This is a genomic window from Selenomonas ruminantium subsp. ruminantium ATCC 12561 (assembly GCF_000424065.1).
In the GTDB taxonomy this organism is placed as follows: Bacteria; Bacillota; Negativicutes; order Selenomonadales; family Selenomonadaceae; genus Selenomonas_A; species Selenomonas_A ruminantium.
Genome location: NZ_KE384126.1, coordinates 72308 through 119495 on the forward strand (window position 1 = coordinate 72308; position 47188 = coordinate 119495).

At 49.4% G+C, this 47188-nt stretch carries 33 protein-coding genes (1 of these 33 only partly in view); 30 read left to right on the forward strand and 3 right to left on the reverse strand.

Going from position 1 to position 47188, the window contains the following annotated elements:
* The 8 genes from mtaB to G598_RS18810 all read left to right on the forward strand — a co-directional run.
* On the forward strand, positions 1 to 1261 hold the 3' portion of the coding sequence (gene mtaB, locus G598_RS0115330; RefSeq protein ID WP_026767658.1) for a tRNA (N(6)-L-threonylcarbamoyladenosine(37)-C(2))-methylthiotransferase MtaB. 38 nt of this gene lie to the left of the window's left edge; only the last 1261 of its 1299 coding nucleotides appear in the window; the start codon falls outside the window, past its left edge; its stop codon occupies positions 1259 to 1261.
* 992 nt (positions 1262 to 2253) lie between these two features.
* On the forward strand, positions 2254 to 3117 hold the full coding sequence (gene rfbD / locus G598_RS0115335) for a dTDP-4-dehydrorhamnose reductase (protein WP_026767659.1): 864 nt from the start codon (positions 2254 to 2256) through the stop codon (positions 3115 to 3117).
* Between the two features lie 233 nt (positions 3118 to 3350).
* Positions 3351 to 4517, forward strand: a complete 1167-nt coding sequence (locus tag G598_RS0115340; protein ID WP_026767660.1) for an efflux RND transporter periplasmic adaptor subunit — start codon at positions 3351 to 3353, stop codon at positions 4515 to 4517.
* A complete protein-coding gene (locus tag G598_RS0115345) occupies positions 4504 to 5523 on the forward strand; it encodes an HlyD family efflux transporter periplasmic adaptor subunit (protein ID WP_157833376.1) in 1020 nt (339 codons plus the stop codon). The genes G598_RS0115340 and G598_RS0115345 overlap by 14 nt, the downstream gene beginning before the upstream one ends.
* A 50-nt stretch (positions 5524 to 5573) precedes the next feature.
* A complete protein-coding gene (locus G598_RS18250; protein WP_419185362.1) occupies positions 5574 to 7730 on the forward strand; it encodes an NHLP family bacteriocin export ABC transporter peptidase/permease/ATPase subunit in 2157 nt (718 codons plus the stop codon).
* A gap of 2 nt (positions 7731 to 7732) precedes the next feature.
* On the forward strand, positions 7733 to 10504 hold the full coding sequence (locus tag G598_RS18255; RefSeq protein ID WP_051180406.1) for an NHLP bacteriocin export ABC transporter permease/ATPase subunit: 2772 nt from the start codon (positions 7733 to 7735) through the stop codon (positions 10502 to 10504).
* Positions 10505 to 10510: 6 nt separating this feature from the next.
* A complete protein-coding gene (locus tag G598_RS0115360) occupies positions 10511 to 12022 on the forward strand; it encodes a TolC family protein (protein WP_026767662.1) in 1512 nt (503 codons plus the stop codon).
* The gene (locus G598_RS18810) at positions 12019 to 12591 is read left to right on the forward strand and encodes an RNA polymerase sigma factor (protein WP_026767663.1); all 573 of its coding nucleotides are present in this window, start codon (positions 12019 to 12021) and stop codon (positions 12589 to 12591) included. Before G598_RS0115360 ends, G598_RS18810 begins: the two co-directional genes overlap by 4 nt.
* Positions 12592 to 12678: 87 nt before the next feature.
* Here G598_RS18810 and G598_RS0115370 read toward each other — a convergent pair whose 3' ends face one another.
* The 3 genes from G598_RS0115370 to G598_RS0115380 are packed head-to-tail and all read right to left on the reverse strand — an operon-like array spanning position 12679 to position 17680.
* Positions 12679 to 13260 (reverse strand): lipid-binding SYLF domain-containing protein, encoded by a 582-nt coding sequence (locus G598_RS0115370; protein WP_026767664.1) that lies wholly within the window; start codon positions 13258 to 13260, stop codon positions 12679 to 12681.
* A gap of 18 nt (positions 13261 to 13278) precedes the next feature.
* Positions 13279 to 16476: an efflux RND transporter permease subunit gene (locus tag G598_RS18265; protein ID WP_051180408.1), complete on the reverse strand. Its 3198-nt coding sequence runs from the start codon at positions 16474 to 16476 to the stop codon at positions 13279 to 13281.
* Between the two features lie 13 nt (positions 16477 to 16489).
* A complete protein-coding gene (locus G598_RS0115380) occupies positions 16490 to 17680 on the reverse strand; it encodes an efflux RND transporter periplasmic adaptor subunit (protein ID WP_051180410.1) in 1191 nt (396 codons plus the stop codon).
* Between the two features lie 216 nt (positions 17681 to 17896).
* Between G598_RS0115380 and G598_RS0115385 the strand changes: the two genes are divergently transcribed.
* From G598_RS0115385 to tnpA, 22 genes are all read left to right on the forward strand, one after another.
* Positions 17897 to 18136: a hypothetical protein gene (locus G598_RS0115385; RefSeq protein ID WP_026767666.1), complete on the forward strand. Its 240-nt coding sequence runs from the start codon at positions 17897 to 17899 to the stop codon at positions 18134 to 18136.
* Positions 18137 to 18138: 2 nt separating this feature from the next.
* Positions 18139 to 18477, forward strand: a complete 339-nt coding sequence (locus tag G598_RS0115390; RefSeq protein WP_026767667.1) for a hypothetical protein — start codon at positions 18139 to 18141, stop codon at positions 18475 to 18477.
* Between the two features lie 83 nt (positions 18478 to 18560).
* On the forward strand, positions 18561 to 18884 hold the full coding sequence (locus tag G598_RS0115395; protein WP_026767668.1) for a hypothetical protein: 324 nt from the start codon (positions 18561 to 18563) through the stop codon (positions 18882 to 18884).
* Positions 18885 to 18964: 80 nt separating this feature from the next.
* Entirely contained in the window at positions 18965 to 19597 is a 633-nt protein-coding gene (locus G598_RS0115400) for an IS607 family transposase (protein WP_169534997.1), read from the forward strand.
* A 10-nt stretch (positions 19598 to 19607) separates the two neighbouring features.
* Positions 19608 to 20759, forward strand: coding sequence for an RNA-guided endonuclease InsQ/TnpB family protein (locus G598_RS0115405; RefSeq protein ID WP_245582834.1), 1152 nt, complete (start codon positions 19608 to 19610; stop codon positions 20757 to 20759).
* A gap of 147 nt (positions 20760 to 20906) precedes the next feature.
* Complete coding sequence (locus tag G598_RS0115410) at positions 20907 to 21266, forward strand: hypothetical protein (protein ID WP_157833377.1); 360 nt, start codon at positions 20907 to 20909, stop codon at positions 21264 to 21266.
* Between the two features lie 107 nt (positions 21267 to 21373).
* A complete protein-coding gene (locus tag G598_RS0115415) occupies positions 21374 to 25060 on the forward strand; it encodes an autotransporter outer membrane beta-barrel domain-containing protein (protein WP_026767672.1) in 3687 nt (1228 codons plus the stop codon).
* Between the two features lie 19 nt (positions 25061 to 25079).
* Entirely contained in the window at positions 25080 to 27593 is a 2514-nt protein-coding gene (locus tag G598_RS0115420) for an autotransporter outer membrane beta-barrel domain-containing protein (protein ID WP_026767673.1), read from the forward strand.
* A gap of 336 nt (positions 27594 to 27929) precedes the next feature.
* Positions 27930 to 31049, forward strand: coding sequence for an isoleucine--tRNA ligase (gene ileS, locus G598_RS0115425; RefSeq protein ID WP_026767674.1), 3120 nt, complete (start codon positions 27930 to 27932; stop codon positions 31047 to 31049).
* Positions 31050 to 31184: 135 nt separating this feature from the next.
* Positions 31185 to 31550, forward strand: coding sequence for a metal-sensing transcriptional repressor (locus tag G598_RS20300; RefSeq protein WP_026767675.1), 366 nt, complete (start codon positions 31185 to 31187; stop codon positions 31548 to 31550).
* A 33-nt stretch (positions 31551 to 31583) separates the two neighbouring features.
* Positions 31584 to 34697, forward strand: a complete 3114-nt coding sequence (locus G598_RS0115435; RefSeq protein ID WP_026767676.1) for an efflux RND transporter permease subunit — start codon at positions 31584 to 31586, stop codon at positions 34695 to 34697.
* A gap of 6 nt (positions 34698 to 34703) precedes the next feature.
* Positions 34704 to 36224, forward strand: a complete 1521-nt coding sequence (locus G598_RS0115440; RefSeq protein ID WP_026767677.1) for a DUF3329 domain-containing protein — start codon at positions 34704 to 34706, stop codon at positions 36222 to 36224.
* Positions 36218 to 37675 carry a DUF3329 domain-containing protein gene (locus G598_RS0115445; protein ID WP_026767678.1) on the forward strand — a complete coding sequence of 486 codons (1458 nt, stop codon included), beginning with the start codon at positions 36218 to 36220 and terminating at the stop codon, positions 37673 to 37675. The genes G598_RS0115440 and G598_RS0115445 overlap by 7 nt, the downstream gene beginning before the upstream one ends.
* A 98-nt stretch (positions 37676 to 37773) precedes the next feature.
* The gene (locus G598_RS0115450) at positions 37774 to 38142 is read left to right on the forward strand and encodes an Hpt domain-containing protein (RefSeq protein ID WP_245582835.1); all 369 of its coding nucleotides are present in this window, start codon (positions 37774 to 37776) and stop codon (positions 38140 to 38142) included.
* Between the two features lie 153 nt (positions 38143 to 38295).
* Positions 38296 to 39963 carry a 2-isopropylmalate synthase gene (locus G598_RS0115455; RefSeq protein ID WP_037364765.1) on the forward strand — a complete coding sequence of 556 codons (1668 nt, stop codon included), beginning with the start codon at positions 38296 to 38298 and terminating at the stop codon, positions 39961 to 39963.
* Between the two features lie 839 nt (positions 39964 to 40802).
* Positions 40803 to 42389 (forward strand): anti-sigma factor antagonist, encoded by a 1587-nt coding sequence (locus tag G598_RS18815; RefSeq protein ID WP_051180413.1) that lies wholly within the window; start codon positions 40803 to 40805, stop codon positions 42387 to 42389.
* On the forward strand, positions 42386 to 44113 hold the full coding sequence (locus G598_RS0115465; protein WP_026767681.1) for an MATE family efflux transporter: 1728 nt from the start codon (positions 42386 to 42388) through the stop codon (positions 44111 to 44113). The genes G598_RS18815 and G598_RS0115465 overlap by 4 nt, the downstream gene beginning before the upstream one ends.
* Before the next feature lie 159 nt (positions 44114 to 44272).
* Positions 44273 to 44989 carry a 30S ribosomal protein S2 gene (rpsB, locus tag G598_RS0115470; protein WP_026767682.1) on the forward strand — a complete coding sequence of 239 codons (717 nt, stop codon included), beginning with the start codon at positions 44273 to 44275 and terminating at the stop codon, positions 44987 to 44989.
* A 92-nt stretch (positions 44990 to 45081) separates the two neighbouring features.
* The gene (tsf, locus tag G598_RS0115475; protein WP_026760183.1) at positions 45082 to 45948 is read left to right on the forward strand and encodes a translation elongation factor Ts; all 867 of its coding nucleotides are present in this window, start codon (positions 45082 to 45084) and stop codon (positions 45946 to 45948) included.
* A gap of 216 nt (positions 45949 to 46164) precedes the next feature.
* Positions 46165 to 46425 carry a hypothetical protein gene (locus tag G598_RS0115480; RefSeq protein WP_026767683.1) on the forward strand — a complete coding sequence of 87 codons (261 nt, stop codon included), beginning with the start codon at positions 46165 to 46167 and terminating at the stop codon, positions 46423 to 46425.
* A complete protein-coding gene (locus G598_RS0115485) occupies positions 46403 to 46783 on the forward strand; it encodes a toxin-antitoxin system HicB family antitoxin (protein ID WP_037364739.1) in 381 nt (126 codons plus the stop codon). Before G598_RS0115480 ends, G598_RS0115485 begins: the two co-directional genes overlap by 23 nt.
* 190 nt (positions 46784 to 46973) lie before the next feature.
* On the forward strand, positions 46974 to 47188 hold a 215-nt coding region (tnpA, locus tag G598_RS19210; RefSeq protein ID WP_157833378.1), incomplete at its 3' end, for an IS200/IS605 family transposase.

A 47188-nucleotide genomic window follows, 5' to 3' on the forward strand; every position in this document is an offset into this window, starting at 1 on the left:
CAATCAATTTGAAACGGAAACCATGGAAGGCCTGTTCAAGAAAAGCGGTTACGATATCGTGCCCTTTGAGGAAAAGGCGGACTTTTATGTAATCAATACCTGCTCGGTGACGAGCTTAGGAGACAGGAAATCCCGGCAGATTATCCGCCGGGCACAGCGTACCAACGATAAGGCAATCATTGCCGTATGCGGCTGCTATTCGCAGGTTCACCCGGAAGAAATCAAGGCCATTGAAGGTGTGCGGGTGGTCCTGGGCACGAAGGAACGCAGCAAGATTGTGGAATATGTGGAACAGGCGGCGCGCGAAGACGGTATCCTGGACGAAGTGGGCAATATCATGGAAGCTCATGAGTTCGAGGATATTCCCATCTACGATATGCCTCAGCGCACCCGTGCATTTTTGAAGATTGAGGACGGCTGTCAGAATTTCTGCTCCTACTGCATTATTCCTTATGCCCGCGGCCCGGTGAAGTCGCGGCATTTGGATAAGATTCACAGCGAAGCCAAGAAACTCGTGGAGGCCGGCTTTAAGGAAATCGTGCTGACGGGCATTCATCTGGGCGCTTATGGCAAGGACTTGGGCGGCGAAGTCACGCTGGCCGATGCCTGCCGGGAAGTGCTCAAGGTGGAGGGCTTAAAGCGCCTGCGCCTGGGCTCTTTGGAGTCCATTGAACTTTCACCGGATTTATTTGCGCTTATCCGCGAAGATGAGCGTTTCTGTGCGCATCTGCATCTGCCCTTGCAGGCAGGTTCCGATGAAGTGCTCAAGGACATGAACCGCCATTACGATACGGCAGAGTTTGGCCGCCTGATTGAGCAGGTGGAACGGGAAGTGCCGGGCGTGGCGGTATCCACGGATATTATCGTGGGCTTTCCGGGAGAAACGGAAGAACAGTTTGCTCGCGGACTGGAATTTGTGGAGAAGATGAACTTCTCCCGCATGCATGTGTTCCCCTATTCCAAGCGCAGCGGTACGCCCGCGGCGGAGCGCAAGGACCAGATTCAGGAGACGGTGAAAAAGGAACGTGCGCACCGTATGCAGGAACTGGCAGCCCGCAAGACCGAGGAGTTCCATAAGAGCTTTTTGGGCAAGAGCATGCGTGTGCTGTTTGAAACCAATACCGACGGTGTTACCGATGGACTCACAGATAATTATATCCGCGTTTATACGGACGATGAAGTGGTCTGCGGGGAGATTTATACCGTTGAGCTGCAGAAGCTGTATAAAGATGGTGTTTGGGGCAGAGTAACATCGCTGTGATAAGGCGCGCGGTGACCGGTAATACCTTTCCTTCGCTGAGACAGGCTTGTCAAACGCTGCGGAAAGGCATCATCGGTCACCGCGCTTAGTGCGTACATTACAAAGATATGTAAAGGACGCCCAGTGGCTGATAATACTTTTCCTCTGCTTATGCAGGTTTGCCTAACGCGACGGAAAAGCATTATCAGCCACCGGACTTAGTGCGTACGTTACAATGATATGTTAAGGCGCCCGTGGGAACTGGTAATATTTTCCTTCGCCATAGACAAGCTTGTCAAAAGCTACGGAAAACATCACCAGCTTCCACGGGCTTACTGCGTATAGTGGTGTGTCATATCCTGGTGTTAAGGTTAGGCTGGCAGTAAGGAGAGGAGGGGCGGCAATAGCTTTCGGCAGCGTTTGACAAGCTTGTCTAAGCAGACGAAAGTTATTGCCGCCCCTCCCCTCCGCCTTTTTTATGCGTAATGTTGTAAGAGTAAAGTTGTAAACCTTGCAGGAGTTTGGATATTTGTGTAGAATTATGTCTAACATTGAGAAAATTATTTTTTGATATAGTAAACAAATATAATCAAACTATTCAAAAATATTAAAAACAATGCTATAATAAACTTAGCGAACCTACGAGGACTGTACTTTAGAAAGGTTGAGCCAAGAAAAGAGCCTCATTTCTAAGCAAATGACGGAGACATCGCCTTTGGGCTCGTAAAAATGTACAAAGTTGGCGCAGGGAATCTCGCTCAGCGGCAAAAGCCGCCTACTTGAAATCAGCAAAACGACTTAAAGTATTCCTAAATAGCTTTTAGCCTATGGGATAGAGGGCGTAGTGCTACGTCCAGTTGTAGTAGTTGCTACGTAGACCGCTTGCTTGGTGAGGGCTTGCCCTTACTCGGTTTGTCGAGAGTAGTTAATGAGCAATAAAGTTTATTAAAAATTTTTAACATTATTTGTTAAGTTTGGTTATAAACATAGCATAAATGGAGAGGATGTTCTTAATGAAGGTGTTGGTCACTGGGGTGACGGGGCAGTTGGGTCATGACTGCGTCAATGAATTTAAGAGCCGGGGCATTGAGGTGCGCGGGGTATCGAGCAAGGATTTTTCCTTGACCGATAGTGCGGCGGTAGAAAAGTATATTAAGGAATATGCGCCGGATGTAGTGATGCATGGGGCGGCTTATACGGCGGTGGATAAGGCCGAGGATGAGCAGGAAAAGTGCATGGCGGTCAATGCGGAAGGCACGCGTTATATTGCTAAGGCCTGTGCTGAAATCGGTGCCAAGATGATTTATATCAGCACAGATTATGTTTTCCCCGGTGATGGTGAAGAACCTTATGAAGTAAATGCACCCAAAGGGCCGCGCAATGTTTACGGCAAGTCGAAGCTGCTCGGTGAGCAGGCGGTACAGGAACTGTTGGAAAAGTATTTCATTGTCCGCATTTCCTGGGTGTTTGGGATTAATGGCAAGAACTTTATTCGCACGATGTTAAATCTTGCCAAGACGCATAAGGAACTCACCGTGGTTGGTGATCAGATTGGTTCGCCGACTTATACCCGGGATTTGGCGATATTGCTGGCGGATATGGCCGAGACGGAAAAATATGGTGTCTATCATGCGACCAATGAAGGGTTCTGTTCCTGGGCAGAATTTGCTGCTGAGGTTTTCCGTCAGGCAGGCAAGGAGGTCACGGTAACGCCGGTGGATTCTTCGGCCTATCCGACCAAGGCCGTGCGGCCGAAAAATTCCCGCATGAGCAAGGCGGCACTCATAGAAGCCGGCTTTAAGCCAATGCCGCGTTGGCAGGATGCTGTCGGCAGATACCTGATTGAACTGCAAACGAAAGAGAATCTTTTGGCATAAGACTTAACTTCTGCCCTGTATATGGTTGTAAGGACTATATACAGGGCAGATTTTATTTGGCAGAATGGGAAAAAGGTAAAAGGTAAAAGGTAAAAGGTAAAATTACGCAAATAAAAGGAAATAATGCGAATTTGTCGAAAATATTTCATAAGGATTGTTTGGTTTGTCGATATTTTGCCATAGTTGTTTGCGTTGGGGAAATAAATCCGTATATTGAAGGGGCATTAAGGGCTATGAAAAAAATGTTTGGTCTGGCTGTGGTCATTATTCTATTGTTGGCGGCTGCCATTGTAGGGTGGGGAGCATGGCTCAATTACAGCGATGAAAATCAGATAGCAAATCGTATGAACAGCCGTGTCGTAGAACTGACTGCAGTCAGGGCAGTGCGGCGGGAATTTGCGCCAGTCATTCCCTTAGATGCTGTACGTTTTAGCAGCGACAATATGACTGATGCCGTAGCTCTGACTGAAGGACGGATTCTGCGTTGGTATGTGGGGAAAAATGATGCTGTGCATGAAGGTGATGTGCTCGCGGAAATGGTAAATGAAAGTGTTCCGCTAAAAATTCAACAGGCAGAAAGTGCTATCAGCCGGGCAGAAGCCGTATTGGCTCAGGCTTACAATAGTTATCAGCGACAGGAGCGCTTGCTGGCAAGACGTGCTACGTCAAAGGAAAAATACGAGGAAGCTGAGGCTCAGTATCTGGCGGCACAGAGCTCACTTAGGGAGGCGCAGGTTCAGCGTGATCAATATTTGGTACAGCAGAGCTGGCTTTCGGTAAAGGCGCCTTTAGATGGCTCGGTGCTCATCATTTACCAGCGGGAAGGTGCGCATGTGCAGGCTGGTACGCCGATAGTGCTGGTGGGGGATTTTTCCTGGCTGCGGTTTTCGTTGAACATGGCCGATGTGAATGCCCGGCATTTGCAGGTGGGCCAGTCAAGCTTTTTGCGTTTCCCCGACCGCAAGCTGGCGGTTAAGGCTTATGATACGGATTTTGGTGCAGGCAACAAAGAGAACAGTATGGAGATAAGGGCGGTTCTCAAGGAAATTGTACCACCGCTGTCAGAACCTGCCGATATCCGGCGGACGGTTTGGGAAGTGGATAACCGTACCAAAATTCTCGAACCGATGACGTATAATGGTGTTACCATGCGAATGGGGGATTCCTATGAGGCATTGACCCTGCCCCTGTCGGCTATGGTGGATAAATCTCGCAACAAGGTGTTTGTTGTCGATGAACAGAATATCATCCATGAGCGCACAGTGGAAACCGGCGCAGTGGCGGACAAGTATATTGAGATACTCTCCGGGATTAGTGAAGGAGAAGTGGTGGTAACAGGGAATTTTGAAGGCCTTGAGGATGGCATGCAGGTCGATATCGAGATAGGTGGTGAAGAATGAGATGGGGACGGAAGACAGAACCACGGAAGGCACAGCAGAACGCTGGAACCGGAAGGGACAAGAGATATTCAGCAAGGAAGCTCTGGATAAGATGCGCTCGCCGGAAAAATTGGATATGACGATGAGCATTACCACGCCTGTTGGCTGGATGGGGCTTATTGCCGTGGCTGTGATGGTTCTGGCAATAGTCGTATGGTCTGTTTTTGGCTCATTCACCGTCAAGGCGGATGGTATGGGGATGATTATGGATCCTTCCGGCGTGACCAAGGTCTATGCCTTGGCCGGAGGAACGATAGATGAACTATATGTACATTCTGGCGAAAAAGTGGAAAAGGGCGCCCTCATTGCCCATGTGCGTATGGCACAGGAAGATGCGGCTGCCCGTATGGCACAATATGCGCCGGAGCTCGCGGCAAGCTCTCGTGAGGCGGTGACGCGGGTTCATGAATTTGATTCCCGCCGTTATCAGAAGGAGTCTGCAGAATACATCTATTCGCCCTATGATGGGATAGTGGATGAAATTCTGGTAGGCGAAGGCAGTATTGTCAGCAGTGGTATGCCGATCATTCATGTGCGTATGGACGGAGGACGGGAAAATCTCAAGGGAATTTTATACATTCCCGTGGACAAGGGGAAGCGTGTGGTAAAGGGACAGACTATACAATTGGCGCCCAATGGTGTAGATGTTTCTCAGTCCGGGAGTCTGTTGGGGACGGTGCGTTCGGTTTCGCAGTATCCCGTGACGCCGCAGTCCATGCAGAAGGTTTTGGGGAATGAACAGCTGGCACAGTGGATTATTTCTTCCCAACAGAGTTCTGTGATGGAAGTCAATTTTGACTTGGTGCGTGACCCTGGTTCAGAATCTGGCTATCTTTGGACGTCCAGTGTAGGCAAACATAAACCGATTACCGCCGGCAGTTTTTGTACCGGCTCCATCATCATTGAACGGCAGCCCCCCATAGAAAAAGTCTTTTATAAATTGAGCCAGTGGCTGAGGGGAAGGTGAGCCGGGTGAAATTTCCTTTTTCCAATAAAAAACGGGTTAAGGTCCCCACAGTGCTGCAAATGGAGGCCACAGAATGCGGTGCAGCCTCTTTAGGCATGGTGTTGGCACATTATGGCCTTTGGATTCCTTTGGAGAAATTGCGTGCCGAATGCGGTGTAAACCGTGATGGTTCCAAAGCCAGCTGTGTGATACGGGCCGCGCGTAACCGTGGTTGTGAAGCCGATGGCTATCGCTGGTCAGCTGGTGAACTTTTGGAACTTGTGGAGGAAGATATTTTTCCTTTGATCATTCATTGGGAGTTTAATCATTTTGTGGTGCTGGAGGGCATTGAAAAAGGTAAGGCCTATTTGAATGATCCGGCGATGGGACGGCGCAGTGTACCTTGGGAGGAATTTCGCACATCCTATACCGGTGTAGCCCTGCATATTGAACCCGGACCAGGGTTTCAAAAGGCCGGTCATCGCTATAATGTGTTTAAAGATGTAGTGAAAAAGCTGTTGCATGATCGTGGGGCGCTGGTCTTTATCCTTATTCTGGAATTTTGCGCCATTATTCCGGGACTGGCAGGGCCGGTGATGAGTCAGATTTTTTTGGACGATATCCTGACGCGTAAGCATCCGGACTGGATGACGAATTTTTGTCTGGCGATGACGGTGTCCTTTATTATCTCGGGAATCATAACCTGGCTGCGGGCAGTGGTGTTGACCCAGTGGCAGAGAAGGCTTACTTTGGCGGATAGTTCCAGTTATTTCTGGCATCTTCTGAAGCTTCCTATGCAGTTTTTTCATCAGCGCTATGCCGCAGAGGTAGCAGGGCGCGTAGGCTTTAATGAAGCCATTGCCGGAACCTTATCGGGGCCTGCTGCCACGGCTCTGCTGGATTTGTTTGTGGCGGTATTTTATTTATTGCTGCTCCTGCAGTATAATGTCGCTCTTACGATTATCGGCGTGGCCTTCAGTTCGGTGGAAATCGTCCTGTTCTTTGCTATGCGGCGGCATCTTACGGATCTCAATATGCGGATACAGCAGGATGCAGGCAAGGCTTATGGCGTGGCCATGAATGGTCTGCGGATGATTGAGACGATAAAGGCCAGTGGCGATGAAGCGGATTTCTTTACCAAGTGGTCCGGCTATCAGACCAAGGTGCTTATGGGTTCACAGGAAACGGCCCTATGGGCCATGTCGGTAAAACTTCTGCCCACACTTTTGGCGGGGATTAATGGGGCACTCATTATGACCGTAGGTGGCTTTTCCATTATGGAAGGCGCTATGACTGCCGGTATGTTTATGGCGTTTCAGCATTTAATGGGAAGTTTTCAGGCGCCGGTGAATGCCTTGGTCGGTTTGGGGGCCACGCTGCAGACAACGGAAATGCAGATGCAGCGCTTAAATGACGTGCGTGCCTATGAAGTGGACAGCTTAAACTTTCCGCAGAAAGAGGCAAATGCATCTGTGGAAAGTCTGGCGGGAGATTTGCAGTTAAAGGATGTCAGTTTTGGTTATAGTCCGCTGGAAAAACCATTGCTGGAGCATTTTGATCTGCATGCCAGACCCGGGCGCTGGGTGGCTGTCGTTGGTGCTTCAGGCAGCGGCAAGAGTACGCTGGCTAAAATTGTTACCGGGCTTTATGAGGAATGGAGCGGAGAGGTTCTCTTTGACGGAATTCCCCGCAGGAATATTTCCCGTAAGATGATTACCACTTCGCTGGCTTCGGTGGATCAGGATATTTTTCTGATTTCGGGAACCGTGGCGGAAAATATAGCCCTTTTTGACCATACGGTACGGCGCAGTGATATTGTGGAAGCGGCCAAAGATGCTTGCATTCATGAGGATATTTTAAAGCTCAGTAACGCCTATGAAACATTGGTACAGGAAGGCGGCATGAATTTTTCGGGCGGGCAGCGGCAAAGGCTGGAAATTGCCCGGGCCTTGGCGGTAAATCCTTCGCTGCTGATTTTGGACGAAGCGACATCTGCGCTTGACCCCATTACGGAGAAACAGGTGTTGGATAATATCCGTCATCGTGGCTGTACCTGCCTGATTGTGGCACATCGTCTTTCCACTATCCGGGATTGTGATGAAATCATCGTTTTGAACAGGGGCAGGATTGTCGAACGCGGCAAGCATCGGGATATGATTCAGCATGATGGGCCATACCGTCGGTTGATTGAAGAACGGGAACAGGAAGAAATGGAAAGTGTGAATTAGCGATGACAAGAAAACTCTTTGCCGGAGAGCGTTTCCTGCTGGAAGACGATACCGGTTTTTGGCAGGTCTTGTCCGGCTGTATAGAAGTATATGCGACCACGCAGAAGGGCGAGGAGATTTCCTTTCATCAGTGCTATCTGGTGGAAAAGAAAGCGGGCAGTGCGATTTTTCCGGCACTGGACGAATTCGGTGAAGTCAACATACAGGTTTATGCCGTGGAAGATGCAGAACTTGCTTTTGTAAAGTGGCAGGAATTCGAGCCGGACAAGCTGCGCTTTTTGATGGCAGAATGGTTTTATAGCCTGGTGCAGGTTCCCTGGGTCCGCCTGTTGGCAGACAAAGGCGATGACATGCTGCAGCTTTGGAAGAAAAAAAATATGCTCAATGGAGCGCAGACCAGTGAAGCGCTGTATGCAGCATTTATGCAACATGAAGGAATACTCGCCATGCTGGTGGGGGTGCGTTTCGGTGCGCAGGATAAGCGGCTGTCTCGCCAGATACGCATGCGGGAAAAGGCTAAGGTTTTGCTGGTCGAAAATGGCATTCGCGGGTTGCTGGGGGAAGAACCGTTGTATGTTAGCGGTAGTGATGCCAGCCAGCATAGTGCGCTGCTGAAGCAGGCTGTATTTGCTGTACGCCGGGCGGCGGCAGCACTTTCCATGCCGCAGGAAGCTATTGCGCTGGAGGAAGAAAGCAGCCGGAATTTGGATGAAGTAAATCTTTTGCGCAGGCTGATGCAAAAGGGCAATATGCAAATGCGGCTGGTAACGCTGTCAGATGACTGGCATAAGAAAGATACTGGCGTGCTTTTGGGCTTTTATACAGGGGCGCAGGGCAAGGAAATCGCGGCTTTGATTCCAGATAAACCGGGAAATTACCGTGTTTTCCTGAGTACGTACCCAGAGGGAATGGTCTTGACGGAGGAACGGGCAGCGCATATTGGCAAAGATGCGTTTCAATGCTATGCGGGATTTCCGGCCCGTGCCTTGAAGCTTTGGGATTTAATCAAGTTCATGTTTCGCCAGTGCTGGCTGGCCGATTATCGTACAATACTGGTTTGCAGTCTGTTTGCCGGTTTGATTCCTTTGGCGACGCCGATAATTACGGAAACGATTTTTCAGGATATTATTCCCATTTTGGACAGACAGGGCTTAGCAACAGTAACGCAGGCCTTGATGGTGACCAGCTTTACTACGGCAGCACTTTCGATTGTACGTTCGATTGCAATACTGCGCATCTCCACCCGTATTGAGAATGCTGCCGAAGCTGCTATGTGGGGGCGGTTGATGAGCCTGCCCACAAAGTTCTTCCGCCGCTTTACTGTGGGAGAACTGGCCAGCCGCATGGGGGGCATCGGCATTGCCAAGAATTTGGCTTCCGGTGAATTTGCCAGCTCGATTTTGTCTTTTATTTTCTCCTTCTGGAGTATCTTTTTGATGTGCTATTACAGCATGAAACTTACGGCGGCGGCTATTGTGGTCTGGTTGGTCTATTCGTTGTTCGTGGCGGTCGTTCTACGGCGGGTGCTGTTCTTGCAGCGCAAAATCATTGAAGCGGGCAATAAGTCGGCAGGGACGGTACAGCAGATATTTGCTGGGCTTTCTAAGTTCCGGGTACAGGGAGCGGAGGAGCAGGCCTATAATCTCTGGTCGCGCACGTTTGGTGAGCATTGGAATTGGGTGCTGAAACTGCGCTGGCAGAACAACTATACCTCCATCATATCCAGTATTCAGCCGTTCGTTTTAACGTTGATTCTGTATTGGATTGCCGTTTATGGTATGAATGAAGTGGCCCCAGATGGGAAAACGGTAAAGACAGGGATTGGCTATGCGCAATTCATTGCATTTAATGCCGCGTATTCCAGCTTTAATGGGGTTATGGGGGGCGTTATCGGCCTGATGAGTCAGTATTTTGCCATTCAGCCGCAACTGGAAAATCTGCGCCCCATATTGGAGGCCGTACCAGAAACCACTGAGGACAAACAGGAGGCCGGTCAGCTCTCCGGTGCTATTGAGGTGAGTCATCTGTCCTTTGCTTATAATCGGATGGTTCCGGATAAGAATGGCAGCATGACGGAGGTTGAGGGGGAGGAGGTACTCAAAGATGTGAGCTTTTCCATTGCTGCCGGGGAAAATGTGGCGATTGTGGGCAAATCCGGCAGCGGCAAGAGTACGCTGGTGCGTCTGCTGTTGGGCTTTGAGACGCCCAAGCGGGGCAGTATTTCCTTTGACGGTCAGGATTTGGCTGAACTTGCCCTGCCGTCGGTACGCTCCCAAATGGGCGTTGTACTGCAAAATGGGCAGTTGATGACGGGGGATATTTATACGAATATCGTGGGCACCAGAATGCTCACGCAGGATGCGGCCTGGGCGGCGGCTGAGGCCGCCGGGATTGCTGAAGATATCGCACAGATGCCCATGGGCATGCAGACGGTTATCAGCGAGGGCAGCTCCAATATCTCCGGCGGTCAGCGCCAGCGCATTCTGATTGCGCGGGCACTGGCCGGGAAACCGGCAATTCTTATCTTTGATGAAGCGACCAGTGCTTTGGACAATCGCTCACAGGCCATTGTTACCCGCAGTCTGGAAAAACTCAAATCCACCCGTATCGTGGTAGCTCACCGGCTCTCGACCATTCGTCAGTGTGACCGGATTATCGTCATGGAGGACGGACGTATTGCCGAGATGGGCAGTTTTGCTGAACTGGTGGCCAAACGAGGTCTTTTTGCGGATTTGGTTAAACGGCAGGTAACCGGAATCCACTCAGAAAGGTGATACCCAATGAAACTCTATACGTTGAACAAGAATTTATTTTTAGCCAGTATCATAAGCTGCACCGTTATTTTTTCGGCAAAGGTCTGTGGGGCAGAAGAACTATCCTCCATACACCTTACTTTGGCTGAGAGCATTCGCATGGCACTGGATAGCGATGAAGGCATTGAATCAGCTGATGCCCGGCGGGAGGCGGCTGTTCATAATCTGCGGGCGGCAAGACGCAGCAAGGGGCCGGTGGTCAGCTGGAATGCGCAGGCCTCGCGGATTGGCGGCAGGAACTACCAGTCGGCAAATGATGCTCATGACCTTTATGGCAATCCGCATGCAGGCAGTTTAAGACCTGTATATATTTCAGATAGTGGCTATCCGATTTTGGGAAGCCCGATAACCGTAGGTTCTTATCCTTACCGCAATACTTTTGCCAACAGCTGGAGCCTTACTGTGCCCCTTTATACTGGCGGGCAGCTGGAGGGGCAGATTGCTGCGGGACGTTATCAGTTGAACCGTGCTGACCTCAATCTGGAAAACAGCCGTCAATCCGTGCGCTATGCGGCCGCTGAAGGCTATGCCAATCTCATTCATTTGGAAAACCTGGCGCAGGTGGCCCGTGAAGCGGTCGAGATGGGCAAGACCCAGTTGAACCTCATTCAGGCGCAGTTTGAGGAAGGGGCGGTAGCAGAAGCCGACCTGCTCATGATGAAGGTAAACATTGCCAATGACCATCAAAATCTGGTAAATGCAGAAAAGTCGGTGGAAGTGGCAAAATCTACTTTGGCCAGCATTGTGGGCCTGCCGCAGGATACCAATATTGAGCCTTTGGACGTTTTTACCTATGAACCGTATGACAAGGATTTGGCAGACTGCGAGGCCTATGCGCAGCAACACCGTCCCGATGGTTTGGCGGCGGAATACGATATCAAGGCTGCCCAGGCGCAGAAAAATGCAGCGAAGGCCGGTTATCGTCCCAGGGTATCAGCGGTGGCTAGTCAGAACATTGCCAGCAATGCCCCTTTTCGCAGTGAGCGCAGTAATGCCTGGGAGGCGGGGGTGAATATCTCGTGGAATATCTTTGATAACGGGGTTACGGCAGAAAATGTCCAGCAGGCGGAAGCCACTATCCATGCCTATGAAGCCGAAGCACGGCGGGTAAAAAAAGCAATTCAGCTGGAAACACGTACGGCGTTTCTCAATATGAAGGCAGCAGAGCAGAACATTCATGAAACGGAGGCTGCGGTCAAACAGGCTGAGGACAGCTATATCATTGCGCAGGTGCGCTATGAAGAAGGGGTAGATGTGCTTTTGGGACTTACCAATGCACAGGAGAAACTGACCAGAGCTAAGTCCAACTATATGACGGCTCTCTATCAGTACAATCTCAGCCGGGCAGCTTTGGAAAAGGCCATGGGAGTGCCGATAGGCTTTGATGCCCTGCAATACAGTCAGGCAGAGAAAAAAGGAGCTTCAGCAGAACAGGCTTTAAAAGCAGCTAAGCTAGGAGAGGAGGAGCCTGACCCATGAATGGCATGATGAATGGAAAAAAGCCGATGGACTATTGGGGGCAGATGGCGGTACGGGCTGCTTATGATGAACAGGCGTTTACGGAACTTTACGGATATTTTTTTCCGCGGGTCTATCAATTTTTGTTAAAGAAAACGCAGGACAGTCATCTGGCCGATGAACTGGTGGAGACCGCTTTTATTCGTATGTATCAGCACTTGTCTCAATATGACCCGGAAAAAGGTGCTTTTTCGACCTGGCTGTTCCGCATTGCGCAGAATGTTCTGAACAAACATTATGGCAGCAAGGCAGTGACCATGCATCTGCCTTGGGAAGAAAATTTTGACCCCGCTGCCCCCGATAGAGAAATTCCGGAGAAACAAGCACTTAGCAAAGAGCGCAGCATGGAACTGTATGCTGCACTGCAAAAACTGCCGGAGCGACAGCGGCAGATACTGGAAATGACCTATTGGCTGGATATGAAGTCAAATGAAATAGCGGAGCAATTGGGCATGGCACCCAGTTCCGTTCGGGTATCGCTGAAACAGTCCAGAGAAAAACTCAGGGAGTTGTTGGCAGAACGTGTGTAAAAAAAATTAGCCGTAAGAATCCATGTGCTGAGAGGGCATAGGAAAAATGGGGTGTGACGAATATATCACACCCCATTTTTTAGGTTGTCAGCGTTGGTTCAGTTTTTTATCGGCGTAGATTTTGGTTCCTTTGATCGAAGCGTCTAAAGCCAGGCCTTTTTTCGTTATCTGGTATACCCAGACGCCATTGGCGGCAATGGAGGCACCTTCGACGGCACCGCCTGCCTGGCCGTCACTGGCCGAGGCTTCCGCCGAACTGGCAAATTTGATATCACCGGAGATAAAGGAGTTCCAGGCTTTTTCTGTGCCAATGACGAAAATCAAATCGTATTCCTTTACCCCAAGGCCCAGGCCAATGCCCATTTCTTTCATGCGCATGTAGACCTTTTCACCGGTGGCATTGTTGATTGCCAGGCCTCGGCCGTGCGCGTCACCGAACAAACCGAGTTTTATGCCCGTATTGCTCAGTGTGGCATAGGCATAGCAGTTTTTGATGACATTTTGTGCGGAGGGAACCTTGTCGTACAACCTTTGCAGCGCCTGAGTTGACAGGGTGTCGATTTCGGCCCGCTGTTTATTGATTTTTTCCGGACTGGTGGCTGCAAAGACGGTGGCCGTCATCAGGCAGAACAAAAGTGTGGTCATCAGCAGGGTAAGCCATTTTTTCATCTGTATTCACCTCGTTTATCATGATTCTTTTACGGGTGTGTCAAGCTGCGGCGTGGTATCTGCCTTTTTGCCTGCAAGTTTCATCGCAACCCAAACGACAATAACGTAGAGTACCGGAATCAGGAAAATCCCCAGACAGGTGGCAAAGAGCATGCCGCCGACAACGGCTGTGCCCATGCTGTTTCTGGCAGCTGCACCGGCACCGTGTGCCATGGCCAGCGGCAGACAGCCGATGATAAAGGCCAGCGAGGTCATAATAATGGGGCGCAAACGCAACCCTGCGGCTTCAATCGCCGCTTTTACCGGCTCCATGCCATGATCCACACGGACTTTGGCAAATTCCACGATAAGGATGGCGTTTTTGGCCGCCAGCCCCATAATCATGATGACACCAATCTGCATATAGACCGTGTTCTGCAAACCGGGGTTGAAATGCCCAAAGCTGAGTTCGAGCATCAAAAGCGCGTACTGCACAAAGAAGGCTCCAAAAAGTCCCGTGGGTATCGTGAGGAGTACCGCAAAGGGAACGCTCCAGCTTTCATAGAGGGCCGCCAGGCAAAGGAAGACGAACACCAGCGAGAGGGCCATAACCTGACCGGTGGAGCTGGCAGATTTCTTTTCCTCGCGGCTCTGTCCCGACCATTCGATATTGAAGCCTGCCGGTGCTGTCTGCCGTACTACTTCTTCCATGGCGGCAATGGCCTGTCCGGAGCTGTAACCGTCACCGACACTTCCCTGAATGCTGATGCTGCGTGTGCCGTTGAAACGGGAGATGATGGATGTAGACGTAGAAAGTTTCGGCGTGAGCAGACTGTCCAGAGGAACCATATTGCCCTCGCGGTTACGCACATAATTGAACTTCAAGGCTTCCTTTTCACTGCGATACTGGGCATCCGACTGCATGATAACCTTGTAGTTGCGTCCGAACTGCATGAAGTCATTTATCTGACTGCCGCCGTAATTGACCTGCAGAGCCGTGAATACATCGGAGAGGTCTACGCCCAGCTGTTTTACTTTCTCACGGTTCACATCAAACTTACAGATGGGTGACTCGACAGAATACGTGGTATACACAGCGGCAAGTTCCGGACGCTTATTGGCTGCTGCCAAAAGCTCCTTGGTGATGGCATCCAGTTCCTTGTCCGTATGACCGGTCATATCCAGAAGTTCCATACTCCAGCCGCCCACCATGCCAAGACCGGGCAGGGACGGCGTCTGGAAGGCCATAAGCTGAGCCTCCGGATGTTTTGCCTGCAGTTCATTGGCCTTGTTGACAATGGAGAAAATGCTAAGGTCGGAAGTGGTCCGCTTACTCCAGGAATCAAGGCTGATAAAGAATGTACCGGCATTGGCCTTATTGCCGTTAGACAGTACATCATAGCCGGCAATTTTCATGACGTTCTTGACACCGGGAATCTCGCTGAACTCACCGCTCAGCGCATCCATGGTTTCCAAGGTGCGATTCAAAGAGGTGCCCTCCGGCATGGTAACCGAAGCGAGGAAATATCCCTGGTCTTCGTCCGGAACGAAGGTTGAGGGCAGCAGTTTGAAGCACAGCCCGGCGAGAACGCAGATTATCAGCAGAGAGGCCACACTGACCTTGGCATGGCCGATGAACCAGCTCACCTTTCCTACATAACGGTTTTGCGTGCGTTCAAACCAGTTGTTGAAGCCATCAAAGAAACGATCCAGAATGTTTTTCTTTTTATTGGGGTCATGGGGCTTCATCAACAATGCACATAACGCCGGAGTCAGCGTCAGGGCAATAAAAGCCGACAGCGCCATGGATACGGCAATGGTCAGGGCAAACTGGCGATAGAGTACGCCGGTTGTCCCGCCCAGGAAGGCGCAGGGAATAAATACTGCCGACAGGACAAAGGCAATGGCCACTACCGGCCCCTGCACTTCATCCATCGCGATTTCCGTTGCCTCCACCGGCCCTAAGCCGTCTTTTTTCATATGGGATTCCACATTTTCGATAACGACGATGGCATCATCAACCACCAGACCGATAGCCAGTACCATGGCAAAGAGCGTCAGGGTGTTGATACTGAAACCCAGCGCCACAAAGCTGGCAAAGGTGCCGATAAGGGATACGGGGATAGCCAGCACCGGAATAAGCGTGGCCCGCCAGCTCTGCAAAAAAAGGAACACGATGAGGATAACCAGCATCAGGGCTTCCTTAAAGGTATTGATTACTTCCGTGACGGATTCGTTGATATACTCCGTACTGTCGATAACGGGGATAAATACCAAATCATCGGGGAAGTTTTGCGCGGCTTCATCCAATACCTTTTTGACTTCACTGATGGTTTCCACGGCATTGGCATCATCCGTCAGCTTGACACCAAATCCGGCACAGGGAGCACCATTGGCATCGGCAACCATGTTCGTGGATTTGGCACCTGTTTCTATACGGGCAACATCCCGGAGAAATACATAGGAGCCATCCGGTTTGGCTTTTAAGATGACATTGCCAAATTCCTGCGGTGTGGTAAGGCGTCCCTGTACGCTGCCTGTATACTGCTTTTCCTGATTGGCCGGCACAGGCATCTGCCCGATAGTACCTGCCGGAGCCTGTACATTCTGCTCTTTAATGGCATCCTCAACATCTCCGACAGTCAGCCCTAAATCCGACAGGCGGTCAGGGTTAAGCCAGATACGCATGGCATAATCCGAGCCAAAGGTGCTGACATCACCTACGCCCTTAATGCGTTTGATGGCATCAATGATGTAGATGCTCGCATAATTCATGATAAAGGTGCGCTTAAATGTCCCGTTAGGCGAATAAAGCGCAAACATATAGGACATATCGCTGGATGCCTTTTTGGTCGTAACGCCCGCAGACTGAACATCAGAAGGCAGGCTGGACGTGGCAATGGCGACATTGTTCTGCACCAGCACCGAATCCATATCGCCGTTGGTGCCCAGGTCAAACTTTACATCCAGATTGTAAGTGCCGGTATCATCAGAGCTCGAACTCATATAGGCCATGCCCTGCGTGCCGTTGATCTGCTGCTCAATGACCTGAGCTACCGCCTGATTGATAACACTGGCGTTAGCTCCCGTATAGATGGTGCTCACATTGACCGTGGGCTGCGTAATCTGCGGATACTGGGCCACAGGCAGACTCAGACCGGAAAGTACCCCCAGAATGACGATGATAATAGAGATGACGATGGCGAAGATGGGACGATGAATAAAGAATCGTGACACTTTCCTCGCCTCCTTACGATTTATCCGTGATTTCCGTAGATTCAGTAGTGGAGAAACCCATTTCCTCAGGTGTTACCGTGGTGACCTCAATATCCTGTCCGGCCCGCAGCGTGGTCAAACCTTCCACGATGACAACATCTGTGGGGTCAAGTCCCTTTTCAATAATATAGTAGCTGCCTACTTTTTCGCCGAGTTTGACGTTTTTGGAGACGGATTTTCCGTCTGCACCTACGACCAGTACGAAGGATTCATCGAGCAGCTGCTGAACAGCGCGCTGGGGAACGAGCAGGGCATTGGTCGTCTTGACTCCGACGAGATGTACCTGCACAAACATGCCCGGCAGCAAAATGCCCTGGGGATTGGGGATGGTCGCCTTGATGGTCAGGGAACCTGCATTGGTGGACAGGGCTCTGTCGGCGGTAACGATGTTTCCTTCAAAGGGATATTCCTTGCCGTTGCTCAGGTTGATTTTAATCTTGGGCAGCGGCGTGTTATCATGGCGGATATCTTCGCCGGTTTCCATAGCCTCAGCCAGCAGATTGAGGTATTCGGTTTCACTGACACTGAACTGTACATCGACGGGGTCCATAGTGCCGACGGTTACCAGTTTGGTCGTACCGGCGGTTGCATACGTTCCCACGGCTACATCATCTACGGACACTCTGCCGCTCATCGGAGCATAAACGATGGTATCATCCAGATTTTCCTGTGCTTTCCGCACGGCGGCCTGAGTAGCGGCTACTGTTGCCTTATTGCCATCCACATCGGCACGTTTGTCGGTCAGAGTCTGTTCAGAAACAGCTCTGTCCTTCCACAGAACTTCGTATCTGCTCAGTTCCTCCTGGGCATGACGCAGGTTGGTTTCGGCCTTGCTGAGTTCCGCCTGGGCAGAAATCACTGCCGTTTCATATTGGCGGGAATCCAGCTTGTAAAGCGGCTGGCCGGCGTAAACATAATCGCCGCCGTTAAAGTATTTTTCCAGAACACTGCCCGAAACACGGGCATGTACCTGTACTTCTTCCTTGCCCTGCAAATGGCCGGGGTAGTTATAGGCCACCGGCGTATCCTGCTGCAATACCTTCATCGCCTTGACCTGTGCCTTGCCGGCCTGAGGTTCTTCCTGACTGCCGCAGCCGCCTAAGAAAAGACTGGTCAGCAGCGCTGCGGCAGCCAAAAAACTGCCGGTTTGTTTTCCTAAATACATATGATTATTCCCTCCCTTGATTTGTTGATATATCAATAATTCTGAATTTCAACAATAATAGTGTAAATCCTGCTGACAACGGTAATTTTTTTTGCGGTGAGGAGTCAAAAAAAATATCAAAAAATCTGTAACACTTTTCCAGCTTCGGGGATATAAAGGACAAAGGGAAATGGCCGAGGAGAGAAATCGTAACAATCGTGAAAGGAGTGATAGAGCATGACGGAAGAAAAATTGGAGCAGGAATTGGGTACCTTCGATTTTTCCCTTTGTCATTCCGTTCGGGAAAGTCTGCTGACTAAGCTGCTGACCATGCACCGCAAGGATAACGCAGCGCAGCAGAGCCATAAATGGGCTGCCGCCCGGTTGGACGAGGATGAGTTGGACTGGGTAGCTGCTGCAGGTACAGGCAGGATTCTGCAAAATTGTGAGGAACAATGGAAAGGAAAGGGTGACTAATCATGTCGATTAAAGAAAGCAAAAAAATGAATTTTGAGGAACTTGACGGGGTAGCTGGCGGCACGATTGTAGAGACGGTAGCTGACAGCGTAGAGCTTTACAAGCGCGGTCTTTTGAATAGTGAATATGACAGCTGCGCTACTGTTCGGAACAAGCTGCATGACTTGGGCTATGGCGGGTATGTAGATAATGGCGGCCTGGCTAAAGGCAACATCTACACCGATAAGGATGGCAACACCATCAGCCGCCAGCAGTTCTGGGCAAACTTTGATAAGGAGAACAATACGAAGATTATCCGTGGCAGTCAACTGGATCCATTAAAGGACGCTTTGGGATTGTAAGGCAGAAAAAGGAGTAAAGCCGGACTGTGGCGAAGAATGGAATAACAAACACGAACAGGCTGAAGCAGAGGGGAAGAGGCAAAATGGATGCAAAGTTAAAGGCAAAAGCAATGACGGATGACCAGCTGGACAACGTGGCAGGCGGTACCTATGACCAGAGCTGGGAAGTGGCACTAATGCTGAAAAAGGCTGGGGTAGAAGGAACGCTTAACGGGCTCGGCGGTGTGAATTTTGATGGAATGCGTAAAGCCATTTCGGACTTGGGCTTTGAGTCACATGACCATGGAGGATTCATCTTTGCCAAGGCAAACACCTACACGGAAAAGAGCACCGGGAAAGAGTTTACCCAAAAAGAGTTTGTTGATTTCCTGAAGCAGAAATTCCCCGGCTTGAAGGAGAAGTCTTAAGTAACTGATTTTATATACAAAAGTGTATATTAGTGATATAATGTGTTTATGGAGGATTACAAACCATGAATACATCAAATATCACGAATTATAAACCTAAAGAATTTGCCGAGCTACTTAATGTCACAGTTAAGACGCTTCAACGCTGGGACAGAGAAAGAACGCTTGTAGCAAACAGAACCCCGACTAATCGGAGATATTATACTTACGACCAGTATTTACAATTTAAGGGGATTGGAAAAGATGCAGATTTCCGCAAGATTGTAATTTACACTAGGGTATCAACCAGGAATCAAACTGATGATTTGGAGAATCAAGTTGATTTTTTACAAACTTATGTGAATGCCAAGGGCTTAATTGCTGACGAAATTATCCGTGATTATGGTAGTGGGTTAAACTATAATCGCAAGAAATGGAATCAACTGCTCGGCGAAGTCATGGAAAACAAAGTAAAAATGATACTGATATCTCACAAAGATAGGTTCGTCAGATTTGGTTTTGACTGGTTCGAGAAATTCTGTAACAAATTCAATGTTGAGATAGTAGTAGTAAAAAACGAAAAGTTATCACCGCAGGAAGAACTGGTACAGGATATTGTAAGTATACTTCATGTATTTTCTTGCAGGCTCTATGGCTTACAGAAATACAAAAAACAAATAGAAGGGGATGAGAATATTGCTAAAGGCGTTCAGAACGGAAATAGCCCCGACTAATGAACAGAAAATGAAAATTATCCGTTCTATAGGTGTAGCAAGGTTCCTGTATAACCAATACATAGCCTACAACCGCCATCTTTATAAGATGTATCAGCGTGGCATACTTGACGAAAAGCAGAAGCATTTTGTTACTGCCAATGATTTCGACAAGTACGTTAATCACAAGCTAAAAAAAGAACTGCCATGGATTGACCAGTGCGGTTCTAAGGCCCGTAAGAAAGCCTTGGTAAACGCTGAACAGGCATTTCGGCGGTTCTTCTCTGGCACATCTGGTTTTCCGAATTTCAAAAAGAAAGTCAATCAGGATGTGAAACTGTATTTTCCGAAGAATAATAAAGGCGACTGGACGATATGGCGGCAAAAACTAATGGTACCCACATTAAAACAAGTCAGGCTTAAAGAGTTTGGCTATTTGCCTGTGGGTGCTAAAGTCACCAATGGTACAGTATCTTATGTGGCTGGAAAGTTTTATGTTTCCGTTGTGGTGAATATTGACAAAAAATCCAAGTATAACAAGGATTTGGAAGCATCCTATCATAAAGTGACAGAGGGTGTAGGCATAGATTTAGGCGTGAAAGACCTTGCTATCGTCAGTGATGGCAAAGTATTCAAAAATATCAATAAGAGTTCAAAGGTCAAAAGACTGGAGAAACGGCTTCGGAGAGAGCAGAGGTGCCTTAGCCGTAAATATGAGTTTAGAAAAAAGAAAGGTGGTAAGACTGCTACTGCCTCTGCAAACATAGAAAAGCAAAAGTTAAAGGTACAGATACTTCATCAGCGTATAACAAGAATCCGAGAGGATTATGAAAACAAAACAGTTCACGAAATAGTGAAGCAAAAACCACGCTTCATCACAGTGGAAGATTTGAATGTTAAAGGCATGATGAAGAATCAACATCTGGCAAAAGCTGTAGCGGCGCAGAGATTCAACCACCTGTTAGCAAAACTAAAACGCAAGGCAGAAATAATAGGTATTGAATTTCGAGAAGTTGATATATTCTATCCAAGTTCTAAAACCTGTCATTCATGCGGACATATACACAAAGGTCTGAAACTCAAAGACAGAGTATATGTATGTCCCGAATGTGGTTATACGGCGGATAGAGATTACAATGCTTCGCTTAATTTGCGAGATGCTAAAGAATATCGGGTAGCTTAACAACATAAGTTCCGATATATGTACCGATGGCTAGTCGGGAATTTACGCCTTTGGAATGCTATACAAACGCTAGTAGCTTGTCCTTCGGGGTGGCGAGCGCGAGCACGATGAATAAGGAATATTTCTAAGACATATACACTTTTGTCTATGTTTTTAGTAGCAGTAAAAATAAGTACAGGAACTAAAGTAAGAAAGCAGGAAAGCAAAATGGCCAATAAGGATTTACTGAAAAATAAAATCATGGGTGACGCTGAACTGGACAACGTGGCAGGTGGTTCAGTAGCAAGAGACGCTGCTATGAGCCCCCAAAATAAAAAATTAAAAGGCTATGCTTCTATGGAGCAAAATGCAAACATACAGACCTTGCCGCAGATGAATCAGGAGGATATGCCCCTGCATAAAATCATCAATGGCACTACTGACAGTCAGCAGCCTGCGGACAAGATTCTTATTGATGGGCAGAAGCTGAATCCATCGGAACCCCAAAAGTATGGTTGTATTTGGTAATGGAAATTTTAGTCTGAAAATGAGCCCTGCTGGCGCTTGGAAAGCATCAGCAGGACTTTATTCCATATAACGGGGAAAGCAAAAGGGCGTTTCAAGGAGCGAAGACAATGAAAAAACTTTTATCAGCAAGGAAGAAAAAAGCAATCATCTATGCCGTGGCAGCAGGCATCTGTGTCAGCGGAACTGTCCTGCCGCAGCCTGCTGAGGCAGCCGAGCAGTTTGATATTGGTTGGGACGGCAAAACGCTTTTCAATGTCAAATATTACGGCGTGGGCGACTACAACGCAGCAAGAGCAAGTATTTTTAAAGGAAATGGTACTACAGCTCTCAATTATGATTTATCAAGCGACCTTAAAAGCGGCTTGAATAAGGCTTTCAAATGGTGGGCAGAAATTTTAGGACCCGGCGCAAATATTTCTCAACCTGCGCAATATTTTGTCGGAACTAATGATGACAGAAATGCCGGCGCAAATGCTATTCAATCCAAATACAATTTTGCAGACATTTTCCAGAGCGGGCAAATTGTTCCGCAATTTAATGATATTGATGACCTTGAGAATAACTTAGATAATGGTTATGCGTTAGGACAAATTATTATCGGGCAATATTTATCGCCTGATATATCAAATGACGGCAATTACGGTTGGATTAATACAGCGTATTATGCAAATCCTACGCCTGAAGCGATTATTGGAACGGATATTTCTGCTGTTATGTACCATGAAATCGGTCACAGTTTGGGAATAAGTGCCGACAAAAAAATTTTAGATGTTGTGTCCGGTAAAAATTATTGCGCAGGGGTTTTTAACAATTTTGGTGAAAAAAGTTTCACGGCGCATCTTTATAATCAATATGGACAACAACCTAAACCGGGGCAGGTAATTTTGTCATCTGAAGACGATATTTCTGCTTTCAATCAGTCGGCTCCGGATGGTGGAGAAAAATTAACTTCTGAAAAAACTTTTATAGTACCAAGCTCAAGTGATGCGAAAAAAGACGGAAAAATTTATCTTTATTTCGCGGGAGATAATGTTACTGAAGTTTTGGACGGAAAAACTTTTACGCGTGCCGACGGTCAACAAATCAGCGGTATTCCGATAAATTTATGGGATCCTATGGGATATAAGAATAATGAAATTGTTTATTATCCTGAATTTAGTCACACCGAATTGGCAAGAGGTATGATGAGCCACCAAAATTACAGAAGTTATGTAAATTTTATGGAGGCTGAATTGGCACTTTTGCAAGATATTGGCTACAACATTGACAGAAAAAATTTTTACGGACGTTCAATTTATAACGACGGCTTGACTTTGACGAACTATCAAGGATTTTCCAAGCGCGAAAACGGCGAATATGTTGACGGCTATAATAATTCAACTTTCGGAATCGGTTTGCATATTTACGGCTCGAATAACAATATCACGCAAGCAGGAGATATTTTTACAAACGGCGCAGGTGCAGTCGGTGTTCGCGTGGACGGCGTAAATAATACAATCACCGTTGCAAAAGATACAGAAATTCATGCGGACGGCAGTTATAACGACGGCGTTTTAATTGCTTACGGAAAAAATCACAATGTGAATATTGACGGAACAGTTACAGCGACAGGTGAAAGCGGAAATGCTTTGAGCTTTAATTTCGGTTCAAATTCTCTCGGCTCAGACTTTGAATATCGCGGTTCTTTTATGAGATATACAAGAGGTACTTTAAATAATGAAGTTGTAAAGGCTAAAAATCTTGGTTTGAATGAAATCAGTAGCGCAAATGATTTGTGGAGTTTTACAGATAAAGAAAACGGCGATTTAAACGCTCCAATGGTCAACACTGTAAATATTTCAGGAAAACTTGTTGCGGACTCCGAAAATGCAGGAAATGCAATTTATATTGATATGTCATCATTTGTTGACACGATTAACATAAATGACGGCGCAGAAATTACAGGCGGAATAACTTCTCAATGGAAACATTTCAGTCCTTATATTGGATTTTATGATTATGAAACGCCGTATACAGAAACTGACGCAAACGGCAAAACTACAAAATCTCTGGAAGGTTTGAAACTTCAATACAAGGGCGGCGAATATCTTTACACCAAATACATTCCCGACCTGGTGACGAAACTGAATTTCAACAATACGATGAAGTATGACGGCGATATTGACGGCATGGACAATATGAAAATAAACGTCAATGGAAATCTCGTTTACGGCGGTTCGGCAGATGTGGTTAATGTAACTTCGGCAAAAGACGCAGGCCTTTTCGGCGGAACATTTACGGTTAATGACATGAGCGCCAAAATGGCGGATGGATTCACGGACGACACAACGGGAAAATTTTACAATCATGGCACGATTGGTTCTGCGTACAGCGACAAATCCATGACGATTAACGGTGATTTGGTCTCTGACGGTACATTGAGCGGCTATGGCGGTGGTGAGCGCGGCGATATCGTGGTGAACGGCAACGCCAATGTGGAAGGTTCAACCGCTGTGGCGACCAATATGTTGCCGGATGAAAAGATGACTGTTCTGACGGCGAACAATATTACAGGCGAATTGAAAAACTCTGCAACGTATACACCCGTTTCCGGGATGATGAGCGCGGCAGGCGAAATTTCTGGCAAGCAAATTTCGGTTACGGCAAAAGCGGAAAACAATCTGGGCGCCTTGACGGCTGAACAAACACAGACGTTCAATGCCTTGAATAATATGAATGCAAATCTGCAAGGCGACAGCCGGAAAGCCGAATTGCGGACGGTTTACAATCTGGATGCCGAAAAGGCCCGCCAGGCGCTCGACCAAATCGGCAATACGGATGCAGCGCAGCTGATGAGCGCGGCGCAAAATAGTAGCGTTGTCAATCGCGTGCTGGCCGACAGACAAGCAGCCGCTTTTTCCGTGCGGGATGTTGATTTGCAAATCCCGGTAAACAATTTAGCTGATGCGGACAACGAAAATAATTTGACCGTGCCGGTGAAGGCGAAGCTCCCCGTGCAGGCAGATAACAATACTTGGCTGAAATTTACGAAAAACTGGGGCGACTTGAAGGGCGGCGCGGATTATCACGGGCAGGCAATTTCCGGCGGTTATGATAAAGCAGTCAGCGACAACTGGCGCACGGGCTTTTTTGTGAGCTATAATGCGACGAGCCTGGGGGCAAAAAATGCCGGCGGCAATATTTATGATACCCGCTTTGGTGTTTATGGCTGTTATCATCGAAATGCTGATGATGCCTTTATCTATCTTGATGGTGGCAAAATTCGCAACAAACTGCGCAGAAATCTGTCCTCCATTGGCTTGGGAGCTGAGGCAAAATATGATGCCAATATCGTTGAAATTGGTGGCGAATACAAGCATAATTTGCAGCCGGAACGGATTTGGCACGTTTCGCCGTACATCAATCTCCAGTATTCCAGCATGAAGCAGGATGCGTATGCCGAAACAGGCGCAGGAATTTATAATCAGCATGTAGAGGCAAAACGCAATAACTATTTTGCCGGTCAGCTGGGCGTGGAGTTCAAACGGCAATTCCTGCATGGACATTATGCGGCAAGACTGGGCGTAAAACATGCGTTCACAGGCGCAGACCCAGAGCTGAATTTCAGCTATGAGGGTGATGCCAATCATGCTTACACCTTGCAGAACAATCAGGATAAAACGCATCTGGTGCTGTCGCTGGGCGGCGAGAATGAATTTGCCAAGGGCTGGATACTCGGCGGTGATGTTCAGCTGCAAAAGGGCAGCCACGACAAGGATGTTTCTGCCTCGGTCATGCTGAGAAAGGTTTGGTAATTGAAGGGGGATAAAATTAATGAAGAAAAAGGGATGGGCATCATTACTGACTGTGGCAGTATCCTGCTGGCTGTCAGTCACAGGAACGGTAAACGCAGAGGACAAGATATATTATGGACAGGGAGATGGTCATAATACAGGAAATATAGCCAATGTGAACTGGACACTGAATAGGGATTATTCGTATTATGGCGGCCATCAGTGGTTTTATACTGCCTATACTAAGGAGGGAAATGCTGCCAATAGCACGTTGACGATAAATGGCGGCACCTATACCGTCAATGGGGATGCAGTGCCTAACTCTAAATATGCCAACTACTTTTACGGCGGCATAACAGAGACAAGCGGCAGTGCCACAGGCAATAGCATTGTCATTAACAGCGGCAATTTCATCAATGAGTCCGGCACCTGGCAGGCAGCCGGTATTTATGCGGGCAAGGCCACGGGCAGCGGCTATGCTGCCATTAATAACAATGTTACGGTAAACGCGGGCAATTTTCAGGGATATACATATGTCTCTGCCGGCCTGGGCTATAATGGCAGTGATGTCGCGGATAATAAAGTCACGATCAATGGCGGCACTTTTGAAAAGGGAATTTATATCTTCGGCGGGCGCGGCTATACTACGGGCAATACCGATAATAACACCGTTACGGTGAACGGTGGCACGATTGGTGGGTACAGGGCTTTTATCTGGGGCGGCAAGGCCGATGACGGAGATGCACGCTATAATACCATCAATCTGACAGGCGGAGAAGCAGCCTCCATTCCTTCTGCTGAAAGCAACGATAAAAACAAGTTCACGGAGTATGAGCAGGTGGATGCCGAATTCTACGGCGGTTACACCCTTAATGGAGATGCTCTCTACAATACGGTCAATATCAGCGGCGGCTCGATTTCCACCAGCGGCACGGGGCTGGTTTATGGCGGCTATGCAAAGAACGGCAATGCCAATTATAACACAGTGAATGTCTCCGGCGGCACGATATCCAGCAAGCTGACCTTGCTGGGCGGCTTTTCTGTCGCAGGCGATGCCTCAGGCAATACCATCCGTCTGACCGGCGGTTCCGGAAACGGCTCTGTATATCTGCATGGCGGTATTACCATGAGCAGCACTGGCAATGCCACCGGCAATAAGATTGCGATTTATTTCCCGGCGCAATTAAAAGAAATCAGCGGCGGCGTTTATCTGACCGGGAATGTTACCGATGGTTTTAACTATAACCTTACCAATGCTGGCGACCTGTTTACGGGCAATGCGCTTTATCTGGCTTCTTCGGGCATAAGCGCCAAAAATATCTACAATTTTGAGACGCTTTCGTTCCATTTGCCTTCAACTTATCAGTCCGGCAGCAATATGCTGACACTGACCGGCACAGAGAACACCGACCTGAGCAAAACAAATATTGTCTTGTCGGCAGCAGGAGATGCCGCACTATCTGCAGGAAAGACCATAAATCTCATTTCTGCCCAAGGTACGCTCAGCTATGGCAGTCAGACGGAGGGGACGCTGAAGCAGGGTGTTTCGCTCAATTACCATTATACGCTTAAAAAGAACACCAACAGTCTGCAGGCTGTTTTAGGCGAGGCGGAAACGACCGCTGAAGCGAAATCTCCGGTGGAGACACGTGCGGTGCAGGCGGCCTTCTTAAACAGAGGAGCAGATTTGATCGCGACAGACGGGCTGTTGCAGGCAGAACGGGCCTCACAGGCAACCAGCAGTGCTGTCCGGGGCGAATGGTCGCCGTTCTTTGCCCTGCAGGGAGGCAAGTATCGCTATCAGACAGGCTCTCATGTAGACAGCCGGGGATTTAATGCCCTTTTAGGGATGGCCAGAGAAATCAAAAGTGGCAGCGGCAAACTTCTTTATGGCTTTGCCGGAGAATACGGTAAGGGGCGCTATGACAGCTATTACGGGAATATGCACGGCAAAGGGGATAGCGATTATAGCGGGGCGGCTATCTTTGTCCGCCGCCAGAACAATGGAGGAATGTACTACGAGGGCAGCCTTCGCGCCGGTAGAACCAAGGCAGATTACAGCTCCATGGATTTTACGGGCTATGTGGGCAAATCCATTGGCTATGATACCGACAGCAGTTACTATGGGGCGCATCTGGGCTTGGGCAAGGCGATTAAGCTGACGGGGAACAATGAAGTGGACGTTTCCCTCAGATATTTTTACAGCCATACAGGTGGCGACTCTGCCCGCCTGACCACCGGCGAAACCTATCAATTTTCTGCGGTCAACAGCCATCGGTTAAGGCTAGGTGCCAAGCTGACACATGCCTTCTCTGCGGAGAGCAAGGGCTATTTGGGCGCTTACTACGAGCATGAATTCGGCGGCGATGCCAAGGCAACGGTGGCTGGGTACAGCACGGGCACGCCCAGTCTCAAGGGTAACAGCGGCATTTTTGAAATCGGCTGGCTGCATCAACCGCAAAACAGCAATTTCACACTGAACCTTGGCTTGACGGCAGCCTGCGGCAAACAGCGGGGCCTTGCGGGCAAAGCAGGTATGATGTGGAAATTTTAGATAGCGTTACGTTGTAAATTCTCGTTGAAATTGCGTATGGTTTGTGGTAAACTATGAACTGTTAATGTGTAAATGCGTTGATGGAGAGAGTAACCTCTGAAAGAAATCTTTAGCGAGCCGGGGAAGGTGGGAGCCGGTAGAGAGTATTAAGGGGTGAAAATCACTTCGGAGCAGCAGGCTGAAAGCGGTTAACGCCTAGTAAGCTTCGCCGGTATTCCCCGTTACGGAATAGCGTATGTTGGTACGTGAAAAATAGGTGGTTTATAAGTGTAGGTATACCTGCATCCTGTTTTTGGGATGCAGGTTTTTTAGTTGTTTTTGTTAGGAGGAGTTCGTTTGTACAGCAAGGTTGACACCAATTTGAACTTCGTGGACAGAGAAAAGGAAGTTCTGGATTTCTGGAAGAAAAATAACATCGCGCAGAAGGCGATTGACCAGCGTGAGGGCTGCGATACCTTTACGTTCTATGATGGCCCGCCGACGGCTAATGGCAAGCCGCATATCGGTCACGTTTTGACCCGTGTTATCAAGGATATGCTGCCGCGCTATCAGTCCATGAAGGGCAAGAAGGTGCTGCGCAAGGCCGGCTGGGATACGCACGGTCTGCCGGTAGAACTCGAAGTCGAAAAGCTCGTGGGCATCAACGGCAAGGAACAGATTGAAGAATACGGCATTGAGCCGTTCATCAAGAAGTGCCGTGAGTCCGTTTGGAAATACAAGGGTATGTGGGAAGAATTTTCCGATGTTGTTGGCTTCTGGGCTGATATGGAACATCCCTACATCACCTACGAAAACGACTTCATTGAATCCGAATGGTGGGCGCTCAAAGAAATCTGGAAGAAGGGCCTGCTCTACAAGGGCCATAAGGTTGTTCCTTACTGCCCGCGCTGCGGCACCCCGCTGTCTTCCCATGAAGTAGCCCAGGGCTATAAGGACGTCAAAGAACGTTCTGCCATGGTCAAGTTCAAGGTAAAAGACGAAGATGCCTACTTCCTCGCTTGGACGACGACGCCCTGGACGCTGCCTTCCAACCTCGGCCTCTGCGTGAATCCGGAAGTGGATTACGTGAAAATCAAGGTTGACGGCACGGTTTACTACATGGCCGAAGCTCTCGTGGACACGGTCTTTGAAGGTGTCGAAGGCGAACGCGAAGTCCTCGAAAAGTACAAGGGCAAAGACCTCGAATACCGCGAATATGAACCGCTCTATGACTATGCTGTCGGCAAACTCAAGAAAAAGGCCTTCTTCGTAGTTTGCGATGACTATGTTACGACCTCCGATGGTACGGGTATCGTACATATCGCCCCGGCCTTCGGTGAGGACGATAACCGCGTTTGCCGCAAGTACGATATGCCGTTCGTGCAGTTCGTCAATAACAAGGGCGAAATGACGGAAGAAACCGACTGGGCTGGCGTATTTGTAAAAGACGCTGACCCGCTGATTATCGACGACCTCAAAAAGAGTGGCAAGCTCTTCAAGGCACCGAAGTTTGAGCACAGCTATCCGCACTGCTGGCGTTGCGACACGCCGCTGATCTATTATGCGCGAGAAACCTGGTTCATCAAGATGACGGATGTCAAAGACAAGCTCATTGCCAACAACAACAAGGTCAACTGGATTCCGAAATCCATCGGCGAAGGCCGTTTTGGCGACTGGCTCGAACATGTACAGGATTGGGGCCTGTCCCGTAACCGTTACTGGGGTACGCCGCTGCCGGTTTGGGAATGCGAATGCGGTCATCAGCACACGATTGGCTCCATTGCCGAACTCAAGGAAATGAGCGACAACTGCCCGGACGATATCGAACTGCACCGTCCGTACATCGACGCCGTGACCATTAAATGCCCCGAATGCGGCAAGGAAATGCACCGTGTACCGGAAGTTATCGACTGCTGGTTTGACTCCGGTTCCATGCCGTTTGCGCAGTGGCACTATCCGTTTGAGAACAAGGATATCTTCGAGAAGCGCTTCCCGGCAGATTTCATCTCCGAAGCCGTTGACCAGACGCGTGGTTGGTTCTACTCGCTGATTGCCATTTCCACGCTGCTTTTTGATGAAGCACCGTACAAGAATGTCATCGTGCTCGGCCATGTACAGGATAAGGACGGCCGCAAGATGAGTAAGTCCAAGGGCAATGCCGTTGACCCCATGCAGGCACTCGGTCAGCATGGTGCCGATGCCATCCGCTGGTACTTCTACGAAAACAGTGCGCCGTGGCTGCCGAACCGCTTCCATGATGATGCCGTGCAGGAAGGTCAGCGCAAGTTTATGGGCACGCTCTGGAATACCTATGCGTTCTTCGTGCTCTATGCCAACATCGACAACTTCGATGCCACGAAGTACACGCTCGATTACGACAAGCTGCCGGTTATGGATAAGTGGGTGCTGAGCCGCCTGAATACCATGGTCAAGGAAGTGGACAGCGACCTCTCCAACTACAAGGTTACCGAAGCTGCCAAAGCTCTGCAGGCCTTCACGGACGAACTGTCCAACTGGTATGTACGCCGCAGCCGTGCCCGCTTCTGGGCCAAGGGCATGGAGCAGGATAAGATCAATGCTTACATGACCCTTTGGACGGCACTCGTAACCACGGCCAAAGCTGCAGCTCCCATGGTTCCGTTCATCACCGAATCCATCTACCGCAACCTTGTTTGCAGCATTGATAAGAATGCTCCGGAATCGGTTCATCTGGCTGATTACCCGACGGTCAACGAAGCCTGGATCGATGAGGAACTCGAAAAGAACATGGAACTCGTGCTCGAAATCGTGGTACTGGGCCGTGCGTCCCGTAACGAAACCAACATCAAGAACCGCCAGCCGGTTGCCCATATGTATGTGAACGCAGAACGTGAACTCTCCGATTTCTTCAAGGAAATCGTAGCCGACGAACTCAACGTCAAGGAAGTTGTCTTTAAGGATGATATGGAAGAATATCTGACTTACAGCTTCAAGCCGAATTTCCGCGTGCTCGGCCCGAAGGTCGGCAAGCAGATTGGCGCAGTGAAGGCTGCCCTGGGCAAGCTTAATGGTTCCAAGGCCAAGGCAGAACTCGATGCTGCGGGCAAACTCGTCGTGGCTCTGCCGGATGGCGAAGTGACGCTTACGACGGAAGATGTGGAAGTTTCCATGGCGCAGACCGAAGGCTTTAACTGCCAGCGTTATAACGGCGTAACCATTGCGCTCGACACCACGCTGACGGAAGAACTCCTTGAAGAAGGTTTCGTCCGCGAAATCATCAGCAAGGTGCAGACCATGCGCAAGGAAAATGGCTTTGAAGTCACCGACCATATCAAAGTCAGCCTTTCCGGCAATGAAAAACTGCAGGCCATTGTGGCGAAGAATGAGGACTACCTCAAGGAAATCACGCTGGCCGATTCCGTTGCTTACGGAACGCTTGCCGGTGAAGCGAAGGAATGGAATATCAATGGTGAAAATGTAACCATCGCCGTTGAATAATCATAGGCAGACAGCAGCCGCCCTTTTGGGGGAGGCTGCTGATTTTTTTGCCATTGCTGACAGGAAAAAAACGCTTTGCAGCGAATATAAATAACGTTATGAACAATTTATGACAATAGGGAGACGTTAAATTCAATGAACGAACATACGCATATATTGGAAGATGGAACTGTGGTTACGCATACCCATGATGACCACCATGCGGACCATGACCATCATGGCCCGCATGGTCATACGCATTCGCACGCGCATACCAAGGCGGTGCTCAACCGCATGTCGCGGCTTATCGGCCACTTGGAATCTATCAAAGGTATGGTGGAAAATGGCCGTGACTGCAGTGAAGTCCTCATTCAGCTTTCAGCGGTAAAGAGTGCCATTAACGGTGTCAGCAAGATTATCCTCAAGGACCATATGGAACACTGCATTGTGGATGCGGTGCGGGATAACGACAAGGAAGCGATTGACCAGTTAAATAAGGCTATTGACCAATTTATGAAGTAACATGATGATACATTAAGCAGGCAGGTGTTTTTATTGGCTCAGTATTTTATCCGTCATCCTTTGCAGGCTGTGGTACTCGCTGTACTCCTGACCTTGTTCGGCCTGGTGGCAGCCTTCCGTCTGCCCATTGCCGAATATCCGAGCATTATGCCGCCGACGGTTTCGGTATCGGCAACTTATCAGGGTGCAGATGCCACGGTGGTACAGGATACGGTAGCAAATATCATCGAAGCGGAAATTCATGGCATTGACGGTTTGCGCTCCATGTCATCGAGTGCCGACGCTTTGGGCGATTATAAATTGGATATTGAATTTGCCCCGGGCGTAGATGGGGAAGTAGCAGCTGCCAGCGTGCAGAATCGCGTGGCAACGGTGCTGCCCTCGCTGCCACAGTCGGTGCAGAACTATGGTGTAACGACCAGCCGTTCCATGCCGGGCATGGTGTTCGTCATGTCCCTGTGCTCACCTAAGGGCACATATGACAGCATTTTTCTGCAAAATTATGCCAAGACGTATTTTCTCGATAAGATAAAACGTGTTTCCGGTGTCGGCAGTGTGGATGAGTACACGGAAGATTATGCCATGCGCATTTGGCTCCAGCCGGATAAGCTGGCGGCCAAGGGACTGGCGGTAGCGGATATGCAGTCGGCGATTCAGGAACAAAATGTTCAGCCTGCTGCCGGAACATTGGGGAAGATGCCGGTAAATAATGGGCAGGAACATCAGTTGGTGGGGCGGGTGCTGAACCGCCGCCAGACGCCGGAGGATTTTGGCAATATTGTTTTATCCGCTCAGCATGGTGAGCTGATCCGGGTTAAAGATGTGGCAAATGTGACGGAAGGACGGCGGGATACCCGCTATGTTTCCTATCAGGATGGACGTGAGGCCGCGACCTACAGCATTTCGTTGACGGATAGTGCCAATGCGCTGGAAACCATTGGCGAGGTAAAAAAAATCCTCGCGGAAGCGCAGACGATGTTCCCGCCGGATATGGAATACCGCATTGTGGTCGACCAGACCAGTTTCATTGAAGAATCCATGGCCGAAGTTGCCTATACCTTTGGTGAGGCGCTGCTTTTGGTCGCGGTGATTGTCTATCTCTTTTTGGGCAGCGGGCGGGCAACGCTTATCACCATGCTGGCGGTGCCTGTGTCGCTTATTGCGACCTTTTTTGTCTTTTATCTCTGTGGCTACTCGCTGAATTTGCTGACCCTCTTTGCCCTTATTCTGGCCATTGGATTGGTGGTGGATGATGCCATCGTCATTATCGAAAGCGTGTTCCGTTATGTCGAGCACGGCCTGCCGGTAGAAGAAGCGGCTTCGGCAGCCATGCGGGAAGTGCAGGCACCGATAATCGCGATTGCCTTTGTACTGGCGGCGGTCTTTGTGCCGGTTGCATTTTTGTCGGGCATGACGGGAACATTATACCGGCAGTTTGCCCTGACTTTGGTGGCGTCCATGAGCATTTCTGCCTTTGCAGCGCTGTCTTTTACCCCGGCCCTTTGCGTATTGCTGCTTAGGAACAAGGCGCAGGCGGCAGATAAAACGGGAATATTGGCGCGTTTTGCGCAGCTGCTTTCGAAGGTTGGGCGTAAATACCAGCAATGCTTGGGCTATTGCCTGCGGCGCGGCAAGCTGGTTTTGGCTGCCCTGTTCCTGCTGATTGTGGGTACCGGAGGCTTGTATTTCATTATGCCGCAGGAGTTTTTGCCGGAAGAAGACCAGGGCTATGTTATGGCCGGTTTGGCCTTGCCGGCAGGAACATCACTGAATCATACGATTGAGTCCATGAACCGTCTGACAGATAAACTGCAGGGGCATGAAGCGGTAAAGGCGGTTGTGGGCGTTGGCGGCACGGATTTGTTAGGCGATAATACGTGCCCCGATGCGGGCATTCTCTTTGTGGCGTTGAAGGATTGGTCAGAACGAACAGCAGATGGGCAGAGCGTGGATGATTTGCTGGAATGGCTGGATGGTGCAGCCAAGAAAATTGTTCCGGAAGCGGGAGTTACGGGCATCAATCCGCCTGCCTTGCCAGAACTGGGGCTGACCAGCGGCGTTTCGCTGCATCTGTTGGATTTATCCGGTCATTCGGAAGAAGAACTGCAGGCTGTTGTCGACCGGGTGGAAGCTGCTGCGCAAAAGCATCCGGAAATTGGCAGTATCGAAGCGGATTTTGATATGGGTACGCCCTATGCAGATTTTACGGTGAATGAGGACAAGGCAAAACTTTTGGGGGTGAACATGAGTGATGTCTACAGTGCCCTGCAGGTAAATTTCGGCGGTGAAGAAGTCAATGATTTTATCCGCTTTGGGCAGGTGTACAAAGTGGTTCTGCAGGCCGATACGGCTTTCCGCAGTGAAACGGAGGCCATGCGTTTCCTGTTTGTGCGTAACAGCGAAGGGACGATGGTGCCGCTGGATGCTTTGGTGCAGGCCAAAACTTCCTCTGGCCCGGTCAGCATAAGCCGTTATGACGGTGTGCGGAGCATTCACTTTGAAATTGAGTCGGGCGAAGATTCTTCGTCTGGTGAAGCGATGGATGCTATGGAAGAAGTTGTCCGTGAAGCAGCTCCAGATGGTTTCCAAATCGCTTGGAGCGGCATCAGCCGTCATGCGCGGGAAGCACAGACGGATACCGCGGTGCTGCTGGGCTTGTCCTTGGTCTTTGTGTTCCTGTGCCTGACCTTTATCTATGAATCCTGGCGCCTGCCCTGGGCAGTACTCCTGTCCGTTCCCGTGGGGATTGGCGGTGCGCTCGTTTCGGAACTGGCTGCAGGTCAGCCCGGCAGTCTTTATATGCAGATAGGCATACTCCTGGTCGTTGCGTTGACGGCGAAAAATGCGATATTGATTGTCGAATTTGCCAAGGAACGGCAGGCAAGAGGAACGGCGGCTATCCGGGCGGCTTTGACGGCGGCCAAACTGCGTCTGCGGCCGATACTGATGACTTCGGTGGCCTTTATTGCCGGTTGTCTGCCACTAGCGTTTGCTGATGGTGCAGGCTCCGGGGCACGCAGCAGTATGGGCGTGGCCGTGGTGGGCGGCATGGCACTGGCAACGATACTGGGGATTATGATTGTGCCGGTGCTCTATGTGGCTGTGGCAGGACGGCAGAAGAACAAACAGGTTGATGAGAGGAGATAATTGTTCATGGATGTTTGGGCGGACAGACTGTATGGCCTGTGGCAAGCCTTATGGCAGCGGCTGAGCTGGCAGATGCTGCTTTTCTTTGGCGCCGGTGTGTTTTTATGGCGCAATATCCTAATGCCGATGGTAGGGGATGATTATTCCTATGCCTTTATCTGGGACGGGGCTGATGCCGGCAATCTCATGGATAAGATTGGACCGCGGCAGAAAATTACCTCTTTGGCAGATATTGCTGCATCCCAGTGGTCCCATTACTTTACCTGGGGCGGGCGGGTGCCGGCACTTTTTGCCGTGCAGTTCTTCGCCTGGCAGAGGAGTGCGCATGATTTTTTGTTTGCTTTTGTCAATACGGCGTTCTTTGTTCTGTTGGTCTTCGTGCTCTTTTGGCTGGCGGCAGGCAGGATTGAACATCTGCGCAAAAGCAAAGCAGGTCTTTTATGGCTGTTGCTGGGCTTGTTTTTTGCCATACCCTCGTATATCTACACTATGGTATGGCTGACCGGAGCTTGTGTGTATCTGTGGACAGCGGTGTTGGAATGTGCTTTTTTACTGCCCTATGCGCTGGCTTACTGGCAGGATGACCTGCCACTCGATAAAGCGGGCTGGGCAGTGCCGGTGATGGCGCTGTTGGGGCTTTTTGCCGGTTGGTCGGTAGAGCCGGGGGCCATTGTCACGCTGCTCATTACGCTGGCTTTTCTGGTGATGTTTTATCGGCAGAAAAAATTGCAAAGCTGGCAGGTGGTGGGGCTTGGCTTCTTTATGGTGGGACTTCTTCTGCTTATGCTGGCGCCGGGCAGTATGGAAAGGTTAAGGCTTATGCAGGAACTGGCTCCGGAGTACACCATGCCGCCGGAACTTTTATGGACGCCCATCATGTTTCTGTATAATTTTGTGTCCGGCTTTTTGCCGGTGTTTATCGGGGAACTGCCGCTCTTTGTTCCCATCGTGCTCTGCCTGCGCTATGGGCAGTGCAGCAGGGCTTGGAAACATTACATTCTGCTGTTTACCGCAGGCAGTTTTTTGGTTCTGTGTGCGATGATGTTTTCACCGGATTTTCGTGCGCATGGTGCTTACCATAGTGTGATTTTTCTGTTGATAGCTTCAACAGCTGCTCTGCGGACGATTATACCGCTGGTGGCAGCGCAGTGCAGGCAGGTACCGAAAATCCGTTTGGTGGCAGCGGTGCTGTGCTTTACGGCTATCGGTTCGTGGCTCTTGTCAACGGTCCTGTGTTTGATTATCGAAACATCATACAGTCAGCAATGGGCTGAGCGGGAAAAAATTGTTAACGAGCACAGACAGGATGATCTGATTGTGGTGCCAGCGATTGAACTTCCCGGCCAATTGGATAAAATTACAGGCAATCGTTCTCTTACGGAAAGCCTGTTGATGTTTGGAGCCGATTTGGAAAGCGAACCACAGGACAATCGATCCCTTATGTATGCGCGATATCATGGGGTAAAGGGGGTTGTCATCGATAAGCAAATTGACTGGGGAAAATATGGGGAGGTCATTGAATGGTGAAAAAATTACAATCCTGGCAAATGATTTTACTGGTATTTTTGGGCGTATTCTTCGTGCGTAACTGCATGCTGCCTTTTGTATCGGACGATATACCCTATGCCTTTATTTGGGATGGTGCCGACCGGGGCAACCTTTTGGATGGTGTGGGGCCGCGGCAGCGCATTACTTCGTTTTACGATATTGTGGTCAGTCAGTGGTCGCATTATTTCACCTGGGGCGGACGGATTTTAGGTATCGGCCTTACGCAGCTTTTTGCCTGGCAGGGCAAGGAAATTTTTAACGTCCTGAACACATTGGTGTTCGGCAGCTTGTTGTTACTGGTATTCCGTATCGGTACCGGCCTGAGCCTGAAAGCGATGAACCGCACGTATATGCTCTGGCTGGTATTTGCCTTTTGGTTTCTCCTGCCGGACCCGTTTTTGACTACGCTGTGGATGTGCGGCAGCTGTGTATTTCTGTGGATGGGGCTGTTGGAATTTTTATTTTTACTGCCCTTTGCCTTAAAATACTGGCAGGCAGACTTTTGGGCAAAGCCGCCTAAGTGGGCGGTTCCGCTGATGGCTGTAAGCGGCCTGTGCGCCGGCTGGTCGGTGGAAACCGGCGCGGCGGCAGCGGGGCTTATCACACTTTTTGCGCTGTGGCATTTCAAAAAGCAAAAACAACTGCAGTTGTGGATGGTGAGTGGTTTTATCTGCCTGTGCATTGGTGGTATTATGCTGGTCGAGGCTCCCGGTGAAATGGTGCGGATGGAATTGCAGCGGCTGTATGAATACAATCCCGGTTTGCCTGCGGATATGTACTGGACACCGCTGATGTTTCAGATTACCTTCGCTGAATGTTTTTGGCCGGTAACTAAATTGTGGCTGCCACTGCTGGCGCTTATCGGTTATTATGTCTTTGGGCTGCCCAAAGGCCAGCGCTGGAACAAGGTCACGAAGTTTCAGGCTGTGATGATAGCCGGTGCTTTGGGCGTTATGCTGGTGATGATTTTTGTGCCGATGGCTCCTGCGCGGGCGGGCTTTTTCTCGACGGCAGCGGTTATCGCCGCTTCGGTTACGGCACTCAGGGAACTGATGCCTTACAAGGAGAAATTTTATCAGCAGCATAAGGGCATGTGCCGTGGCGTTTTTGCTTCTGTCTTTGCCTTATGGCTGGCTACGGCGGCAATTTATTGTGCTGTGGAATGGGATGTGCGGCAGCAATGGATGAGCCGCATTGATTATATCAATGCGCATAAAGAACAGGATTTGGTCGTGGTGCATCAGATTGATGTGCTGCCTATCAGTGATGAAATCTGCGAGTACCTGGGCTGTGTGACCTGGAATACGGATGTTCTGGCCTGGGGCTCGGATTTGGAACCACGCGAAGAAGGCAGCCACAACCTCATGTATGCGCAGTATTACGGCTGGAAAAAGGTCATAACCGATGGCGAAGACCGCCGCGTAGAATAATGCAGGAATTATTTTTCGCTTCGGCAGGAAAACAAGGGCTTTAGCGCGAAGTATAGGAACAAGAACAGGAGTGGCTGTTAACGCGAAAGGATGCGAACATGATGGAGCAGTTGGAGATCAAACAAACGCTGGGTGACGTAGGCGTTGAATACGACAAAGGCTTGGAACGGTTCATGGGAAATGTGGCACTTTATCATAAGTTTTTGGTAAAATTCCTTGACGATGGCTCCTTTGCTGATTTTACCCAGTCATTTGCTGCTGGTGATATCGAAAAAGCGGGGAAATGCGTGCATACCTTGAAGGGCACCGCAGGCAATCTGAGTCTGATGGGGCTGTTTAAGGCCGCCGACAAGATGGTGCAGGCCATTCGGGCAGGCAAAAGCCGCGAGGAACTCACGGCATTGGCAGCTGACGTCAAAGAGGTTTACGAGAAAAACTGTGAGGCCATAAGGAAGACGGTTGGTTAAATTGATGTTTACAAATTAACACAAAAAACTTGCAAAAATAGTATCAATATGTTATTGTAGTATACGACACAGGGAAATGCGTAGTGCATGGCCTTTCGTCTCCTCTGCTGGAGGAGGGGGAAGGCTATTATTTTATGGAGGGGAATGCTGATGATGAATTATCAGAAGTATAGTAAAGGTTATTTTATGCCGCCGGAGATGGATTTGGAATGGGCGAAGAAAGACGCCCCGGACAAGGCACCTGTATGGTGCAGTGTCGATATGCGGGACGGCAATCAGGCGCTGATTATTCCGATGAATCTCGATGAAAAGCTGGAATTTTACAAGATGCTCCTCAAAGTCGGCTTCAAGGAAATTGAAGTTGGTTTCCCGGCAGCTTCGGAAACAGAGTATGAATTCCTGCGTCGGCTAGTGGAAGATGACCTTATCCCCGACGATGTGACGATTCAGGTATTGACGCAGGCCCGCGAGCACATTATCCGCAAGACCTTTGAGGCACTGAAGGGCGTGAAAAATGCCGTCGTGCATGTCTATAACTCTACGTCTGTGGCCCAGCGTGAGCAGGTGTTCCGCAAGTCCAAGGAGGAAATCAAGGAGATTGCCGTGGAAGGCGCCAAACTCCTCAAAAAGCTGACGGAAGAAGCCGGGGAAAACTACCGCTTCGAGTATTCGCCGGAATCCTTCACAGGAACGGAACCAGAATATGCGCTGGAAGTTTGCAATGCGGTGCTTGATGTATGGCAGCCCACGGCAGACCGAAAGGCCATCATCAACCTGCCTGTAACCGTGGAAATGTCCATGCCGCATGTCTACGCTATGCAGGTTGCCTATATGAACAAGCATTTGAAGTACCGCGAAAATGTGGTGCTCTCCCTGCATCCGCACAATGACCGCGGCTGCGGCGTAGCCGATACGGAAATGGGGCTGCTCGCCGGTGCTGACCGTGTCGAGGGCACGCTCTTTGGCAATGGTGAGCGTACTGGCAATGTGGATATTGTGACTGTGGCCATGAATATGTTTGCCTTGGGCGTTGACCCGGGGCTGAACCTTGAAGATATGCCGGTTCTCGTGGACACCTATGAACGGCTGACCCGTATGCAGGTCGGTTATCGCCAGCCTTATGCGGGCAAGTTGGTCTTTGCGGCGTTCTCCGGCTCCCATCAGGATGCTATTGCCAAGGGCATGAAGTGGAAGGAAGAAAAGAATCCCGACAAGTGGACGCTTCCTTATCTCTATATCGACCCGCAGGATGTGGGTCGCGAGTACGATGGTGACGTCATCCGCATCAACAGCCAGTCCGGCAAGGGCGGTGTGGGCTTCATCATGGAGCAGAAGTACGGCATCGATATGCCCAAGAAGATGCGGGAGGATTTCGGCTATCGGGTCAAATCCGTTTCCGACCACAAGCACAAGGAGCTTATGCCGGATGAAATCTATCAGATTTTCCAGCATGAGTATGTCAACATCGCAGAGCCTTATGAACTTGTAGACTTCCTGCTCAAAAAAGAGCCGGACGGCACGCGTTCCGGTACGGTGGATGTGAAAGTCAATGGCCAGCTGGAAACCTTTGTGGCCAAGGGTAATGGCCGTTTGGATGCAGTGTCCAATGCACTGCAGAAGAATCTGGGCGTGAAGTACAAAGACCTCACCTATAGTGAGCATGCTTTGGAAATCGGCCAGCATTCCCGCGCAATTGCCTATATTGGCATTAAGGATGAAGAAGGCAAGACGCATTGGGGGGCCGGGATGGATACGGATATTATTACCGCGTCCATTCAGGCGCTTGTAAGTGCGATTAATCGGATGCAGGCGGGCAAATAAGCTGGATCATAAGTCAATATGATAGGGAAAGGCGCCCGGTGCCTGATGATACATTTCCTCTGCTTAGACAAGCTTGTCAAACGCGACGGAAACGTATCATCAGACACCGGGCTTATTGCGTTAATGTAAAATTGGCAAGTTGGAGTTTATCGATGTTATTGCGAGATTGAATTATTTGTTACAGCTCAGTTTGGGCGGAGGTGGTAATACTTTTCGCCGTTGCACTGAATGACCCACAAGTGAACGTATGGGTTTTTAGTTACCTGCGCCGGGCAGGCCGGCGGCGCGTATGCTCAGCTCAAATTCTAGGAACTGTTGTTTGTGGGCCAGTCCTCACTGCGTTCGGACGGTCGTTCCACGGCGAAAAGCATCACCACCTCCGCCCAAAGAAAAGTCCGTATAAAATGATATTTTCTCGGTGATAAGCAACAAGTACATCGATGTTCTTGTTACAGGAGCAACGAGTTCATGGCAATAGCATAGACCGTAACTTGGGGCGGACGGGGAAGTGCTTTTTCTGTAGGAGCGACTGCCTGAGCACAGCGAAGGCCGGCCCGACGTAGGCATTTACTAGAAAGCACGCTGAAAGACGCGCCGCTGGCCTGCCCGGCGCATACAGCTAAACAGCGATTTTTTTCAGGGAGGGTCGTTTAGCGGAATCAGAAAAAGTACTTCCCCGTTCGCTCCTGACTACGTTGTGCAGTATGGGGGACTTTTTGAAGATGTTTGCGATAAATAGAGGAAAGTTGATTTGTGTGTCGAATATGAATACAGATAAGGTTGCTTATATGTACAGGTCTGTTTGTATAGGGCAGAGCGTATAGAATGGAGTGTTTGGTATGGCTTTGGATGTTGTCAAAAAAACTGTAGGCGAGTTGTGGCAGGTGGAACTGTCCGGCAGACTAGATGCTGTGGAAGCGCCGAGTTTAGAGCAGGCGTTGGTGGATATTCCGGCTGGCATTAAGGTCATTGAACTGGAATTTTCCCATGTTGATTATATTGCTTCTGCTGGGCTGCGTGCGTTGCTGGTGGTGAAGAAAGCGGCGGCCAAGCAGGATATCAAAATCATCATCAAGAACCCGCAGCAGGAAGTGATGGATGTTTTTGATGTTACTGGTTTTACGAATTTCTTTGAGATTGTGCAGGCGAATCAGGTCGGAGAGATAACCGGGCCGACGGATGGTTTTTATCCGCTGAGGCCGATTCAGCGCTGGCTTGTGGACACCCATTTCCGCAAGGCAAATTCGACCATGATGAATATCGGTGCGCTGCTCAAGTTGGACGAGGCTTTGGATTTGGAGCGTCTGGCTGAGGCGGTAAATGAAGTATTGGAGATGTATGATATTTTCCGCTGCCGGCTGGTCTTCCACCCGGATACGGGAGAGGTCTGCCAGCGGTTTGATGGCAGCGTGTCCAAGGTGCGTGTGGAAATTCTTTCGGAAATGGCCTTTGAGGAGCGCAAGCGGGAATTGGAAAAGCCCTTTAAGATTATTGACCGGCCGCTGTATCGTATTTATCTGATGCTGACACCTTCGGGGAAGTATATTTATGGAGACTTTTATCATGCCATTATGGATGGTACGGCGGTTATCCTGCTTTTCTGGCGGGAAGTCAATAAACATTATATGCGCAAGACCGCGAAACGCCAGCCGGCAAGCTATGCGGAATATGTATGGGAAGAAGCGCAGGAACTGCAGTCCGGGCAGGAGGAAGGCCATCGCTACTGGCAGGAAATGTTAGCCGGCTTTGACCCGCAAAAACATCTGCCGCCGACAGATGTCAGCCGTGAAGACAGCTGGCATGAGGGAGCAGTGGACTGTGACCTCAACAACATCAACCATAAATTCTTTGCTGACCGTCCTTACAGCGAAAATACCTTCTTTATCGCGGCCGCAATGGCCGCTATGGCCAAGGTTACTGGGAACAAGGAAGTCATTATGAGCTGGGTGCATAATGCGCGTACCTCCATTAAAGAAATGCGTCTTATGGGGCTGATGCTCAATCAGTATCCGCTGAAATGGGATTTCGGGCAGGATATGTCCGTCACGCAATTCCTTACGGCATTGGAGGACAAGATTGGCAAGGGCATTACTTATGCCAAAGGGCTGGATATGGTTTATAAGGACGATTTGGAAGGTGAATGTGCCAGCTTTATCCTGCAAAAGGATACGGATATTAAAGCGTCCTATATCCTTGGCGGCTTGCCCTGTCAGGTGGAGGAGATGCCGCCCAATAAGCGTTCGGCCGCAGAAAATGTGCTCGATATCGCGGTGACGGTGCTTGATGATGGTTCTTATTCGCTGAAACTTGCCTATGATGCCAGCCGTTATTCGGAAAAGGCAATGCAGCAGTATGCCGCGGCCTATGATGAAATGCTTTCGGCTATGCAGGCAGAAGATTGTAAATTAGCGGAGATTTTGCCGTGAGCCGCTTTAGCTTTTGGGGCGAAAAGACGGTAATTTCCACTCGTTTTCGTTCGGTTTTTGCCGCCGCCATGTTTTCCATGGCTAGTGCCTATGTGCTGATTCTTACGGATAACGTGGCGGCAGGGCAGCTGGTGGGGGAAAACGCGGTCGTCAGCATGACGCTGGTTTTTCCCTTGATTACCTTTATTATCTTTGTCAGCTACCTGATTGCTGACGGGTTGGCCATGATGCTTTCCTATGCGCAGGGGCGGGGCGACCGCGAGCGGGTCAATCAGTTGTTCAGCATGGGCGTGCTGTTGGCTGTGGGCGTGGGGCTGGTCTTTGTGGCCGGGATGTTTTTCTTTCGGGAAAACCTGCTGGCTTTTTGGGCGATTTCGCCACAGCTCATGGGCTATGCCCGTGACTATTACAATGGCCTGCTGTTTTATGCGCCGCTGATGTTTCTAAACGTATTCTTTTATACCGTATTTGTGGCAGAAGGTCAGGAACGAGTCTGTGTAATCGGGGCGATATGTACCTTTGTGGTCAATGCGTTGCTGGATATTGTCCTCTGCCTGCAGATTGGTGTCATGGGCGTGGGCATTGCCACGAGCTGCGGCCTGCTGGCGGCGGTGCTGGTGCAGCTTTATTTTCTGAACGGTGGGCGCAGCCGTCTGCGCTTTCGCTGGTACTGGCATACCAAAGATGTGCTTTATGGCGTGGTCTACAGCTTTTATCACTCTTTGGATACGCTGTTCTTGTCGCTGCTACCGGTGGCATTGTCTTCCTGTGTCATCAGCCATTTCGGTGAAGAACACATGATTGTCGTGACGGTGGCGGTCAATCTGCTCACGTTGATTATTGCCCTCTATACGGGTCTGGTGGATTGTTTGCAGCCCATGATTTGTCAGTATCATGCCGAGGAAAATTTGCACAGCATTCAAAAGACCATGGACATCGGCATACGGGCAACGGTGCTGATCAGTCTGTTGTTTACCGCTTTGGGCATGGCACTGGCGGGCTTTTTGCCCATGCTTTTCGGTGTGCGTGATGAACAGATGATAGCCGAAACGGTGGCGGCTGTGCGCTGCTTTCTGCTGTTTATCGTCTTTTTAGGCTGTACGCTGATGTACAGTAACTACTATATTTATATTGAAAAGCGGAATTATGGTGCCTTGCTGAAAGTTTTCCTGCTGCTTGGCTTTCCCTATGTGGGTATGGAAATGGGGGCACTCTGTTCCATGAATGAGATGTGGCTTGGAACAGGTGCGGGCTTTGTCCTGGCTTATGTGTTTAACGCGTTCTGGACAGGCAGTAAAGGCAAGCTGTTTTTGGACAAGGAAAAGCTTGCCCGCCAGTATTCCTATGATACAGATTGTACCACGGAAAAGGTAGTGGCATTATCCCGGCAGGTGGCAGAGGATATGGCAGTTGCAGATATCACCCCACAGCAGCGCAATTTACTGATCGTGTTGGTGGAGGAAATCGGTACGCATGCCAGCAGGCGGGCGGCAGACAAGCCTTTCCAAATGGAATTTTCCATCCTGCTCGGCGAGAAAAACGCATCTGACCTGACCTTGATTGTCCGGGATAACGGCAGCCCCTATGATATCATCAAAACCGCCCAGCAGGGCAAGTTCACCTATCAGGATTACTTTATCGAATCCATTACGGTGAATTGTCTGCGGCGGGTTTATTTAGCCAGCGGCGATGAAAACCGCATGATTTTGCGGATAGGCGCGTAAAAATTTATTTTAGCTATTGCGCCGGGATTTCTCTTATGATATAATTTTTCGCGGTGTAAGAAAAAAAGCATGGGTTGCCGATATCTGCCCTGTGCCTCGGGTATGGAGGTGGTGCAGAAGATGAGGAGCCCAGAAGAACAAAACAGGAGGTGCACCAACATGGCAGTTATTTCCATGAAACAGTTACTTGAAGCAGGTGTTCATTTCGGACACCAGACCCGCCGTTGGAACCCGAAGATGGCTAAATACATCTTTACGGAGCGTAACGGTATCTACATCATCGACCTGCAGAAGACCGTTAAGAAGGTTGATGAAGCATACGCATTCCTGCGTGACGTTGCTGCAGAAGGCAAGAGCGTTCTCTTTGTTGGTACGAAGAAGCAGGCTCAGGAAGCCATCAAAGAAGAAGCTCTCCGCGCTAACATGTTCTATGTGAACGAACGCTGGCTCGGCGGCATGATGACCAACTTCCAGACGATCCAGAAGCGCGTTAACCGCCTGAAGGAACTCGAAGCTATGGAAGCTGATGGCACGTTTGAAGTTCTGACGAAGAAAGAAGTTCAGGGCCTCCGTCATGAAATGGAAAAGCTCGAGAAGTATCTCGGCGGTATCAAAGAAATGAACAAGCTCCCTGGTGCTCTGTTCGTAGTAGACCCGCGCAAAGAGCGCATCGCTGTTGCTGAAGCTCGTAAGCTCAACATTCCTATCGTTGCTATCGTTGACACGAACTGCGATCCGGATGAAGTTGACTACGTAATTCCGGGTAACGATGACGCTATCCGCGCTGTAAAACTCATGACTGGCCGTATGGCAGATGCCATCATGGAAGGTCGTCAGGGTGAAGGCGGCGACGCTGCAGAAGCTGCCGCTGAGTAATTGATTACTCGCTCAAGGTAAAACTTATGGGGTAAGGGACTATTATCCCTTACCCTTTTATATTATTTGCGAATTTAGGGAGGAAATAATAAATGGCAATTACGGCTGCAATGGTTAAAGAACTGCGCGAAAAGACGGGCGCAGGCATGATGGACTGCAAGAAGGCTCTGACGGCTACCGATGGTGACGCTGCAAAGGCTGTTGACTGGCTCCGTGAAAAAGGCATTGCCAAAGCTGAAAAGAAGGCTGGCCGCGTAGCTGCTGAAGGTGCTGTAGGCGCATTCGTTGCTGCTGATGGCAAGACGGGCTGCGTTGTGGAAATCAACTGCGAAACCGACTTTGCTGCTGGCAACGACCAGTTCAAAGAACTCCTGGCTAAGGTTGCTGAGCACATCGTTGCTACGAAGCCGGCTGACATGGATGCCCTCAACGACAGCGAAATCGAAGGCAAGAAGGTTTCCACGCTGATCACCGAAGCTACGGCTACCATCGGCGAAAAGATTTCCCTGCGTCGTTTCGCTTGCTACGAAACCGAAGGCCGTCTGGCCAGCTACATCCACATGGGCGGCAAAATCGGCGTTCTCGTTAACATGACGGGCGGCGACGAACAGCTCGGCAAGGACATCGCTATGCAGATCGCTGCAGCTGCTCCGATGGCTGTTGACCGCGATGGCGTTGACGCTTCCGCTCTCGAACACGAGAAGGAAGTTCTCCGCAAGCAGGCTGAAGAAGAAGGCAAACCGGCTAACATCATCGAACGCATGGTTGAAGGCCGTATCAATAAGTTCTACAAGGAAGTCTGCCTCAACGAACAGATTTTCGTTAAGGATTCCGAAAAGACCATCAAAGATGTACTCGGCGATGTAAAAGTTACCGAATTCACCCGCTTCCAGCTGGGCGAAGGCATCGAAAAGAAGCAGGACGACTTCGCTGCAGAAGTTGCTGCACAGCTCAAGTAATTTCATACTGAGATAAAGGAAGGACTTATCAACGGGAGACTGTTGATAAGTCCTTTTTATTATTTAGGGAGATTTAATTAAATAGCCAGCCAAGAAAACTCTTAACGCCGCTGACAATGCTGTGAGTGATTTCATGTGGAATCCTCCTAAGAATATGCTTTGACACCATATATAACACCATGATATAATGAATGTAAACATACGAGAGGTGTTATTGTGTCTAAATTTGACAAACTTCTGCAACGTATTAAGCAGTTAGATAAAGGCTTGCGTTTTGATGAAGTAAAAAAAGTTTTGTTGTCGTATGGTTATGAGCTGAAATTTCCTCATGGTGGCAGTAGTCATGCGACTTTTCGTAAGCATGGTTATGATAGTATTACGATTCCTACGCATGAGCCTGTTAAGCGTATTTATGTTCTGTTAGTTAAGGAAGCAGTAGAGAGGATTGATGAAGATGAAGCAGGAAAAAACGCTTGAATATTATCTTTCTTTGCCTTATAAGCTGGAAATCATTCCTGATACCGTGGAGGGTGGATATGGTGCACGTTACCCGGAACTTCCAGGTTGTATTACTTGCGCTGAAACGATGGAAGAGGTAATTCGCAATGCCGAAGATGCTAAGCGCGAATGGCTATTGTCTGCATTGGAAGATGGTATGGAAATCTTTGAACCTGTGGAAGAAGGAGCAAATCAGTATTCCGGACAGTTTAAGCTGCGTATACCTAAGATACTCCATAAAACATTAGCTGAGCATGCGAAAAAGGAAGGTATTAGTATGAACCAGTATTGTATGTATCTGCTTTCGCGTAATGACGCTTTCCATACAGTTGGTTGATTTGTACATATCGCTATGCATCTAATTCTTTATGTTTTTCGTTTAACCTAACCCGCAAGAAGTCCTCCATCTCTTAGGTGGGGGATGAAGGCGGGTATGGCGAATTTACATAAGTAATTGAGCCATACAATTGCTTTTTGTCTTATTGGGTAGTATAATCAGTCGTAAAAGAGAAAGGACTTATTATACTATGGAATTAGATAACAATAACCATTCAGTGTTCTTACTCTATTATCATCTGGTTTTGGTAGTGAAGTATCGTCGCAAGGTATTCTCTGAACGAATGAGCCAATATGCTAAAGATATTTTTGTTCGCATTGGCTCATCATACAACATTACGTTGGAGGAATGGAATCACGACCAAGACCATGTGCATATCATGTTCCGTGCTCATCCTAATACAGA

What these genes read in the sequence shown, in the direction of transcription:
- rpsB (WP_026767682.1), top strand. Translation starts at nt 44,273, where the DNA reads ATGGCAGTTATTTCCATGAAACAGTTACTTGAAGCAGGTGTTCATTTC.
- G598_RS0115360 (WP_026767662.1), top strand. Translation starts at nt 10,511, where the DNA reads ATGAAACTCTATACGTTGAACAAGAATTTATTTTTAGCCAGTATCATA.
- G598_RS0115455 (WP_037364765.1), top strand. Translation starts at nt 38,296, where the DNA reads ATGAATTATCAGAAGTATAGTAAAGGTTATTTTATGCCGCCGGAGATG.
- G598_RS0115420 (WP_026767673.1), top strand. Translation starts at nt 25,080, where the DNA reads ATGAAGAAAAAGGGATGGGCATCATTACTGACTGTGGCAGTATCCTGC.
- G598_RS0115385 (WP_026767666.1), top strand. Translation starts at nt 17,897, where the DNA reads ATGACGGAAGAAAAATTGGAGCAGGAATTGGGTACCTTCGATTTTTCC.
- G598_RS0115340 (WP_026767660.1), top strand. Translation starts at nt 3,351, where the DNA reads ATGAAAAAAATGTTTGGTCTGGCTGTGGTCATTATTCTATTGTTGGCG.
- G598_RS0115395 (WP_026767668.1), top strand. Translation starts at nt 18,561, where the DNA reads ATGGATGCAAAGTTAAAGGCAAAAGCAATGACGGATGACCAGCTGGAC.
- G598_RS0115410 (WP_157833377.1), top strand. Translation starts at nt 20,907, where the DNA reads ATGTTTTTAGTAGCAGTAAAAATAAGTACAGGAACTAAAGTAAGAAAG.
- G598_RS0115450 (WP_245582835.1), top strand. Translation starts at nt 37,774, where the DNA reads ATGATGGAGCAGTTGGAGATCAAACAAACGCTGGGTGACGTAGGCGTT.
- G598_RS18815 (WP_051180413.1), top strand. Translation starts at nt 40,803, where the DNA reads ATGGCTTTGGATGTTGTCAAAAAAACTGTAGGCGAGTTGTGGCAGGTG.
- G598_RS0115370 (WP_026767664.1), bottom strand. Translation starts at nt 13,260, where the DNA reads ATGAAAAAATGGCTTACCCTGCTGATGACCACACTTTTGTTCTGCCTG.
- G598_RS0115445 (WP_026767678.1), top strand. Translation starts at nt 36,218, where the DNA reads ATGGTGAAAAAATTACAATCCTGGCAAATGATTTTACTGGTATTTTTG.
- G598_RS0115440 (WP_026767677.1), top strand. Translation starts at nt 34,704, where the DNA reads ATGGATGTTTGGGCGGACAGACTGTATGGCCTGTGGCAAGCCTTATGG.
- G598_RS0115390 (WP_026767667.1), top strand. Translation starts at nt 18,139, where the DNA reads ATGTCGATTAAAGAAAGCAAAAAAATGAATTTTGAGGAACTTGACGGG.
- G598_RS18810 (WP_026767663.1), top strand. Translation starts at nt 12,019, where the DNA reads ATGAATGGCATGATGAATGGAAAAAAGCCGATGGACTATTGGGGGCAG.
- rfbD (WP_026767659.1), top strand. Translation starts at nt 2,254, where the DNA reads ATGAAGGTGTTGGTCACTGGGGTGACGGGGCAGTTGGGTCATGACTGC.
- tsf (WP_026760183.1), top strand. Translation starts at nt 45,082, where the DNA reads ATGGCAATTACGGCTGCAATGGTTAAAGAACTGCGCGAAAAGACGGGC.
- G598_RS0115380 (WP_051180410.1), bottom strand. Translation starts at nt 17,680, where the DNA reads ATGTATTTAGGAAAACAAACCGGCAGTTTTTTGGCTGCCGCAGCGCTG.
- G598_RS20300 (WP_026767675.1), top strand. Translation starts at nt 31,185, where the DNA reads ATGAACGAACATACGCATATATTGGAAGATGGAACTGTGGTTACGCAT.
- G598_RS0115405 (WP_245582834.1), top strand. Translation starts at nt 19,608, where the DNA reads ATGAAAATTATCCGTTCTATAGGTGTAGCAAGGTTCCTGTATAACCAA.
- G598_RS18255 (WP_051180406.1), top strand. Translation starts at nt 7,733, where the DNA reads ATGACAAGAAAACTCTTTGCCGGAGAGCGTTTCCTGCTGGAAGACGAT.
- G598_RS0115485 (WP_037364739.1), top strand. Translation starts at nt 46,403, where the DNA reads ATGAAGCAGGAAAAAACGCTTGAATATTATCTTTCTTTGCCTTATAAG.
- G598_RS0115415 (WP_026767672.1), top strand. Translation starts at nt 21,374, where the DNA reads ATGAAAAAACTTTTATCAGCAAGGAAGAAAAAAGCAATCATCTATGCC.